This is a genomic window from Marinigracilibium pacificum, from assembly GCF_012926615.1.
In the GTDB taxonomy this organism is placed as follows: domain Bacteria; phylum Bacteroidota; class Bacteroidia; order Cytophagales; family Cyclobacteriaceae; genus Mangrovivirga; species Mangrovivirga pacifica.
This window is the reverse complement of the sequence record NZ_JABBNU010000012.1, coordinates 115,344-173,014: the sequence shown is the minus strand read 5'-3', so window position 1 is coordinate 173,014 and position 57,671 is coordinate 115,344. Positions and strand designations below refer to the sequence as shown.

Genomic DNA, 57,671 nt, shown 5'->3' with positions numbered 1-57,671 from the left:
CAGGTTATACCATAAATATTTTTCGAATTGATAACAGGAATGAACAAAACTAAAAAGATTTTTATCAGGACTTCAGGCATTTGCCTTGTAGTCCTGATTTTTCTTATAATTGTTATTCCATTACCCAAACCTCTGTTTCAATCACCACATTCTACAACACTTTATTCAAAAAACGGAAAGCTTCTCAATGTCAGCATTGCTGATGATGAACAATGGAGATTCCCTGAATCAGATTCAATTCCGGAGAAATACAAAAAGTCATTAATGCTTTTTGAAGATGAATACTTTTATAACCATCCCGGAGTAAATCCAGTATCGATATTTCGGGCTATTCGACAAAATATTACTGCGGGAAGAACTGTTTCCGGAGGAAGTACCATTTCCATGCAAGTAGTCAGAATGGCTTATGGAAACCAGAGCAGAACGAAATTTCAAAAATTAAAAGAAATATTAGCTGCATTCAAACTGGAGTTGTTCTATTCAAAAGAGGAAATTTTAAAATCCTATGCAGATAATGCTCCTTTTGGAGGGAATATAGTAGGAATATCAGCTGCTTCATACAAATATTTTGGAAGACCTCCTCACCAACTTAGTTGGGCAGAGGCTGCTACTTTGGCTATTCTTCCTAATGACCCTTCTTCAATATTTCCAGGAAAAAACCAACCCTTACTTTTAAAAAAAAGAAATACACTTCTGGAAAAACTTGCTGAGCGGAAGTTGATTTCTGAAGAAGAGCTTTATTTTGCAAAGGAAGAATCTCTACCTTCAGGAACAGTAACATTACCTAACCATGCCAGTCACCTATTAACCAGATCTAAGAAGGAAGGTAATAATGGCACAAAAGTAAATACCACATTAGATGAACGAATTCAGATTAAGTCTGAAGAGATTTTAAATGAGTACAGTAATAGGCTAAGTCAAAACCAGATACATAATGCTGCTGCCATCATCATTAATATTGAGGACGGAAGTACTATTGCATATATCGGAAACTCAAATAAAAAAGGTGATCATGGTCAGCATGTTGATATTGTGACATCCAAAAGAAGCCCGGGAAGTTTGCTCAAACCATTTTTGTATGCACTTTCAGTTGATAAATCATTGATTAGTCCCTATCAGTTATTACCAGACATTCCAGTATTCTATAATGGATTTGCTCCAAAGAACTTTGATAAAAAATATAGAGGCGCAGTTTATGCAAATGATGCACTGGCTAGCAGCTTGAATGTTCCTTTCGTGCACCTTTTACAAGATTACGGATATGAACAATTTCATATTGACCTAAAAAAAATAGGATTCAAATCATTTAACAAACCGGCAGATCATTACGGTCTTTCAATTATACTTGGAGGAGCTGAAACAACATTATGGGAATTATCTGCAGCCTATGCCGGTATGAAACGAGCTATGGATAATTATTTAGATAGACCGCTAAACAAAGGTTATTCTGCAGCTGATTACCATCCGAATTTCTATTTACAAAAAAGCTCTAAAGAGTCAGAGCCAGAACTTGATAACAGAGGGATATTAAACCCCTCATCAGTTTGGTTTACCCTTGACGCCATGCAAATGTTAAATCGACCAGATTCTGAGTCAGGCTGGGAAAGATTTGCTTCTTCACAGAAAATTGCCTGGAAAACCGGGACTAGCTATGGATTCAAAGATGCCTGGGCAATTGGTCTCACTGACAATCATCTTGTAGGTGTCTGGATAGGAAACGCTGATGGTGAAGGTCGCCCGGGACTGACAGGTGTATCTGCTGCCGCTCCTTTAATGTTTAAATTATTTGATGTTATTGGAGGTCAATTAAATTTAATAGATCCATTTGGACAAGAAAAGATCATTTGCGTAGAAAGCGGAATGCCTGCCTCAAAGATTTGCACAAATACAACAACTATTGCGCTACCCGGATCGATCAAAGAAACTGCCCAGTGTACATATCACAAGCTTGTGCATTTAGATAAAGTAAAAGAAAGAAGAGTAAACAGCAGTTGTTATTCAGTTTCTGAAATTCAAAATGTACCCTTCTTTATACTTCCACCTGTACAGGCCTATTATTTTAAACAGTTCAATCCTGGTTATCGCTCCCTCCCTTCTTTTAGTGAAGACTGTGAGCAAAATCAGCAAAAGACATTTTTTGATTTGATCTATCCTAATAATTATGTGAAGGTGCATATTCCAAAAGAGCAGGCAGGAAACAAAGGTCAAACAATATTTGAGGCAGCACATGAAAACAGCAATACCAAAATATACTGGCATATCGACTCAGAATACCTTGGCTACACAATAAGAGACCATAAAATGGGAATTTCAGCAACTCCGGGAAAGCATCTGCTTACAGTAATCGATGAGAACGGAAATCAAATAAAACAACTTTTCGAGGTGATTGAATAAGTCAATTGACTAACTACTGGTGATTTATTATTATATTAATGTAAATCAATCAGTTAACCATGAAACCACTTTTCACTATCTTATTATTCATTTTCTGTATTTCAATTATCCACTCACAAGATTGGGCAATTAAACAACTAGAAACTTCTCCCCGCCATCAGGAAAACATTACTATTAGCTATGGTGAGGAATCATTTTCTTGTTTTATGGTATATCCTGAGGTATCAGAGAAAGTTCCTGTTATCATTCTCATTCATGAAAACAGAGGTCTAAACGACTGGGCAAGAAGCATGGCCGACCAGATGGCAGGCATGGGTTATATCGTTATTGCGCCGGACTTTTTATCTGGTAAGGCTCCAAACGGAGGTAATACGCCAGATTTTGATGACAGCGACGCTGCAAGAACAGCAATTTATGAATTAAGTCCGTCGATGATAACAAATCACTTAAAAGCAACAGAAGCTTATGCAAAACAAATACCATCAGCTAATGGAGAAGTTGCAGTAATGGGTTTTTGCTGGGGAGGGTCACAAACATTCAGGCATGCTACAAATTCAGATGTGCCAAAAGCCTATTTTGTATTTTATGGTTCAGGCCCACAAGATCCTGCTGATTATCAAAATATATCTGCACCAGTTTATGGTTTTTATGGAGGTGATGACAATAGAGTGAATGCTACCATCGATATGTCAAAAGAAGTAATGCACGAATACGACAAAACATACAAACCAGAGATTTACCCGGGAGCGGGACATGGCTTCATGCGTTCAGGACAGGCTCCGGATGCATCTGATGATAACAAAAAAGCAAGAGAACAAGCTCTATCAAGACTAAAGAAATTGCTATCCCAACTTTAAGATTAATTCATTAACTTAATGAACAAAAACACACGACATCTTCCAATGAGAACAGTTTTCTTTATTGTATTCATAGCTTCATGTTATTTATTTTCAGCATGTTCTAATCAGACAACTGAAGATAAAACTACCACACTTCAAAGCTCAACAAGTGAATATACTCCTGCACCTGTTCCTACCCCTGAGGGGATGGTTTGGATACCGGCAAAAAAATTCACTCAAGGCGCATTACCAAATGATGAATTTGCTTTAGAGCATGAGAAGCCTGCTCACGAAGTTTATACTGATGGATTTTTCATTGATATTCATGAAGTAACAAATAAAGAATTCAAAAAATTTGTAGAAGAAACAGGGTATGTTACTGTGGCAGAAAGACCTATTGACTGGGAAGAAATGAGAAAAAGCCTTCCTCCAGACACTCCAAAACCACCAGATTCGATGTTAGCTCCTGGTTCCTTGACATTCAACCGAAGTTTGGAGCAGGTTACTGACCTTAATAATTACTATCAATGGTGGAGTTGGGTAAAAGGAGCGAACTGGCGCCAGCCATATGGCCAGGGAACCACAATTGAAGGAAAAGACAACTTTCCTGTTGTGCATATTGCTTTTGAAGATGCATTGGCGTATTGCAAATGGGCAAATAGAAGACTCCCAACTGAAGCTGAATGGGAAGCTGCAGCGAGAGGCACATTTGCCATGTGCACTTATACGTGGGGTGATGATGATTCAAAAATCAATGAAATGGCAAATACCTGGCAGGGTATATTTCCTACAAAAAATGAATCCAAAGATGGGTTTGAATATATCTCTCCTGTAAAATCATACCCTCCAAACTCAGCCGGTATTTATGACATGGCAGGTAATGTCTGGGAATGGACTCAAGATTGGTATCATGCTAATTATTACAAATCACTAAATCCTGCGAAGACAATTTCTAACCCGACAGGATCATCTGAATACTTTGATCCTCAACGGCCTTATGAACCTGTAAAAGTTATTAAAGGAGGATCATTTTTATGTCATTCATCATATTGTGCCAGCTACCGAGTGTCTGCAAGAATGGCATCTAGTATGGATACCGGTTCAGACCATCTGGGATTCAGAACTGTCGCAGATCCTGATATGTTAAAATAATTTTTATTCCTTAGACTTTTTGGGTGATTTAGGCTTTTCATCTGAATCATCACCTGGTTTAGTTCCAGAATTATTTTTTCCATTGTCTGGAACAGATTGCTGTGGGTAAAAGTGAACATCTCTCTGAGGGAACGGAATTGTAATGCCTGCTTGTTTAAGTCCTTTAAAAATTGCGAACCTGAGATCTGTCTTCACTGTAATTACTTCATCATAATTTCTAATAAATGCTCTTACCTCAAAATTAAGAGAGCTATCTGCAAAATCACTCCAGTAAATTGATACAGGAGGTAGTTTCATAATTGAAGGGTGGCTTGAAACAGCCTCTTTTAGTACCTCCCTAACTTTTTCAGGATCAGAATCATAAGATACACCTACGGGAATTACAATTCTTCCCCTTCTGTTAGTATGAAACCAGTTTGTTAATGAGCTTGACACCAGCTCGGAATTCGGGATAATTATCGTTGACTGATCAAACGTCTGAATTTGAGTTGCACGTGCACCAATATGTTTTACATGCCCTTCTCCTGAATTAACAATAATCCAGTCACCAATCTTAATTGGCCTTTCGAAAAGAAGGATTAATCCTGAAACAAAATTGCTTACAATACTTTGCAGTCCAAAACCTATACCAACTGATAAAGCTCCTGCAATAAGTGCAATCTTGGAAAAATCAATTCCAACTGTGGCCATTGCAAGAAGAATAGCTATTAGCATTCCAAAGTAACTTGTAAGCGTCTTCATCGAGTTTCTAAGTCCCGGATCAAAGTGTGATTGATTAAGAACCTTCTTCTCAAACATTCCGGAAACCCACTTAGTAATTGCTATTACGGCAATAAAAACCAAAAACCCGTATAAAAGATTTGTAATTGAAAATGAAACAGCCCCTATCTCAATATCAGACTCAAAAAAGGAGTATACTCGTTGGATATTTAACTTATCTAGCCCGAGGGTAACAAGAAATAATGGAAAAAGAAGAAATGGCAAGGCTATATCTACAATTACCCGTGTCCAGAAATTTATGGTAGATTCTTCCTCCTCTTCTGCATCTGCATCTGCTAGTTCTTTAGAGCCATCGGTAAAATTCTGAATACTTGTAATACCCCAAACGAGTAGGTCTCTTACTGCAATAGCAAAAGCAATAAAAAATGAGATAAGAACAAATCGATAAACGATAAATGAACTAAGTTTAATGAATCCCACTATTAAAAGCAGTAGTAATAAAATTGCTGCGAGTCTGACTCCTCTTCTTAAAAACTCAAACCTTAACTTAGGTTTTTGAACTCCATCACCTTCTAGATTGAATTCAGGTATCCATAATTTCTTTCTAGTTAGTAAAATGATACAAAACAATTTCAATATCACAGCAATACCAGAAATAGCTAATACCAGACTTTTACCAGGCTCATATATTAATAATATACCGGCAGTAGTCACCCTGTCAATAATAAAAAGTATAAAAATGGAGGTTATTAGAAACACAATTTGCCAGGCCAACTTACCATTACAATTAATCAGCCTCCATTTACCTGATTTTGGAGAGATGGCACTCCTCATATATTTAACAAAGAAAACTGTCAGAATAATGCCAAAAAATACTCGCTTATAAAACTCCTTATTATAATCAGTAACTATATCAAAACTTTTAAAAACCCAGTAGACTATTAGAAAAGCTAAAAAGAGCAATAGCACATCAGAAAAACTTTTCGTTGCTGCTCTCCTTCTTTTATCAATATAATTTAGCTCCCCATCCTTATAAAAATATTCATCAATATGTTTCCAAAAACTATTTTTTGAGATCAAATAAAATATAACAAGAAGAGCAATGAAGACAACCCATACTATCAGCATAGTAAATCGGTATGTACCCTTAGACTCCTGATTTTTTTGCCAATTATCAAAGAAAGATTTTATTTCATCATAGGCAAGTGGGGCTTCCTGTTTAGCCGCTTCCCATAGTGTTGGAGAAAGTATTGAAAATTGCCTGTTTCCTAAGCCTTCAAAAAACAAATCCCTTTTCAACTTTGTGATATCAGTAAGCAATTCATTACTTCTAATATCAATTAAGTTTGCTGACTGACGTAATTCTTCAATCGTTGCTAACTCAGTATTAAGTTGTTTTCTAAGGCCGCTAACAAGCTCGGTCTCTGGTGGGTCGTTTTCTTTTGGCTCCGGACCAAGTTCTTCTAGTCTGGCGGCAGGTTCCGTTTCAAGGTCTTTAATAAAGTCAAGCTTTTCGTTTATGGCGTTTTCTAGTTGAAGCAGCCTTTCTGAATAGATATCCAGACTATCCTTGCTATCAGAATATTTTTCTATTGACTGTTCTATTGATTTTAACTCTAATGAGAAGTCATTAAGTTCTGATTTTAACTTTTCAACTTCCGGGTTTTGACCTGGTAAAGAAACACTAATAAAAAAGGCAAAAACACTTAATAGAAAACTATTTTTCATCTTGGGTATTATTAAAAAATACTGGCTTTAGACATTTATAGCATAGTTAATATAAAAATATATTTTGATGCTACCGAATTTTTAATTGAGTTATACTATCACCAGGTCCACCATTCGGCTCTTATTCCAAAATAATGCCCCCATTCTTTTGGACCGGTAAGCTGTAAATATGGTGAGAACTGATCGTTTTGGGCAGCATCATTAAAACGGGCAATTGAATAAACAAACCGGATATGTGGCCTTGACCAAACCGACCGTTCTCCTCTTAAAGCAAGTGTTGGAACGAAACTTAATTTAAAAACACGATACCAAGGGTCTAACCCTTGCCTACGCTGGCTATAATGTAATTCTGTTCTCCAATGAAATACATCAGTTATATAATTCAACCCCTGTAGCCCAAAGGTAAAATCCTTCTTTTGATTATAAACAGTTCTGCCCAGGTAGGTAGTAGCTTCTCCTGAAGATTCTGCAGCCCCACGACTATAATTATAAACAACATAGCCGTTGAGGCTAAATTTTGTTGAAAAGTTGAGTAAAAAATGGTTTACAATATGCCAAGAATATGCATCCCTGAATTTAAAATCAACTGTATCAACAGCACCAAATGTTTCCCAGGTTCTTGACGATCCTCCGTCACCACCGTTTGCAATTCCGCTTCCATATCGAACGGCTAACTGATTAAAAGACCCTGGTTTTAATATTCCATAAGTTAAGTTCTCATGTTGATACTTAGCTCCAACAACCCAACCATAATCACCTGGAAATGAAAACAAATCATTAGCTGTTCCAGGATTATCAGAAGGGTCACCTATCCGGTGGAACTCCCCTAAAAATGTAACTAAAGAGTACTTACCAAAATGAAGGTCATGTTCATATGAATAAACAATCCTGTTCCGGATTTCAAGACTTGGTGTACCAGATAAATAGTTAAGGTAAAAATATGGCGGTACTGTGGCTGTAGTATCAGTTGAGGATACAAAATTGACACTCGCCCGATTGTTTTTATATTCAATTCCGAATCCTTGTCCGGAATGATCATTAAAATAGAAATAGTCTGCTATATGCACATCATTGCCTCTGTATAAGCGATTCCCTACCCATATGTTTAACCCTTTGGTAAGTACATTTTTACCTTCAACATATAATTCTGGTAACACGAAGGTTAATCCATCGACACTTGATGTACTACTATTTCCGAAATAAGCCGCTCCACGGGTATAAACGGCTGCTCTAAACTGAATATTAATTTCTGTAGAATCACGTGTTAGTTTAGCAGGCCGGACTTTAAAAGCCAATCCAATTTCAAGGTAATCCTGTTCCTCCATCCTGCCACCGATACTTCCCATCCGGTTCAGATTAAGTCTTCGTCCGCTTACAGATGAAATGCTGGGTGTCCATCCAACTCCTATTCGGCCATAAGACCCGCCGGCAATAGTAAACCAGTCAGCCTTTTTTATCTCTTGATACATAATTGAGCTTTGAGCCGAAATAGTAACTTCAGTCAGAGCAAAAATCAAACAGGATATAAGTATAAAATGCTTCAAAACAGTAAATAAGTAGCCTTTATTAAATATAAGCCAATTAGCACATACCTTAAACCGTTAATAAGCAATAAATAAGTAAAAACAATAAATCTCTACTTGCAGTTTTGTTATTATGATCATGACAAGACTAATTATCGATACAGGGTTAGTAATATTAATATGGATGACTCAACTAATAGTTTACCCATCTTTTGCATATATAGACAACAGCAAGATTATCAGCTGGCATAAAATATATGTTAAAAGAATTTCATTACTAGTTATTCCATAAATGCTATCTCAATTGGTAGTTATTACCTGTTTAGCATTTAACAATACCAGTATTTATAATCTCATAAGCCTGTTTTTGGTTATTATTATCTGGTTAAATACTTTTTTAGCTGCTGTTCCTATACACAATCTCTTTCAGCATTCAACAGACCACAAGAATTTAAGTCTAAGGCTCATAAAAGTTAATAAGTGGCGAACAATTTTATGGACGATGGTTCTGATTTTCGGACTTGTAGAATATTTTATTTAAATATGAACCTAAGCTCTTTTTTTAAATTAGAATACCATGAAATTGTGAAATCCATATTATATTAAAGAAACAAATCAGGTAATATCATATGTCAGTTTTCAAAAAGACAACAAAAAAAATTCTCATCGGAGGAGTACTTTTCCTAATCCCCGTGACAATCATGTTTTTTATTGTCACGAAAATTGTCGGCATGATATTACCCTTAGCTAACAAAGTAGTTAAATCAACAGGAATCGATTCGCTTCTGGGAGCATCTTTAGCTATTGCAATAGCTGTTACAATTATTATTCTTCTTATATGTTACCTCGCTGGTTATCTAATAAAAAAGGGGTTAATTAAAGGCTGGGGAACGGAAGTAGAAGAAATCCTATTCAGATCATTCCCCTTTTTACAGGTTCTTAAATTCAGATTTATTTCCGAAAGCGAAGGCCTTAAATCTCCATGGAAACCTATTTTGTTACCTGAAGACAATTTTTTAAGAATTGCATTTATCACTGATGATACTGATGAAGAGTATTATTCTGTTTTTATCCCTGATGCTCCAAAAATGGATGCAGGTGAACTAAGGATCATTCTTAAAAAGAACCTTGACCCTCAATTTATCTCAATGAAAAATGCGTTGGATGGCTTAAGTACCTTCGGTAAAAAAATGCCTAATTTAAAAACTATGATGCGTCAGTAAATAATATTGATTTAAATTCAGCACTACCCTTTTCAACTAATATTTTAATTGTATTGTGGCCTTTTTTTAGCTGCACACGACCTATTGTTAATTCATCAAACTTTTGTTTTGGTGATATTGTAAGCCTGTCTATCAGATTTTCATTTAAAAATACAGAAATCTTAGCCTCATTATTTTTAGCGTTAATTATTAATGATAATTCAGGCTTTATTTCTGCATCAATATCAAATGTATAATGAAGCCATTCACCTTCAGTAAAATCACTGATATAGTATTCTCCAATTTCATCTACATAAATATCAACCCCGTCATTTCTATAAGTTCCACCTGAATTCCATTTTTGACGGTCTCCCCCAGTTGAGATATAATAATTAGCATGATTGTGATCGTAATATGCCTTTTCAATAATTCCAAGATCATAATCTACTGCCAGAATAACATTACCATTCTTCATGTGATCTTTAAAAGGTAACACTTCATTTGACCTAACCTGCCTGAACATTGCATCGATTACATCATAGTTAATAATATTGTTTTCCATTTTAAGGTCTTCAGCCAACTGCATGAATGCTTCAGCTGCTTTTTCTCTAGATGGTTTATTTTTTTCGCCTCGCCAATATGATAGAATGTCATGATACCCTTCATTAATTTTGACCTGAAGAGGGTTATTATACCCAAGTTTTTTTAGAGGCCACCAACACCAGCCAATGCCATTTTCTTCCATTAATTTAATAGCATCTCTAAACCACACATTCGAATTTTCACCTGATTCCCCCAGCCATATTGGAATATCATATTTATCACGAATATCCAAAGCCCACTGAATATCTTCCTTTCGGTTGTAATTCCAATATTTATGAAAACTCACCACCATATTTTCATCCCAAGGTGGGAAAATCCCATTGTAGTTATTACCCCAACCGTTACCTTCTATAATAATTATATGGTTTGAATCTATTGATCTTATTAATTGAGTTAATTCAACCATTAGTTCTTTTAATGGAATATTTTTGGTTTCCTCTAAGCCATTTTTGTTTTTACCTTCCTCAAATGCCCAATTGGGTTCATTTATCAGGTCATATCCACCAATCCATTCTTCATCTTTGTATCTGGAAGCGAGTTTTTTCCATAATTCAATTAGCTTTTGCTTGTTTTCTTCACTTTCCCAAAGTGACGGTTTTGACGGATCACGATCAGAAATATTAAGATCGTGACCTTGCCCACCCGGAGCTGCATGCATATCTAAAATCAAATACATCTCATTTGACTCACACCAACGAAGTAAAGAATCAGTCATCATAAAGCCCTTGTCAAGCCAGGTATTTTCACCCTTAACAGGCTCTTGATCAACAGGAAGCGTAAATAAATTGAAATGCATGGGTAATCTTATTGAATTAAACCCCCATTTTTTGAGCGAATCTATATCTGTCTTTTGAGTATGATTTTTAAGCCATGTACTATAAAACTCTTCTGTGGCCACATCTCCTATAAGACTTTTCACTGAATCTCGAAAAACATATTGTTGACCTGAAAAAGGAGCCTTTAACATATACCCCTCTTGCAACATATGCCCTCCAAGTCCGATACCGCGAAGGATTACCTCATCTCCATTTTTATCAATAATTTGTTTACCATCAACATGAAGGAAGTTTTGAGCATTTAGATATGAAATTGAAATACATAAAAGAAATAAAATGAGTCTCATGAATTTATTGGGTAGTTTCTAGACCAAATATAGGTGGAAATGAAAATTACCGGGGTAGGTATTTATTACAAAAGAGGGGTGTGAATTAACCAAAAAAAAATTCAACTAACAGTGACTAACCACATAATGGTATGAAATCTCCTACTTTAGTTACATGAGAAATATTTATTCATAATTATCAAGTATCAAGATTATTGACAGTTTATTATCATTTAAAAGCTATTAAACTTAATTCATTCCTAAGAAGTCATAATTCAATTCAACTTAAAATAGTATAAATACCTTTTTCTTCAGCAACTCTATGATTTCACATGCTAGATATTACATACCCAAAAATCAGCTTTAAAACCTTTAAACAATCGTTAGGTTATATTCGCATCCTTAAAGCTATGAAGAAAATATTTTTTGGTATTTGGGTGTTGGTTATCCTTTCTTCAATTGGATACATTTTTTACGAGCAAGAATATCGGTTCTTACTTCCTACGCCTGTGCCTGAAGATTTAGTACAAGTAGAACGTGGCGATTCTGTAAACATTTCGTCTATAGATTTATCAGGAAAGACATTCATCCATTTTTACAATAGAGAGTGTCCTTGTTCCAGATTTAATATTGATGAATTCAAAAAAATGGTTACAGATTATGGCGACTCCGTAAATTTTATTGCCGTAATCGAAGCTACAGATAAAAAAGAACTTTCTGAATTCATATCTAAGTATGATTTGGGAATAAAAACTGTCATTGATAATGATGGGAATATAGCCAAAGCACTGGGTGTGTATAGTACTCCTCAGGCAGTTATCGTTGAAGACCATCATATTTTTTATAAAGGTAATTACAATAAAGCAAGGTTTTGTACCTCAAAAAATACTCGATTTGCCGAGTTAGCTCTAAAAGCACTTGCTGCTGGTACATCTCCACCAAACTTTCCGGAACTAGCATATATATCGTATGGGTGTGAATTACCGGCAAATAAATAAAGATTTTGATTAATTGTTAAGTTATGGATAATAAATACAAACCATTTTTTGATCAGATTTATAACAAATCAAACCGGGTACTCGAAACATTATTAATTGGGTACTTCATTTTTGGAATAGGAATAGCCTTTATCTATGACACTTTCCTGGTAGGGGTTTTAGTTGGATCACTGAACCTGGCACTATATTTTTCTGCCAAATTTTTATTCAAGGAAACCAGATTAAACCAGTATATAGGTAGCCTTGTTGCCGGAATCTTCATGGCTCAATTCATCTACCAGATGCATGGCTTATTTGAAATGCACTTTACAGCGTTTATAGCAATTATAGCTCTGATTGCCTATCAAAACAAATATGCATTTATTCCTCAATTTCTACTGGTAGTTATTCACCATTCAATTTTTGCATATATTCAATATTTAGGAAGTACTGAAGGGATTGAATCGTATCAACAGATATATTTCACACAGCTTGACTACATGGATTTCTCTACCTTTCTATTTCATGCTGGACTATATTCTGTTGGAATAGCAATAGCAGTAGCCTATACCTATCAGCTTGAGCAGTCAACAAAAGCAAGTGCTGAAAATATCATTAGCTTAAAAAACAATGAAATGAATATTCAATCTAATATTGACTTTGCTAATGAAATAGCAAAGGGAAATTTAGATCTTGAATTCACAGCAAATGAAAATGACAAGCTTGCAATAGCCTTGTTGAACATGCGCGAAAATATCAGGGAAAGTGCCCTGAGAGAAAAACAGGAGAAGTTTATTACTGAAGGTATTGCTGAGGTAAGTGATATTGTACGTTCTAAAGTTAATGACCTTGAGTCATTGTCAGATTCGATTGTTTCTTATTTAGTGAATTACCTTGATGCTAACCAGGCAGGGCTTTTCATTAGAAAAGATGACAATTCTGATGAGCTGGAGCTTAAAGCATGTTATGCATACCAAAGAAAGAAATTCATCAATAAATCTATTATGATAGGTGAAGGACTAGTAGGTCAATGCTACCTGGAGCGTGAGAGAATATATCTAAAAGATGTCCCTTCAAATTATATGCAAATCACATCAGGATTGGGAGAGTCATCTCCAAGGGAAATACTTATCCTTCCTGTTAAAACTGATAAAGAAATAATTGGTATCCTCGAAATAGCAACTCTTAAAAAATTTGAAGATAAGCATCATAAATTCCTTAACAGGGTTAGCGAAACTATTGCTGCTACAATATCATCTTCAAAATTAACTCAGAAAACACAGATCTTACTTGAGCAATCGCAACAACAAACTGAAGAAATGAGGGCTCAGGAAGAAGAAATGAGACAAAACATGGAAGAGTTGAGTGCAACTCAGGAAGAAATGCGAAGAAACTCTTCAATTGCCGAAAACCAGTTAAAAGCTATTTCAAATAGTAATATCGGCATGATTGAATTTGATACATCAGGAAATGTTTTAGATGCCAATCAAAACTTCTGTGATGCAATGAAATATAGCAAAGAGCAGATCGTTGGAAGACATCACCGAATGTTCGTTTCTGATGAATATTCTCAGAGTGAAGAGTATAGTCACTTTTGGGATGACCTTCGAAATGGTTTAATAAAAAGTGGAGAGTTTGTCAGGTACAAATCCGATGGTGAAAAAGTTATTCTTTATGGAGCCTATTCAGTTATTAGAAATGATTATGGCAACATCGAGAAAATAATTAAACTAGCTTTCGACATCACTGAATATACAACTAATTCAAAAGCTGTCCAGCAAAGCTAACACATGATATAAATCATATCTCTCAAAGGGATTAGATAGTAAGGGGTAAAATAAACAGGGTTAATTTGGTTAAAATCAAATTAACCCTGTTATGTTATCTGATATCCAAATCGCACAAAACTGCCAATTAGAACATATTGATAATATCGCCTTAAAACTAGGTCTTGATAGAGATGACCTTGAACATTATGGTAAATACAAAGCTAAACTACCTCTTAGTTTAGTTGATAATAATAAATTAAAAGATAGCAATCTCATCCTTGTAACTGCTATTACTCCGACTCCTGCAGGCGAAGGAAAAACAACTACTTCGATAGGTCTTGCAGATGGCCTTTCCAAATTAAACAAGAAAACAACAGTCGTATTAAGGGAGCCATCACTAGGACCGGTATTTGGAATTAAGGGTGGTGCAGCCGGTGGTGGATATGCTCAGGTGGTACCGATGGAAGATATCAACTTGCATTTCACCGGTGACTTTTCTGCAATTGAAAAGGCAAATAACCTTTTAGCAGCATTAATTGACAATAACATTCAAAGCAAAACCCGTAGCCTTGGGATTGATCCTCGAACTGTTTTATGGAAGCGATGCATGGACATGAATGACAGGGCACTTCGTAAAATAGTTACTGCTTTGGGAGGAAAATCCGGTGGTATACCAATGGAAACAGGGTTTAATATCACTGCTGCATCAGAAATTATGGCAATATTATGTATTAGCAAGGATATCGAAGACCTTAAAGAGAAGTTAGGTAATATTTACATTGGAGACACCTTTGATAACACACCTGTTTTCGCCAGAGACCTGAATGCAGAGGGAGCAATGGCTGCTCTTTTGAAAGATGCAATCAAGCCAAACCTGGTACAGACTCTTGAAGGAACTCCTGCTATTATTCATGGCGGCCCATTTGCCAATATTGCTCAAGGCACAAACAGTATTATTGCAACAAAAATGGCAATGTCCCTATCTGATTATGTTGTTACAGAAGCTGGATTTGGAGCTGATCTGGGTGCAGAAAAATTCTTTAACATTAAATGTAGATATGCAGGTATTTCTCCCAAAGCAGTGGTAATTGTAGCAACAATAAGAGCATTAAAATACCATGGCGGAAAACCATTAAAAGACCTTAAAGAGGAAGATCTGGAAGCGGTAGTTAAAGGCAAAGAAAACTTGAGAAAGCATGTTGAAACAATAGCTAGCTTTGGAATTCCTTCTGTTGTATGCATTAACAGATTTGATTCTGACACAGATGCAGAGATCTCCATTCTGAAAAAAGCATGTGCAGACTGTAATGTTCCTTTTGTAGTTAGCGCAGGATTTGCAGATGGAAGCAAAGGAACAACTGATCTTGCTGAAGAAGTTATTAAAGCAACCGGATTATGCAAATCAGATTTTATTCCTACTTACAATCTGGAGGATTCACCAAAAGAAAAAATTGAAAAAGTGTGTAAAACAGTTTACGGAGCACAGTATGTGATTCTTTCAAATAAAGCTCACAGGCAATTACACCGATTTGAAGAATTAGGATTTGGGAGGCTTCCGATATGTATTGCTAAAACTCAAAAATCTCTTTCTGATGATGAAGAACTATTGGGCAGGCCAAAGAATTTTGATATTAATATAAGAGAATTTGAGATTGCTGCCGGTGCAGGTTTTCTAGTACCAATTGCCGGAAACATTCTAAGGATGCCTGGTCTCCCTGCAACGCCATCAGCAGAGAATATAGACATTAATGAGGACAGTATAATTTCCGGATTATCATAAAAAAAGGCCCAAAAGGGCCTTTTCTTTATTTATTTGATACCAGTTTCTGATTAGTCACAAGATATTTTTGAATTGTCTGTCTGATTAGAGTTCTGGCCTCTTCACTATCATAATTATCTCCTACAAGTTCATCTTGAAGACTAAATAATCTGCTAAACAAGAGCTGATCATCCACCTTTTTATTCAATTTGATAGATTGGTTAAAACCAAATAATTCGTCCCAGACTGTTCTTACATCCGCCCAAAAAAACTGGTTCTTTTCCCACCACGTTTTTGCCACATTACATCGGTTATCTTCAGTTCGATTATAGGTGTTCCAGCCTTTTTCACCTGCTAATAATTTATCTCCGGCATCATCTCTTATCACTTTTTGATTGTCCTGTTCATGAATCCATCCTTCATTTGTAATTTCCTGACGGTTTCTTCTAATCATGACATTATAATCTTTTCTCTTGGAAAACTCTCGTCTTGGTAATGGAGCACTGGTAGTGTTTTCCCAATAATGCTTGCCATCAACATGCACCCATGAAGCAGTTCCTTCATATCTTGGGCTGTCATCTACCTGAAAAACCTTTTGAGTCCACTGTCCTTTTACATTTGAACTTTTTAGTTTTTCAAATTGCCACAGATTGTCGTAATCATAGGTATAAAGGTTTACATTTTCATAGATCCAATCCTGACGCCAGTGTTTGATAATCATTGTATCACCTACAATTAGCAAATGCTGAAGAACAATTTTACTGTCTTCGGAAAGTACAGGAAAAACATATTCAAGAGCTTTTGCCCGGTAGTTATCATGAAATTCATAATTTTCATCTTCTGCAAAAGTCTCTGCAAAATTAAATGTCACATCATAGCAACCGCACATACTCAAAATTGCTTCACGATCTTGCTTGATATTATTCTGTGCCTGACTTTGAAGCACTGGAAGAATAAATAATATTGAGTAAAATAGATTTTTCATATTTTGGATAATTTACCAGGTAAAAACGCTGTTTTAAGTTTAGGATAATCGTAAAATATTAATAGAAAATTCAGAATCAGATATAAGGATGTCATTAACAACTCTCCCTTATCGTGGGGTTCCAGAAACAAGTGAAACAAAAAAACATTGAGAGTTATTGGAACTAACATAACAGCTCCAAGCAGCCCAAATACCTGTGAAACTAACAAGATGCCACAAGCAATTTCTGCTACTCCGACCATTTCCCAGAAATATCCTGTTTGTTTCATTCCACCGATTAATGAGCGAATCTTGATAACATGCTCAGGCACTTCAGCAGTTGGATCTACAGGTGGTCTTTCTTTAGAAATAAACTTCTGGATACCTGCATAAATAAATAATACACCTAAACCAACTCTTAATGAGACTACTACCCATTTTGTTAATTTCTCCATGATTGTTTATTCTGATATTAATTGAAATTTGAAATCAACATAACCTCTTTCGCCTGTTGTGGAAGTCATGTTTAAAAACTGAAGTTTATAGTAATTCCCCTGTGAATCATGAATAACAAAATATCTGTCTTCATAAACGGCTGGTGATGAAGTAGGCCCTCCAGAACTTCTCCAGTCGGAACCCAATGCGTCAATTTCTGCATTGAATTGAAGGTTTTCGATATCGTCAAGTGTAATTTCTTCATATGCTATATCTTCAACCAACACTTTTGCTACAGTTGTATTCTTTCTATTCATCACAATAAAATCCTTATAACCATATGGGATATATGCATCTGGCCCCATTGAAATAACTTTTGTATAAGTTCCATACATTAAATCCCATGAATCAGACTTGGGAGCAACAGGCTGAACACCGTTTTCTAATTCCAGGTAAGTGAAATTATAATCGGGGACTTTTTGAATTGTATAGTCTTTTATATTTGAGCCATCAATATTTGAGGTTGTTACCTTATAGGTCCCATTTTCAGCAGTTATTTTAACTAGTTTCCAGTCTTTACCTGGCCTTTTTATCACGTAAACAGGATTTTCAGTAGCTAAAGTTGAAATTTCACCAATAACTCCGGCAGTCAAATCACCATTTGAAGAGTCTACCCAGTTGTGTGCACCAATAGAGGGATCATAGTTAGGCGGAGGGATATTCATTTCATATCCAAAGTCAAGAGTATCTTCAGGTACAACTTCAGAAATATCGGATTTTGACAAAGGCCGGGCCATGACAAAAGCAGAACTATTAAGAGATACATAAAAAGCACCCTGGAGATTATAAAAAGACAGATCCCATGTAAATTTATCAACACTTGTTTCAGTCAGTTTACTCAAATCAACAAATGAAACTTTGGTAAAGCTTTCTCCTCCTGCATCAAAAGACAAACTCCCGGATTCAGAAATGAAATTCTCTGAAAATAAAACTGTAGCTTCATCCTGAATACCTGGTATGGTAATAGCTTCTGATGGCTCAACTTGAAATACAACCTCTTCATCAGCCTGAATATTCAATCCACTGCCTGTAAATACTTTAATTATTGCCGACTCATCACCTTTGACATAGGATACTGTGACTAAATCAGAATTTGCTGCTGGTTGTGTATAAAAATCTGCCTCAGGACCGTATATCAGATCAGAGCCGAATTTAACTTTTATTTCTCCAGATTCTGGTGCCGGTCTTGAAAAGACTAATTTTAATTCAACCTCTGATTCATTCGGGCTAACCCCGATATTAGTGTTATTAAAATTTACTAACACAGACTGTGGTTCATCTTCATCGCCACATGCTGTATTGATTACGACCAAAATAAAGGCCAGAAAAAGTAATTTGATTTTGTTCATTTTAAGTGATTAGTTATTTAGACCATTGATAAATGAAATTGATATAAAAAGACCGCCCATAAGAAATAGGTGAAGAAGATCCTCCTCCATGAACTCCCTGACTTGATGTATTCTGAAGTGCTGTGATGTTCAAGGCATTTCTTACACCAAGACTCAGACGGACATTTTCTTTGATATTGGTTGTGGAAGAAAGGTCTAGCATTTGATAGCCAGCTACCCCCCCTTTACGAACTTCAGGATCGTATGAATCTTGCGGATAGTATAATTGATATCTTTCTTGTGCTCCGCTAAACTTCCAGTTAGCAGTAAAATAAGTTCGAGCTTTTTTCCAGTTGTATTTAATATTGACAGTTACTTCTGGGGAATAAACAAACTGAGGCACTTCATAATCAGATTCAAAAAGACTTTGGTATAATCCTGTATAGCCAATTCCAATTTCAGTTGTTAATTCTTTGAACTCCCAATTTGAATATAGGGCTGAACCAAGTGTTTTATATCGTTCAAGATTAACATAGGTTGTTGACTGGTTATTTGCTGTAGTCCCCAGTAAACTTATCCTGTCTTGAATATCATTATAGAATAACTTGAAGTTGAGGTTTAATGATTTTTTTGGGTGGAAGCCAAGGACCGTATTAAATGAATTTGAATACTCTGGCTTCAATTGATCATTACCAATAATATTATGGTTTGAATCAATAAACTCATGATATAACTCCCGGATGGAAGGCACTCTGAAACCTCTTCCATAAGCAAACCGGATATCTACCTTATCGTTTAAGGTATATTTTAAGTTTAGTGACGGTACAGGCCGGGTGTCAAATACATTATTTTTTGAAAACCGCAAACCCGGCCTGACCATCAACTTATCACCGACCTTAATGTCCCCAAGTAAAAACAGTGCATAGTTGTTGATACGCTTAGCTCCAGTAGAAAGCGTTGTTCCTTCTGCTTTTTCCAGATTTATCTCAGTTCCGATCTGAAGATCAAATGATGAGCTCCCCAATATATCCATAGTGACATTTCTTAAGAAAAACACGTCGTAACTGGTTGTGTCCTGTTCAGAATCTACAGTTGTTCGCTCATCACCGGTATTCAAGTTGGTAACATATTGATGAGAGACTCGATCATAGTCTGTGTATGATGCTGATGTAAAATTTTTCAGATTAAAGAGTTTCCAGCTTAAGCTAAACTGATGAAAAAAACGAATAGCTATATACTTCTCATCAATGGCTGTTGGGTCTTTTAAGGGATCATTATCATTAATTGATCCCAGGTTGGTGATTTTCTCATCTAGATAATCCAGTTTATAATTAAATGACAGATTATTTCTGGTAAATTCTGCAGATCCGGATAAAAAAAGCTGATCTTTTGGATGCCATTCTTTTTCTCTTCCAGTTGCATTTCCTGTCCATCCACCAAACTTGTTTAGACGAATAGAAGAACCTATAGTGATAAAATCACCAGGCTTATACCCTACTCTGATTGACGGAGCATGAATTCCTTCACTATAAAATGAATATTCATTACCAACCGATTCTTCCTGCAAGGTGGCTTCAAGAAAAATCTTTTCTTCAAAAGTCCGGGTAATGATATTAACAACACCTGCCAACGCATCCGAACCATAAACTGCAGACATTGGTCCTTCAACAATCTCAACTCGCTCTACTGATGAAATATCTATTTGTCCAAGGTCTATTTCATTGTTAACTCCCTGTCTACCTGAAACGGGTATACCGTTAATAAGAACCTTTACATTTTGACCTGAAATCCCTTGAATAGATACTCCCGATGAACCTGTTGCATTATCTCTGTTAAACCTGAAATTTAATTGTCGGGATAGAACATCCGAGATATTTGTAGCTCCAAATTGAAGAACTTGATCCCTGGAGAGTGTTCTGACATTATAAACAGATTTTTTAGCAGAAATTGGTTCAAACTCCCCAGTTACAACAATATCATTTAACTGGATATTGCTTCTTTCAAGTCGTATTTCAAGGTCTTTTTCGGACTGTATAGTATCAGCAAAAGGAACAAAGGAGAGATGACTAATATAAATAGAATATGGCAGGGAATATTGAGCGATCACCTCTCCATTTGTACCCGAAATATAAGTAGCAGTTTCACCGTCCGGAATAGAGGTAATACTAACGTATGCCCCTTCTACCGGAGATTGTCCATCTGAAAGAGTTAAAATATGCTGAGCATTCAAGTTTAGGGCAGCTACCAGCAGAAAAATTATACTTACGATTTCCTTTTGCATTTCTTATTTAGATTCATTCTAAACAATGCAAATGTATTTCCGGTAGTCAGTCTCTCAAAGGAACATTCAGGGTAATTTATAAAAATACCTTGATCGCATTAGATACACTACCCTGCTTTGGCTATTCGAATACACCAAAGGGGGTATAAATTGATTTAAAAAAGCATGTAAATAAAAAAGGAGGCAATTTCTTGCCTCCCCGCTAAACAAATAGCGATGTCTATATTATTCAAGACTATTAATCCAATCTCTTATTAGAGCTACACCTTCCTCATCAATAATTGTCCTGCCTAATTCAGGCATCATAACCTCAGTTTCGGTAGAGTTCATTCGGTAGTATAATATCGATGATTCTGCATCACCTTTAACAATATCAAAATCTAGTCCACCAGAACCAGCTCCTGCCGCAACAGGGTTCTTGTTAAACCCGAGGCTTAAAGAGTCTGTATTGTAATAATTCAGGAACAATCCGGAATTGTAAGCCGAACCATTCTTTTGATGGCAATGACCACAATTAACTTCAAGATAAACACGAGCCCTCTCAGTCAATGAACGAGACTCATCTCTAAAGTCTACCCATTGAGGGATCTCATTATGCTCCGGTGCTTCTAACAAACCATTTTCAATCCATTTTGAAATTTGATTAGCAGCCCCATCATGATATTGATAAGTTTTATTAAGGTTTTGAACTTTTGGCCCGATCGGTTTTTTCGTATTTGATCTTGCATGACAGTTCTTACACTGATTCTTATTAGGGATTATATAATCAACCGAATATGTTTGGCCGTTAGCAACAAAAGTCATTGGTTTAGTATTACCAACAATATTCCTGTAAGCTTCAGTTTGTTCGTCATTCCACTCATATACCTCAAGATTCCACCCGTCATTCTGATGAAGAAGCAATCTGGTTTCTATAATAAAATCTTCGCCTGATTCTAAGGTATAATAAAAGTTTTTTACAAGAATAGTACCTTTTGGAAATGACAACACATCAGTAGTATCAAATGTTGCAGAGCTTCCTTCAGGCACATATACGAAACGTTTTTTAGAAGCATAATCAGTAAACAATGGTGTGTTTAAATCATAAGGCAATACACCTTCAACCGGATTCAGATCCGAAATGTCACCATCAAATAATTGATAATCACTTAATTTCTCATACACTTGCGATTCAGGAAACCTCACTCCTTCCGGAGAAACAGATTCGGAATCACTACAACCTACCACAGCCAGACCAGCTACAAGTAATATCAAAAAATGTTTTACTCTCATGCCTCAATAATTATAAACTTGTACCGTAAGGATTAAAAGAAACAGCAGGCAATTCAGTTCCTGTACAATCATGTGCAGTGATATCAGTTTTCACATTACCTGTACAAGTTTCAGTATTCAAGTTTCCAGCATCAATATTAATAAACGATGTTCCCGCAGCTTCTTGAGCACAAAATCTTAATCCCAAACCATCTATTAATAAATCTGGTTGAGAAAGTTCATTTGTTCTAATCACATTACTGATACATAAAGCTGTTCCAGATTGATTCTGGTTATATTGTCCATCCCTTGTATAAGTGTTATCATGAACATAAATTTCATCCCACATCTGAATATAATTTGGATCTCCCGGGTCATTTCCAGTAATCATATAACTGGCTGTAATAACATTGCCATACATATTATCGGTAATGTCGTTATCAAAGATTTCAACTTTTCTTGTACTTAAAAGCATCACTCCCGTACCTGCAGGAACAATTCCAACAATATTTCCAGCCGGAGCAAAGTTAGTCCTGTTATTATTGTCAACTGTATTGTTATAAATTCGGCAAGTATTTCCATATTGAGTTAATCCTGGTAAATCAAACACAAGGATACCACCTGTATTATCAGTAGCTGTATTTCCATAAACATCAGCATTGATAGTATTTTCAATCTCGATACCTGCTACATTTCCTTCAGCTGTAGAATTTCTAACAATTACATTCGTAGTTTGTCCTACATAGATACCCGCATCAGAAGCTCCGTAGGCATAACAACCATCGATCATTACATTAGTACACAGTACTGGATACAGCCCGTAAGCACCATTCCCTTCATCAGGAGTACCAGACCAAACAGTTCCGACGTTTAAAAATGTCACAAAATCACAGTCACGGGTTTTCAGTGCATCCCCATCTGTATCTTCAATAGTAAAATCCTGAAACAAGATATTTTCGCAGTTTGTAGCTAACAGACCTTCACCACCGCCTGCTTGTTGAGCAAAATTCAGGGTAGTAGAAGTTCTTCCTGCTCCAATAATTCTAATGTCCTTCTTATCATCAATTGATAGCTGACTCGTAAAGTTATAAGTACCTGCTTCAAATACAATATCAGTACCTGGCGTAGCTTCAATCATAGCAGCTTGAACTTCCGATTGAGCATCGGGTCCCGGGCTAATTACAATACGAGTTCTAGATTCTTCATCATCACTACATGCTCCTAATACCAATAGGAAAAAAGCAAGCAATGCAAGGTTCAATTTTTTCATGGCTTTCTTGGGGTTAAATTAATTTTCAATTAAATGTAAAAAATTGGCTCGGTTGGAAATCAAATATAGTCTGAGGGGATGTTATGGCCAATAATTGTGATTAAGTCCGGACTTTTTTCCAAAGTCTGGACTAAGGTTTTAGGATTTTAATTAGAAGAATTAAGATTTTAACACCAGACGAGTTTTGAGGGAAAATTAACTACCATACTTTGTTTATACTATATCCTCCAAACAAAAAACACTCATTGTCTCTATAGAGGATAGAAAAAGTCAGTTATCAGATATCAATACCTAAATAAATAAAACTAACAGGACAACTACGATCCAAAAAAGATATACATAATCTGACATACAACAAGTTATAAGCTATTAATATTATTATCTTCGTGAAGATTTATATTATAGATTTTTTCAATTTTCAACCAGCTAAAGAAAGTTCAACCAAAAGATTACTTAACATGAATTTTAAATCAATAGTACCTATTATGGTGCTAATTCTTAATGTGATTGCTGTTTTTGGAAACAGTAATATCAATTCTATTATCAATTCAGAAAACAGAATTCTAGACGAAAAAACAACTATTACAAAATCCAAATCAGCATTTAATGCTTCATTATCAGCAAGAGCAGGAAATGGATTTGTTGATTTATCATGGAGCGTGCAAAATATGCAGGTTTATGCATTAGAAGTTTACAGAGATACAGATGCTGATCCTAAAGGCAGAACACGGATTGCCATTGTCCCTTCAGACGAAAGAAATTTTTCTGATAGAAATGTGACAAATGGTCAAACCTATTATTACTGGATAAAGGTTAATGGCTCAGTTAATTCGAATGTAGCACAAGCCAGACCACAGGATGACCCCAAAGTAAATTTAAATGCAACAGGGGATGATGGCTTTGTGGACTTGTCCTGGAATATAGAAAACCCTCCAGTCACCACCCTTGAAGTATACCGCGACACAGACCCCGACCCAAAGGGAAGAACAAGAATTGCTTTTGTACAGCCAAATGACAGAAGTTTTACAGATAGAAACGTAAATAATGGAACGACTTACTATTACTGGATAAAAGCAAATGGTTCGATAAACTCTAATATCTCATCTGCTACTCCTAAAGCCCGACCAATAATCAATTTGCGGTCTAATGCAGGAAGTGGCCTAGTGGATTTATCTTGGAGTATAGAAAATTTAACCATATCAACTCTAGAAGTTTACCGCGATACGGACCCTGATCCGAAAGGCAGAACCAGAATTGCGGTTGTTCCGGCAAGTACTAGGAATTACACCGATAATAATGTCAACAATGGAACAGAATATTTTTACTGGATTAAAGTAAATGGTTCTATTAATTCCAATTTAACTTCAGCAATTCCATATATAGGAACCAATGAATTAATAGGGTATGCGTCATTGAACGGAGGTACTTCAGGAGGTCAAGGCGGAACAAGCGTTACATGTGGTACAGGAGATTGTATTATTGAAGCTATCAATAACAAGAAATATGGTTCAATTTCTCAACCTTTAACTATTTATATTAATGGAAGGATATCACCATCGAACACTTCAGCATCGAAAATAGAAATAAAAGATGTTAGAGACATTTCTATCATAGGGATTGGAACAAATGGTTTATTTGATGGTATTGGAATAAAAATATACAAAGCAGGCAATATTATCATTCAAAATGTAACCATCAGAAAAGTTGATACCGGAGATAAAGATGCAATCAGTATCGAAGGACCTGCTGATCATATATGGGTTGATCATTGTGAGCTGTATGCTGAGTATCAAGGTGTCGATAAAGATTACTACGATGGCTTACTTGACGCTAAAAGAGATGCTGAATACATTACCTATTCCTACAACTATTTTCATGATAGCTGGAAGACAATGCTGGTGGGGAGCTCAAGTAGTGATCTGCACGATAGAAAGATTACTATTCACCATAATTATTTTGATAATGTAAGCTCTAGAACTCCCCTATACCGTGGTGGACAAGGGCATATTTTCAATAATTTTTATAGTGGAATTAACTCTACCGGAATCAACACTCGTGCAGGCGCCTGCCTAAAGGTAGAGAACAATTATTTTAAGGATTCTCATAATCCAATAGTTTGGGCGTATGAAAATGTAAAAGGAAATGTAGACCAAAGTGGCAACAAATTTGACAATGTTACCTGGGGATATAGCGACAATGTAAATAAACCTGGTTCTTGCCAGTTAAATATTCCGTACCAATATGGTAATTATCTCAACGATACTGATGATGTACCATCTATTGTAATTGAAAACACAGGGGTTGGCAAAATTGGCATTAATAGAGATTCTAATACCAGAGTTATGGAAAATGCAACCATTCAAGACATATCAGTATACCCTAATCCTGTAGGAAATAACAATTATATCAATTTAAAAATTCCTGATTTTAAGGGTAACGAACAAATAAGAATAGTTAACTTCTCTGGTATTGAAGTGATAAACAGACCTGCGAAAAATGAAGTAGAAATAATTGACGTTTCCCACTTACCTCAAGGTCAATATGTTATTCAATTGAAAACAAATACATCTACGAAGCTTAAGCTATTTATTAAATAATTGCTATGATTTTAAAAAAATCATAGTTAGAAAATTGAAAAAATCTATAATTAAAGTTCACCAGCAATGGTGATCATAGTTTTAACATAAATAAGGTAAAAGAGGCTGAATTGTAGATCAGCCTCTTTTCATTTTGTGCTTGTTTAAAAATTAATTCTTAATAAAGTTGAGTTGAATCACTTCATCTTTTATTGTATAGACTTTTATGAAATAAGTTCCCTCAGGAAGTACTGATACATCTATTGTCGATGATGTCTGGTTTTGCTCTGATTCAAGATACAATACCTCTACACCCTGGTAATCATAAATTTTTATAAAGTTGAAATCAGGCAAGTTATCAATATTGATAATTCCACTTGTGGGGTTAGGATAAACTTTAGGTTCATTTATTGTTATTTGTGTAGTTCGTAAATTACTACCTCCACAATCAGGACTTAAAGATGAATTACTAAAGTATAGTGTAAAATCTCTCCCTTTAGATACCATAACAAAATTATCTCCATCCATTATTACCCAATACGATCCATCTAAACCTGCTATACCGGTATTTTTAAGCGTTACTTCAGGATTTGATCCTTTCAACTGATAACTCATCGTTTCACTAAAATTGATATACCAACCAGGAACGCCATTGTCAGTATTTATCGCAAACTGATAAAGACCATTATATGTAGGATCCCAGTTAATAGAAAACTCCCTGAAATTATCCATTGAAGGACCACCCTGTCCTAGTTTATGAAGGTAAGAGAAAGAAACATTGTTTAATGCAGGAATGCCTGAAGCTGATGGAGTTCCAAATTTACATAAATTACTTCCATCATCACTTTTAGCGAGAACAGTCAGGGTAAATGTATCCTGAGATTTGTTTCCATCATTATCTGTTGCTACAACTTTGATAGTATGAGAACCTCCAGTCAAACCATTTAGTTCCTGTGGATTTGGTGATCCCTCATGCCCCCATTCATAAGGAGCAATATTCTCCTGTCTTACAAAGGTATTATCAATATATAGATTTAATTGATTGATTGATCCATCCGAATCTGTAGCTTCAGCAGTTATCATTAAATTATAACCTTCGTAAACTGTTAAATCAGACATCGGATTTACAAATGATACAACCGGTGACTGTTGCTTACTCTGAACATTGAATTTTAAATATTTAATTGAGACAGCACCATCATCGTCAGTAGCCTCTGCCTTTAATACATGTTCTCCAACACTCAATCCTAAAAGTTCACTTTCATTATTACCAATCCCCCATGTGAATGGTGCAACACTTTCTTGGCGAATAAATTCACCATCAACATATAGTTTTACATTTGACACTGAACCATCTGCATCAATAGCTTCAACTTCCACATCAAAGGCAGTATAGCCTTCTGACAAAACAGTATTTAATGACGGGGTTACAAAAGACAATGTTGGAGGGTTGTTAGCCGGTTCCGGAACTTTAACGGTAAAACTTTTCTGCGCCTCGCCTTTTGCTCCTTCATTATCAGTTACCACAACCTTGATTGTATAGCTCCCTTCTTTTATATTTTCCATTAAATGAGGAGTATAATTAGCTCCGTCAGTATCAACAAGGTTTCCATTAACAAAGACTTCAAGTTTTGTAATGCTTCCATCCTGATCATTCGCTTTTAACTCGACAGATAAATTACTTCCCTCCGTATAGCTACTTTCACTTGGGTTTGTAAGCACAACTGTAGGAGCAATATTTGTTTTTTCATCAGTAAGACCCAGGTCTATTACCTGAAGAAACAGTGGTCTTTTATCTCCGGAACTGTTTTCCATAAGGTAATAGTAAAGCTTACCATCAGTAATATATGGCACACCATGACTGAAGCTTCTTCCGCTTGTCTGAGTATATATTCTCTTGAAGTTATTTTTACCACCTTCTGACTTTTCTATAAAAATTCGATTTCTATTCAATCCAATTAAATAAATATCATTTCCGTAGGTGTATATTTCCTCACCACCCATAAAATCTGTTGAAGTGATAAATTTTGATGAACCAGCCGGTTTATAGGTATGTACATTCCTGGTTATATTATTCTTTCTATCTTTTACCTTACCAATAAAATGTACATCACCCCTATCGGTGACAGTCCAGTCAAAACCTCCAACAATATAAACTTCATTTTTCCCTGTAGCGGAAACCAGATTTCCCGGCTCAGAAATTTTTAAAAGCTCAGCATTTGAAAACGGGATATTGATTGCCTTACCTGTGTGATCTTTCCATTGGCTTCTACCACTTTGATCATCAGAGTATCCATAATAAAAGCCGTTTTGATATTCGTATTTATCATTATTATTGGCACTCCTTTTCTGGAACCCTACCCTTAATTTTCCATTTACATATTTCATGCTACCATAAAGACCCCAGTTATAATCTTCCCCGCTGCTTTTGGAATTCAGCTTATTAAATTGAGTAAGTTTGTCCCATTTTGAAGTGCTCGCATTATATTTAGAAAAAACGTATGCCCCGTTATTATTACCCCCTACTCGCATGTGCATTAAAAGATCACCTCCATCATTGAGAAAAAATCGAGGGTAAGTCAGGTCTTGAAATTGAGCCGGATCAGCAGTTCCGTTTAGACTAACATGAGTATAGTCACCTTGATTATCCTTTATAAACAATCCCAGATTAAACTCGGAATCAGGAACGGTAGCTGCATTTTTTTTTGAGTGTGCATATCTAAAATAATCATCTTTAAACATGCCAGAATTGGCATAGGAATGCATATCATAAAGCATGTGGATTGTACCATCTTTCGGGCTAATTCCAACAGCTATTGTATTATGTGATTCGCCAATCCACCAAGACCCATTCAAACCTGTATGGGTGTGTGGAAACTCTATTGTTTTAATAACTCCAGTTTTGGTATTCAATCTGGAAAGCATCACATGACGATTATACTTTCCTCCTTTATACCAGGTCATAAAAATGAATTCCTTGTGTTTCTTGATACAGTCGCCATGAGCAGAAATCCTGGGACCGAAAAAATAATCGTAGCCAGAACTGCTATTCGAGGCGTTTCTACCAACCTTATTGCCATCGAAATGTAGTCCCAGGTCTGTAATCCTGGTTTCAGACTCAAATCTGACTTGCCCATTTAATGACAGAGGCAAAAACGAAGTTAGAAAAATGAGAAAAAGCATGGTGACTAATCCTCTCTTAATAGTTTGAGTGTTCATCATAAATTAGTGTTTGATTATAGTTTAGGTTTATTCTTTTATAAATCTCATTTCTTGAGTTTGATTTGCTGTGGTAAGGTTTTTAATGTTGAATATTTAGTTGCTATTCCACAGTTAAAAGGCAATAGAGTGACAGCAGAAGAAAAATCATCTTCTTTATTATTTTACATTCCATAGATTGAGTATTTAAAAATAACCGGGTAATCAATACCCGGTTATTGAATATGAAGTAAGACCTTTAGTCTTTATAAAAAAGTTGAGACTCCTTGTGGTCAGGTCCTTTAATAAAAATTATGTACATACCAGTAGGTAAAGACGCAACATTAACTTTATGAGTTTTTCCATTTACTTTTTGACTATAAACTCTTTGCCCTTCCATGCTAGAAATTTCAATTTCAGTTACCTTTCCTGTTAAATTAGATAAAGTAATCTCACTTGTTGAACTCGATGCCGGGTTTGGATAAACTCTGATATTTCCGGAATTCTGCATTGTCAGAGCTGTTGTTTGATCACTACATGCAGGCGGCAGTGAAGAATTACTAAAATACAAGGTAAACCCTTTGTCCTTCTCCACCATCACGAAGTTATTTCCATCTTTGGCCACCCAGTATGAGCCATCAAGCCACCCCAATCCTGAACCAGTAATTGTTAAGTCAGGTTTTACATTACTAAAGCTATATTGCATTGATGATCTGACATCCACATACCATCCCGGAACTCCATTGTTAGTATTGAATGCAAATTGATATAAACCATTGTTTGCAGGATCCCAATTAATGGTAAACTCTCTGAAGTTATCTACATTAGGAGCATTACTACCCAAAACGTGAATATTTGAATAAGAAGTCTGTGCAAAAGCAGGCAATGAAGTTGACATCGGAGCTCCAAAAGTACAACTTGTATCTTCGCTTTCGTCATCGTCATCATCATCATTTCCATTGTCATTATTATCACAATCTGGTTTAGTTGAACTATTGCTAAAGTAAATTGTATAACCTTTGGTCTTTTCTACCATCACAAAGTTATCACCATCCTTAGCTACCCAGTAAGATCCATCCAGACCGTTAAAACCTGAACCAGAAATCGTCACTTCCGGATTAGCACTATTAAAATCATATTGTATCGATGATCTTAAATCAACATACCAGTCTGGAGAACCATTATTAGTATTAAATGAAAACTGGTAAAGTCCGTTATTCGCCAGATCCCAGTTAATTGTAAAGTCCCTGAAATTATTTAGGTCTGGTCCGCCTGCTCCTAAAACATATACATGAGAATATGATTTGTGAATTGTTGGAAGTGCAAAAGCTAGTGGAGTACCAAAAGTACAGCTTCCTCCACCATCACCTTTCGAAGTTACAGTTAAAATAAAAGTATCTTCAGCAGTTTCGCCATCCTCATTTGTAGCTACAACCTTAAATATGTGCATTCCTACCGCCAAACCATTTACTTCCTCAGGATCAGGCGATCCATTATGCCCCCATGTATATGGAGCCACATTTTCTTCCCTTACAAACTGACCATCAATAAACAACTCCATTTTTATCACTGCCGAGCCTGAGCTTTTCACAGCAGCTTCAACCATATAATCATATCCTTCTTCAAGGCTTATATCTGACCCCGGGTATATAAATGCAATACTAAAATCCGGGTCTGCTTCAGTAACAGTTAAAATAAATACATCTTCTGCCATTGCACCATCATTATCTGTAGCTACAACTTTAAATGTATACAGTCCTTTAGAGAGAGAAAGTAATTCATCGTTATCCCAGGTATAAGGAGCAGAAGATTTTTGGCTAACCAGATTATCATTTATGAATAGTTTAACATTATCTATAGCCCCGTCACTGTCAGAAGCAAATACTGCAACCACAAAAGAATCATATCCTTCTACCAGAGTAATGCTTGTATCAGATGGAGAAGTGAAATTCACCAATGGAGGGTTATTTTCATCAATAATCGGTGTTACCTCAATAGTTTTAGTTGCTGCAGAGGATACATTAGTACCATCACTAACAACCAAAGAAACCACATATTGACCCGGCTCAGTAAACGTAATTGCTGGCTTTACTTCAGAAGAAGTTTCACCATTACCAAAATCCCAGGAATAAGTCAATACATCTCCATTAGGATCAGTAGAAGAAGAACCATCAAAGGATACTTCAAGAGGTGCTACTCCTGAAAGTTTCGATGCTGTAAACTGGGCAACAGGCGTATTACCGGCATCAGGAGTTTTTCCAAACACTAACACATTATCATCATAAACAGGTATGTTTGGACTTACAACATGCGAATTTCCATTTGCTAACCCAACGGCTGACCAGTCATTTGAATTATCATAAGGAACACCATTATTAACCCGGATATTTATTTGTACTTCTCTTCTAAATTGAGGATCTCCTTGTGGAGCTATTTTGTCTCCTTCCAGGGAAATGTCGGCATAATAAATATTCTGATCAATATCCCATACTTTAATGTCTAAAGTGGCAGGTCCTTGAGAGTGACCAAGTTTGATATCATAATCATCGATTGAGTACCCTTGAGCTACAGCCTCTGAAATATTGAAAAAATATCTTAAGGAAATTTTATCAGTAACCCGGGAAGGCCATGCAGTTCTGTTTTGAAATCTTATACTTACAGTACTTCCAGAATTATTATCACTATTAAACTTTGAAGTAGTCCTTAATTCATCTCGTGTAGGTTCTTCATTTACAACAAATCCAGGTATCGGTTGACCTCCAAATTCATCATATAATCTTGCTAATGCACCTGTGAAGGCAGCGTTATAATCACAAGCAACTTCATTTGCTCTAAAATCACCTCTATCATCTACAAATTGGTCATTTGGTTGTCCCGGACCTCCAACTAGTGCACCATACAAAACGTGACTTGGCTCTAATGGATCATCTCTGAGACTATTTGCCCAGGCACCATGGGCAGTTCTATGATGGGGATTATAGGCTGGATTGTTACCAAATCCAACCATAAAACTTCTATTAATAGGGTTATCACCCAAAGCATAATTTATTTGACTTACTGCAAAATCATGATACTTATTTTTATTAGTTGAAGAGGTGGAAACTTTATCACTATATACCAAAGCTAAAAATGCCGTATTGCTTGAGTGTCTTAATGACCCCCATTCGGTAAGGTGTGCCTGACCTCCTGGACTGTAGGTTACTCTATCACCATTAAAGCCTGAAGTCCAAAAATCCAGATGTCTTTCGGCATCAGCCTTATACTTTTCGTTACCCGTTAGTTGAGCTAAAAGCACATAACATCCATAAGATTTATCATCCCAGGCCAATCCCCATTTATAAGCTTTAAATTCAGTCTGGCCTTCATTACCAATATTTTCATAGTAAGATTCCGCTTTCACCAAATAATCGGCATTATTTGTAGCTCTGTAAAGCCAGGCTGCTCCCCATACCAATTCATCATTATATCCACTCCAGGAATTATAAAAGCCTGCAGCATTGGTGATCACATCAGAGTATTTTCCTCTATAAGTATCAGCGAAATTATATAATTGTTCGGCATGCGATAATAACTTACTGCTGTAAGCCGGATCACTATCTTGAAATAAAATACTCGCAGCTGCAAGTGCTGCAGCTGTTTCTCCTGCTAAATCAGAACCTGGATTATTAGCATCAATTTTAAAAGATGGTCTTGCCATAGGCATAACCTCCGCAGATCCCCACCATGCATGGTCTGCATTACCATCTCCAACTTGTCCATATAACTCATTGGGTGCAGTATGACATTTCATCAGATAATCACAGGCAAACCTGAGGTTGTTTTTTAAGTGAATCATTTGACCACTTTTTTCATAGGCATCTTTAAATTCAATCCCCCCCCAGGAAAGAACAGTAACTGAATATGCCATAGGAAAATTAAATTTCACATGATCACCAGCGTCATACCACCCCCCTGTCAGGTCAACGCCAAAATCAGCACCATCTTCCAAAGCTGAATCATCTCTCCAGTTAATGCGATTCCAGTCAGGTAGTTCTCCCGATTGCTGAGCTTCATAAAATAAAATTGACTTTTGAAGCGCTTCACCATAATTATATTGCTGTCCGAATATTTTTGGAACACATACTGCCACTAATAGTAGTGTTGCCAAAAGGTTTAAAAACTTCATTTTTTATTATGTTTATATGTTTTGGATTGTTGAAAGCATATTTTAAACATGATCTTAATATCTGTTTTTTTGGGATTTTTACTTAGCGGATTGATGGTAACTCTACACTATTACTATTCAACCCGTACCCAGATTATTTAGCTATCATCATCATTTTTCTTTGCTAAACAGGTAATCAATACAGCTTTAGCATCTCCATTACCTTCAAAGCTTATCCGGTCAAAAGACATTAGTTTTCCCTTAAGAAAAGTTATTTTCTCTTGTCAGTTTAAAATAACCGGTTAATGAATATGAAGTGGGATTCTTAGTTTTTATAAAAAAGCTGAGACTCCTTATAATCAGGTCCTTTAATAAAAATCACATACATACCTGTAGGTAAGGAAGCTACGTTTACTTTATGGGTTTTACCATTAACTTTCTGACTATAAACTCTTTGCCCTTCCATGCTGGAGATTTCAATTTCAGTAACCTTTTCAGGTAAATCTTCCAGAGTGATCTCTGTAGTCGAACTCGATGCCGGATTAGGGTAAACCCTTGCTTTACCTGTATTTTGGATTGATATTGCAGTCTTTTGATTACTACATGCCGGTGCTAAAGAAGAATTACTAAAGTATAGTGTAAATCCTTTCGTTTTCTCCACCATCACGAAGTTATTTCCATCTTTGGCAACCCAGTACGATCCGTCAAGACCTGTAAATCCGGAACCGGATATAGTTAAATCAGGATTAGCCCTGTTAAAATTATATTGCATGAATGATCGGATATCTACATACCATCCCGGAACACCATTTTCAGTATTAAAAGCAAATTGATATAAACCATTGTTTGCAGGGTCCCAGTTTATAGTAAACTCTCTGAAGTTACTTACATCTGGTCCGCCACTACCTAGAACATGAACATGTGAATATGAAGTCTGAGCAAATGCAGGCAATGAAGTTGACAAGGGTGCGCCAAAAGTACAACTAGAATCCTCATTACCATTTCCGTCGTCACCACCATCTCCATTATCACTATTATCGCAAGAAGGTTTTGTAGAACTATTGCTAAAGTAAATTGTAAATCCTTTACTTTTCTCCACCATCACAAAGTTATCACCATCCTTAGCTACCCAGTAAGAACCATCTAATCCGTTAAACCCTGAACCTGAAATAGTAACTTCTGGTTTTGGACTATTAAAACTGTATTGCATTGATGACCTCAGGTCAACATACCAGTTTGGAGACCCATTATTCGTATTGAAAGCAAATTGATAGAGTCCGTTATTTGCAGGATCCCAGTTAATAGTAAATTCTCTAAAATTTGATAGCGAAGGCCCACCATTTCCAATAACATGGACATAAGTATATGTTGATTGAGGAAAAGCAGGCAAAGCTGATGCTAGCGGAGTTCCAAAAGAACAGTTTGCTCCATTACCATCATCCTTTGAAGTTACCGTTAAGACGAAAGTATCTTCAGCAGTCTCTCCATCAAGATTGGTCGCTATCACTTTAAAAATGTGCGTACCAACAGATAGACCATTAACTTCATCAGGATTTGGGGAACCAGCATGTCCCCAGGTAAATGGAGCAACTGTTTCAGCTCTTATAAATTGATTATTAATAAATAACTCCATCTTGCTAATTGCCGATCCGGAGGATTTGACAGCTGCTTCAACCATATAATTATAACCCTCTTCCAAAGTGATGTCATCGCTTGGATAGATAAAGGCAACACTAAAGTCTGTTGTAGATTCAGATACATTCAAGGTAAAAATATCCTCTGCTGTTGCGCCGTCGTCATCAGTAGCAACAACTTTAAAAGTATAAGCCCCGGGCTGTAAACCATTTAATTCATCAGAAGTTGGGGTGCCATCCTGCCCCCAGTCATAAGGAGCAGTATTTTCTTGCCTTACTAACTGATTATTAATGTATAACTTAACATTTACAATGGAACCATCCGGATCTGAAGCATTTGCCGACACTGACAGATCATATCCTTTTTCCACATTCAATTGATTTGAAGAAGGAGAGGTAAATGATACTACAGGTTTTTGATTAGGATTATTATCTCCCGAACAAGGCAGAATATTCCATTCAGGACAAGATTTGGTAACATAATTTTCCGTTCCATCACTTAGAGGAAAATCAGGTGAATCAGGAACTCTATTATTGTTCCATAAATGAATCTCTTTTGGATCACCCTGCTTTTTACGAACAGTAGGAATTTGATTTGCCCTTGAACCCAGATTGAACGTATTATCAAAAATCGCCAACCTATAACCGGTATTGTAATTTGTACCCCTATCCAGAAAGTCAATTCCTGCAGCAATTACTGTTGACCCCTCAAGATTAAACGTATTGTTATAAATAAATGCATAAGCACCTTTGATATCAATAAAAGCATCGGCACTATTCTCGCCGGTAATTCCCTTTCCACTAAATGTACAATTCTTTACAATAGTATTTTTGGTACCTTCTTTTATATCAATACCTTCAGCTGCGACATTTGGTCCGACAATACATCCATCGATGGTATTGTTGTTACAGTCCCGGTTATATTTATCGTGTTGCCCTTTATCAGAACCGACATATAGACCCTCTCCGAACCCTGGTTTTACCAAACCGGTAGAATATACTTTACAGTTCTTTACCAGATTATTACTTGAACCATCCCTTAAATGTATGCCTTCTTCCCCAACCTTCCGGACAGTCACATTTTCAATGACCGAATAATTTGAATTATCGAGAACTATACCTTTCGAACCTTCTTCAAAGATGATGTTTTGAACTTTCCAGAAGTCTCCGGTGAGGTACAATAAATAACCATCATATTTTCCAGTAACTCCTTTAAGAACAGGAGGATTCGCAGGGTCTTTTGCCCTTACAATTATTGGTTTTTCTACCGTACCATTTTTATCTGATCCAAACCTTGTTGCCCTGCCATTTATAGAAATCTTATCGTTTGCTGTATAGGATCCCGGAGCAATGATTATTTCATCTCCTGCCTTTGCATTACGAATTGATTCAATTATACATTCAACAGTATTACATTCTTTTGGTCCTTCAACAGGAGGAGTTCCAGTATCATCCGACCAATTTTTAATAATTTCCTTTATAAAAGATCCTGTTTGCGTTAACCGGTTATTAGTCAAACCAGAAATTCCCGCCCCAGGCTGAACTATTGAAGCACCTTCATTTTTATCAGAAACAGCCCAATTGACATGACTAATTCCATGTTCTTTAAAAAATTCCATCCATTTGTTAGTCTCAGCAACATTTGATGCACCATCACCATTAGCATTAACCGATCCCCATTCGGTAGCAAAAATAGCAACGCCATTATTCAAAGCAGTCATAGCCTTATCCCTCAAACCTTGTCCATGAGTACCAGCATAAAAATGTAGAGTATAAGCAGTATTATTATCATTTACCGGATTTCTTGATGCAACGTCAACATCCTGAGACCATGTTGAAGAACCAACAATAATCAGATTATCAGGATCAGCAGATCTGATACCAGCAATAACTGCATTAGCGTAAGACCTGATCTGTGACCATGACTGATGAATCGGTTCATTATATATTTCATAAAGTACATTGTCATAAGAACCATATTCTTTGGCCATATCGGTAAAGAACTTAACCGCTTCATTCTGGTATTTTTCTGCTTCATGAGAATGCCAGTCAATAATGACATAAATTCCATTAGCAATTGCAGCGTCAATAACCTTTCTGATTTTAGCTTTTTGAGCTTCAGGATTATCAACATATCCATTGCCTCCATCCCATGGTTCTTTAACACCCATGGCAACTCTAATTATTGAACTGTTCCAGTTTGTAGACAGATGATTTACAGTTTGTGCATTGTAAAAATCTGATAAATCTCCGGCAGTACTCCAAAATAAACTATTGCCGGCAAGGCTGGTAACCTGTCCATTTTTATCAACTATTTTGTTTCCCTGTACCTGAAGTCGGCCATGCTTTTCCACGGGCGACTGAGCATATACCCCGAAGTGTATAATAAATAAGATAATCAATGAAAGAAAACATCGCTTCCTTCTGAATTTAAGTAATAAATTCTTGCTTTCCATTAGCTAATTGTTTTGGTTAAAAAGAAAAATTTGCTGGTTATGCTATTACAAGTATTGTTTGATATTTTCATATTCTAACATCAAACTATCTGGTTGAAAAATTAACATCGCAATCTTAGTAAACAGGATAATACTAAAAATACATTTTAGGGGGTAAAAAAATACAAAACACTCACTAACAAAGCCTTACAAAAACAAATAAAATATCTTCAAGAGTAATATTTGTTATTCATGCAGAATAAAAATATTTTAGTAGTACCATTTTTTCTTTCAACCAACCAATACCAGCGTATGAAATTTTTTTATTGTATTCTCATGCTGCTACCCATTTGGGTTAGCGGGCAGATTAATAGTGAGTACAACAATTTTCTTCACCTTTCAGTCAAAGACGGTTTATCTGAAAGTTCTGTCATTGCCATAGAAGAAGACAAACTTGGCAGAATGTGGATAGGCACACGTAATGGGTTAAATGTATATGATGGAGAGGAGATGAAAATTTACAGGGCAGATCCATCTAAAAAAAACTGGTTAATAAACAGTGATATAATTTCTCTTGAGGAAGACAACAATGGATTTATCTGGATTGGAACCTATAATGGTTTTTGCAGATTTGATCCGAAAACCGAAAAATTCAAAAATTTTTTCACTACTTCTGCAGAAGAAGAACATGCTCATCGAAGTGTAAGAGTGATAAAACAACTAAAAACCGGAGAAATATGGTTAGGTACTTCAAAGGGCATAATCGTTTTTGATTCCGATGATAACTTCACAATATACAAAAACCTGGATGGATTAACCGACATCACAGTATCCGACATATTAGAAGACTCAAAACAGAATATCTGGTTAGGTACAACCAAAGGTTTAATTCAGGCTATAAGAACCAGTAATAATGACATTCAGTTTAAAAGGCATCTAACAACCAGATATACTATTAATACATTAAACCAGCTTGACAGTAATACGCTATTAATCGCTACAAATGATGTCGGGCTTTATTCTTATAATTATAAGGAGCATAATTTTCACCCATACAAACCTCGTGAGATTCCATCAAGAGACATCCGAAAACTAGTTTTTGATAAAGATGGAAATCTTTGGGTAGGCAGTTTCGAAGGAGCTTACATTGTAAACCATTCAAATCAAGATGTTATAAACATTGTAAGTCAAAAAGGAAACCCAAACAGTTTAACTAGAAACAGTATTAAAGAAATATTTGTTGATAGTAATGGCAGTGTCTGGCTTGGGACCTATTACGGAGGAGCTAATATCTGGAATAAAAATAATTTCAATTTTAACACGGTATATAAATCTGTAGGTAATAATGTAGAGTCTTTGGGTGTAGTCAGTTCTATAGTGGAAGATGACAATCAAAACATTTACTATGGAACCGAAGGAAACGGCATTAGTGTTTTTGATAAAAATGGAAAATTTCTGGAAGAGCTTTCAAGCATACTCAGTAATAAAGTCAATAATGATAATATCAAAGCACTATTTGTTGATGACCATCTACTTTGGATAGGTACTTTAAAAAGTGGGAGCTTTTGTTTTAACTTAAAAACAGAAAAGTTTATCCTCAAAGATATTTCAGAAGAATTATGGGTGGCTCTCCTTAATAAAGCTGTTTATGATATAAAAAAGACAGATGAATTTATTCATTTTGCAACTTTTGGCGATGGTCTTATTTCGTTCAACAGTGAAACCGGAAATATTAAAGAGATACAATCAACAAGTCAAACTGATTTGACAAATAGCAGGATTAGATGTTTAATGTCAGACAATGAAAACAATCTTTGGATAGGAACTGACAAAGGACTAAACAAGCTGCCTTATTCGGAAATGAAGAATAAAACACCCCGGTTAAATCAGTATCTTTTTAATTCTGAAACCGAATATGGTGCTAATATCAACTGCCTTTATCAAAGTAGAGATAAAACAATTTATGCGGGAACCAAGGAACTTGGAGTCCTTAAATTTGATGGCGAGACATTCAATAGGTATGATTTAAATATTGATCAGGCAAATTTCGTGACTGCATTTAGCATTATAGAAGATGCAAAAAACAATTTATGGATAGCCGCCAATATTGGTCTGTTAAATTATAATTCTAAAAGAAAGACTTCAACTATCTACAATTTCGGTGAAGGATTTCTTAATAATGAATTTATCAACAACTCGATTATAAGAAGAAATAACGGTAAAATAATTATTGGAGGTGTTGAAGGAGCAACACTTTTTAATCCGGATTTTCTAATAAAAGCCCAACACAACAAAAAAATTATTCTAAACCAATTTATAATTAATGGTAAGGATACTGCTGTCAATATTGCCTACACAAAATATGTAAGTTTAAATTATGACAACACATCATTTATCATTCGTTTCTCGTCACCTGATTATACAAGTTTATCAACTAACATATACAAATACAGATTAAAAGGCTTGAATGACGAATGGCGCACAACAGATAATAACGAGGTTGCCTATACCCTGCAAAAACCGGGAACATATACTTTTGAAGTAAAAAATGCCAAATCAAATTTCAATTCTGACCCTGAAACTCTGACCATAAAAGTTAATCCTGCTCCATGGCAAACATGGTGGGCATATATATCATATTTAATGATATTGATTTTTTCCCTATTTCAGTTATACAGGTTTTTACAATCAAAATGGATTCTGAAGCATCAACTTAGAATGGAAAGAATTGATAAGGAAAAACAGAAAGAATTAAACCGATCAAAACTTGAATTTTTCACTAACATCAGTCACGATTTCAGAACCCCGCTAACTTTGATTTTAGCTCCAACAGAACAACTTATCAGCGACTTTAATGGGAGCAAATCAACTTTTGACAAGCTAAAAGTAATTGAGAGAAATGCTAACCAGCTATTAAACCTTGTCAATCAAATAATGGATTTCAGAAAATTTGAAGAAGGAAAGATTGACATCAAGGTATCTGAAGGAAACATTGTAAATCTGTTACAGGATGTCTATTCATCTTTTGATGATTATGCAAAAATGAAAGGTTTTAAGTTTAGCCTCATTGCATCAAAAGATTCAATTTCAATTTATTATGACCCTTTCCAATTAGAAAAAGTTTTTTATAACCTGATATCAAATGCATTTAAATTTACCGAATCAGGCGGGAAAATCGAGATTGAGGTATCTGAAACAGACGATCAAGTTAATATATCAATCAGGGATAATGGAAAGGGAATAGACCCTGAATTTATTTCAAAAATATTTGATAGATACTATGAAGTAGCTAGTAACAGAAAATATCAAAAGCATTTTAATCAGGGAAGTGGTATAGGTCTTCATATTGCTCAAAGAATTGTGCAAGGCCACGGAGGCAAAATAATGGTCAAAAGTGGTGAAAACCAGGGAAGCGATTTCATTGTAAGTCTAAAAAAAGGAAAATCACATTTCAACCTTAACCAGATTAACACAGAAATTAAATGTCTCAAAGAAACCGGAGATAAAAATAAAAAGCCAAAAGAAATTCCAATAAAAACAGATTCGCCATTACTGTCAAAGCTTGATAAATTAACGAATGCAAAATCATCAAAAATACTAATTGTTGAAGACAATGATGATTTCAGGAACTATGTTAATGAAATATTGTCTGAACATTTCGAAGTTGACACAGCCATACACGGACAGCAAGGTCTGGAGAAGGCAATTACAGTAAAACCTGACATTATCCTTACTGATGTAATTATGCCGGTTATGGAAGGAACTTCACTTTGCCAAAAGCTAAAAGAAGATTCCCGAACGAACCACATCCCAGTTATTATGCTTACTTCAGCATCATCCTCAGTACAAAAAATTGAAGGGTTACAATCAGGTGCAGATGCATATATTACCAAGCCATTTGTTCCTTCTGAGCTGGTTTTAAGCATTAATAACCTGATTAATTCAGCAGCTAAAATCAGGGTTAAATCCTCTGGTGAGTTTTCTGAACTTGAAATCAATACCCAGGATGCTGAAGAGAGGAAACTGTTTAAAAGAGCATTAGAGATAATATATTCAAACATTGATGAACCGGCATTTGACATTCCTCAGTTTAGTCAACAGCTTGGGATGAGCCGAACAGCTTTATTTAACAAGGTAAAGGCCTGGACAAACCAGACTCCGAAAGAATTTATAACATCGGTCCGGATGAAAAGAGCTTGTAATCTATTGGAAGGAGGAGAAATAAGCGTTTCTAATGTTTGCTATAAGGTAGGATTTAAGGATCCAAAATACTTTTCAAAATGTTTCCGCAAGTACTATAACATCACCCCTTCTGCTTATGCTGAGAAGTTTGGTAATTTTTGATTCATATAATTCTTGATTGAATATTAATAATTGATACAATAATCAACCAATTTAACCCCATCACCACATCAACTTGATAAAATAGTATCAGGTTTGGATTAAATAGTAAATACTTTGCCTTTCTTCATCTTCTAGTTTTGTAATCATAAAAGAAATTAGAAGTTACTATGAAAATCAATTGGAACGGGGTCTTCCCAGCAGTCACAACAAAATTCACACCTGACAACAAACTGGATTTGGTGTGGTTTGAGAAAAATCTTGAAGCACAACTTGAAGCTGGTGTGGATGGTATTATTTTAGGCGGCACTCTTGGAGAGGCTAGTTCGCTTACAAATGCTGAAAAATTTGGTTTAGTAAAACATACAGTATCGTTAGTAGATGGTAAAGTACCTGTGATACTTAACATTGCCGAACAAAGTACCGAAGCCGCTATTGATACTGCTCAAAAAGCAAAGGAAGCAGGAGCTAGTGGTCTGATGGTTCTCCCTCCAATGCGTTACAAAGCAACTGATCTAGAAACTGTAGAATATTTTAAAGCGATTGCCAGATCTACGGACTTGCCGATAATGATTTACAACAACCCGGTCGACTATAAAATTGAGGTTACTCTTGATATGTTTGAGGCTTTATCTGAGGAAAGCAACATCCAGGCGGTAAAAGAATCTACAAGGGACGTAAGCAATGTCACCAGAATGATCAACCGTTTTGGCGATCGCTTTAAAATATTGTGTGGTGTAGATACTTTGGCTCTGGAGAGTTTATTTATGGGAGCAAATGGCTGGGTTGCCGGACTTGTATGTGCTTTCCCTAAAGAAACAGTAGCCATTTATCAACTTCAAAAAGCTGGAAGACATCAGGAAGCACTTGATATCTACAGATGGTTCCTTCCTCTTCTTGAACTTGATATCAACCCTCAGCTTGTACAAAACATAAAACTTGCCGAAGCAAAAGTTAATCTGGGCACAGAGCACGTAAGACTACCAAGAATGCCTCTATCAGGTCAGGAAAGAGAGCGAGTTCTGGCAATTATTGATGAGTCATTAAGTGTAAGACCTCAACTGCCTGAATATTTAAGTTTGAAAGAAAAGCAGCCCATTCTCAATTAATCATTAACAAAGCAACATTATGCCCATACATGGTAAAAATATAATTGGTTTTTCTCAAACTGCCCAGGATTCCTGTGTAATGGAATCTATTGATCCCAGCAATTCCACCCCCTTGAATAAGTTTCATATTGCTTCGGATTCTGAAATAAATATGGCTGTATCTAAAGCCTCTGAAGCATTTGAAACATATAGGTATTACTCAGGAGAGAAAAAAGCTTCCTTCCTGGAAGCTATTGCAGAAGAAATTCTGGCTCTTGGTGATGAACTCATAGATACTGCAGTTAAAGAAAGTGGACTCCCCGCAGCTCGAATTACCGGCGAACGCGGACGGACAATCAACCAGCTAAAATTATTTGCTGAATTATTAAGGGAAGGCTCATGGGTTGAAGCAATAATAGATACTACTCAACCTGATAGAGAGCCACTGCCAAAACCCGATATCCGTAAAATGTCCGTCCCGATAGGTCCTGTTGTAGTTTTCACTGCTAGTAACTTTCCTTTGGCTTTTTCTACAGCCGGTGGAGACACAGCTTCGGCACTTGCCGCCGGGAACCCGGTAATAGTAAAAGCTCATGGCTCTCATCTCGGAACAAACGAGCTTGTAGCAGGAGCAATTTCCAAAGCCGCTAAAAAAACAATGATGCCTGATGGTATTTTCTCAAGTCTTAATGGCAGTGGAAATAAACTCGGTCAGCAACTTGTCAAACATCCGGAAGTAAAAGCTGTAGGCTTTACAGGCTCTTATAATGGCGGGATGGCTATCTTCAAGGCGGCTTCAGAAAGAGAAGAACCAATTCCTGTTTTTGCTGAAATGGGAAGCATTAACCCTGTAATTCTTTTACCCGGAAAGCTTAAAGAAGCAGATGACTTAGCAAAGCAATATGCTGCTTCCATAACCCTTGGTGTTGGTCAGTTTTGTACCAATCCAGGGTTAATCCTGGGGATCGAAAGCCCGTTATTAGATTCATTTATGTTTGCTCTGGCTAAAGAAATTGAAAAGGCTGTTCCTGCACCTATGCTCAATGAAGGAATTCACAGCAGTTTCATAAAATCAAGAGAAATATTATTAAACCAAAACGGCGTTCAGCTTCTTGGAGCTGCAAAACAAACTGATGGTGTTAATCTCGGAAATGCAACTGTAGCCTCTGTCAGCGGCGAAGAATTCTTATCAAATCCGCATTTGACTGAGGAAGTTTTCGGTCCTTTTTCCCTGGTGGTTACTTGTAAAGATCAGGATGAGCTTAAAAAGGTTATTTTAAGCACTAAAGGGCAATTAACATCAACTATCATGGCAGAATCTGAGGAGTTATCTCAGTACAAGGAAATTGTAAATGCCGCTCAACATGTTGCAGGAAGAGTCATATTTAATGGCGTACCAACTGGCGTTGAAGTTTGTCATGCCATGCATCATGGTGGCCCTTTCCCATCATCTTCAAATAGCAAATATACTTCCGTAGGTACAGATGCAATCAAGAGATTTGTGAGACCTCTGTCTTTCCAGTCTTTTCCTGACAATGCTTTACCAGATGAATTAAAAAACAATAATCCTCTTGGAATATGGAGAAAGGTAAATGGTAATCTGACTCAAAATAGTATCTAAAACATCAACCCCAATGAACAAAAAAACCTTTTTCTGTATAGATGCACATACTTGCGGTAATCCGGTAAGACTGGTTGCTGGTGGTGGACCAACTCTGGAAGGAAATAACATCAGTGAGAAAAGACAACACTTCCTGAAAGAACATGACTGGGTAAGAAAGAGTCTTATGTTTGAACCAAGAGGTCATGATATGATGTCAGGAAGTATTTTATATCCTCCAAGTGATCCTAAAAATGATGTGGCTGTGCTCTTTATTGAAACTTCCGGATGCCTGCCTATGTGCGGACATGGCACAATCGGTACAGTAACCATTGCCATTGAGGAAGGACTTATTACTCCTAAAAAACCAGGACATCTGAGACTGGAAACTCCTGCAGGAATCGTTCAGATTGATTATAAACAAACTGACGGCAAAGTAACTGCCGTTAAATTAACAAACATTGCCTCCTATTTAGCTGCTGAAAATTTGGATACGTTTTGCTCTGGGTTAGGTGATCTCAAGGTAGATGTAGCTTATGGAGGCAATTTTTACGCTATTGTAGATCCTCAACAAAACTTTGAAGGTGTACAGGCTTATACAGCAGACCAATTGATTAGCTGGAGCCGGATTTTACGTGAAAACATCAATAAAGTATATGACTTTGTTCATCCTGAGGACAGCTCAATACGGGGATTGAGTCATATATTATGGACTGGTGATACTTTGAATAATGATTCCACCGCAAGAAATGCAGTTTTCTATGGAGATAAGGCAATTGACAGGTCTCCATGCGGAACCGGTACTTCCGCAAGAATGGCCCAATGGTATGCTAAAGGAAAACTAAAAAAGGGAGACAGCTTTGTCCATGAAAGCTTTATTGGCTCTCAGTTTAAAGGAATTATCGAAGATGAAACAACTGTTGGCGACTTTAAAGCAATAATTCCAAGCATAGAAGGCTGGGCAATGATTACCGGATACAATACCATAATTGTTGACGAACGCGACCCCTATGCAAATGGATTTCAAGTGATATAACTATGAAAAAAGTAGCTATAGTTGGTGGTGGAGTTGTAGGTTTATGTTCCGCCTATTATTTGAATGCACTGGGTTATGAAGTATCGGTTATCAGTGATGATTTAGAAAAAAAAGGTTGTTCTTATGGCAATGCGGGAATGATTGTGCCAAGTCACTTTATTCCCCTTGCTGCTCCCGGTGTTATTCTCATGGGGCTTAAATGGATGTTAAGACCTGATAGTCCTTTCCATATTCATCCCAGGCTTAACAGTGATCTCATTTCATGGGGATTAAAATTCTATAAAGCCTCCACAGCAAAGCATGTAGAAAATTCTAAATCTGTTCTTAGTAACTTAAACCTATCCAGTCGAGAACTTTATCTGGACATTCAAGAAAAAGAGAATATTGACTTCTCGCTCAAAACGAAGGGTCTGTTTATGCTCTGCAAAACAAAAAAGGGACTTGAAGAAGAAACACATGTAGCCAGATTATCAAACAAACTGGGGATTCCGGCAGAAGTACTATCTCCCCGTGAATTAATGGAGATTGACAAAAATGTCGAACTTGATGTCGAAGGAGGAGTATACTTCCCGTTAGATGCTTGCTTTAACCCAACTCTGTTTATGAATCAGATGCACCTGGTCCTTCAGCAAAAAGGAGTGAAATTTATTTCTGATAAAGTGGAGTCTATCAATATAAATGGAAATAAAGTTACCAGTCTTGAAACAACACATCAGGAGATTATTGCCGATGAGTTTATTATAGCTGCCGGTATCTGGTCAACAAATTTACTTCAATCATTAGAGGTTAATATTCCTATGCAAGGGGGAAAAGGCTATAGTGTTATGGTTGAGAACCCTGCTACTAAGCCTGAAATATGTTCACTACTTTGCGAAGCACGTGTTTCGGTTACTCCCATGGGTGATTCAATCAGGTTTGGGGGTACAATGGAACTCAACGGCACTGATATGAGCATCAGCCATCAACGTCTAGCCGGAATATTTAAATCAATCCCGCAATATTATCCCCAATTTAAAGAAAAAGACTTTCTCTCTGCTCCAACCTGGGTAGGATTAAGACCCTGCTCTCCGGATGGACTTCCATACATTGGCAGATTCAAAAACTACACTAACCTTACTGCAGCTACCGGGCATGCAATGATGGGCATGAGCTTAGGACCTATCACCGGTAAGCTAATAAGTCAAATAATCGCAGGTCACAAGACGAACATTGACATTTCACAATTAAACCCTAACAGATATAATTAAAATAAAATTCTGATCTAAATTTAAATCTCAATTAAACAAACCAACGTTAACCACATGTTTCAACCAGATACCTATACCACCAGAAGAAAAGAACTTAGACAAAAAGTAAGTGATGGAATCATTCTACTTATCGGAAATGAAGATAGTAGCATGAATTATAAAGACAACCATTATCACTTCAGACAAGACAGCTCATTTTTATATTTCTTCGGACTTGATCTGCAAAATCTTGTGGCAGTAATTGATGAAAATGGTCAGGCGATTTTATTTGGTGATGACTTTACTATTGATCAGATTATCTGGACTGGAAAGCAGCCATCTATGCATGAATGTGGTTCCAAAGTTGGTGTTCAAAACACAAAACCATTAAGAGAACTTACCCATTATCTTTCCTCTAAAAAGAAAGTTCATTTTCTACCTCCATACAGACCAGAACAAGCTATAAAACTCGCAGAATGGTTATCAATTCCTTTAAATAAAGTCTCTGAACATAAATCAGTAGAACTGATCAGGGCTATTGTGAGTCTCCGTGAAATAAAGACCGATGAGGAAATAATCGAAATTGAAAAAGCGGTAAACACAACGGTAAAAATGCATACGGCTGCAATAAAGTATGGTAAGCCTGGCATAAAGGAATCTGAAGTGGTGGCCAAGGTACATGCTGAAGCTATTGCAGATGGTGGAAATTTATCATTCCCGATTATCGGAACAATAAATGGTAACACATTGCATACCTATTACCATGGCAATACAATTCAAGATGGCGACTTGTTTCTTTGTGATAGTGGGGCTGAAACTTCCATGCGTTATGCAGGAGATATGACCAGAACCTTTCCCGTAGGCCCTAAATATACTTCAAGGCAAAAAGAAATTTATGATATAGTGTTAAATGCCCATTTGACAGCTATCGAGGCATTAAAGCCGGGAGTTTTATTCAAAGACATTCACCTTTTAGCCTGTAAAACTCTTGTTGACGGACTAAAGCAAATCAACCTGATGCAGGGTGATACCGAAGAAGCTGTTGCGAATGGAGCCCACACTATGTTTTTCCAATGTGGCTTAGGGCATATGATGGGACTTGACGTCCATGATATGGAAAATCTGGGTGAACAATATGTCGGGTATACCAATGATTTAACAAAAAGCACCGAATTTGGTCTTAAGTCACTGAGGTTAGGCAAGGCACTTAAAAAAGGTTTTGTCCTGACAGTAGAACCTGGCATTTACATCATACCCGATCTTATTGATCTTTGGTCAAAAACTAAGAAGAACGAAGAGTTCATAAATTATGGAAATCTTCAAAAATACCGTGATTTTGGAGGTATTCGCATAGAAGATGATTTCCTCATTACTGAAAAAGGTTATAAGTTATTAGGTAAGCCACTTGCCAGGACAACAGAAGAAATAGAGGATTTGAAACGATCATAATCGAACTTAAGCAAGCTGCTTCAAAACTTAGTTTAAATGCTACAATTGCTAGTAATGTTATGATATTAACCAAAACTAATACTATTTTACCCTATTTTGATGGTTGATTTGCTTTAACAATGATTAAATAATATTATTACTTTAGGTAAAGGCAAAAGTAAATCAGGCATGAAAGTACTTCCTTTTAAAGTTCCCAAAGCAGTTAACTCATCCTTTCTAATTCAGGTTGATGACGAACTTCATTTCTATGATATTCTTCACAAACATCCTGAATTTCAACTAACTGTAATTATAGAAAGTGACGGCACTGCACTTATAGGAGACTATGTTGGTAACTTTAAGCCTGGGGATGTGTTTTTAATTGCCAGTAATGTTCCTCATGTATTCAAAAATGACAATAGATTTTATGAGGAAGAAAATGAAAATCGTGCATATAGTGTTACTATATTTTTTAATGACAACCTCTTTGGAGATAAGTTTTTTAGTCTTCCAGAAACTCATTTTATTGGTGAATTCATAAAAAAACACCAGTCATTAAAAATTGATCCACAAACAGCAAAGTTACTACGCCCAAGGATTGAGGGTATAAAAGAAATGGATAATCTTAACAAAGTAATTGAGCTTCTCTCAATCCTGCAAATTCTTGCCAGCTCATCAGAACACCAGATTCTGACTTCTGAATTAAGAAATAATTATACAGAATCACAGGCAAAACGAATAAACGACATCTATCAGTTTACCTTAAACGAATTTCAACGTGATATTACACTTGAAGAAGTAGCTGAAATATCAAATATGACAGTACAGTCTTTTTGTAGATACTTTAAAAAACGCACGCGCAAAACTTACATACAGTTTCTTACCGAAATGAGAATTAGCTACGCTTGCAAAAAACTACAAGAAGAGGACCTATCAATAACCGGAATTTGCCTTCTATCTGGTTTTAATAATCTATCCAATTTTAACAGGAAGTTTAAAGAAGTAACTGGACTGACTCCTTCAGATTACCGAAAAATCAATCATAATTTATAATACTAAATTCTTCTTGGCAAGTCGGTTTTTAGTAACCTAAATAGCAATAAGATTATCATATCAGCTTATCTTGGCAACTCGTCAATTGTTGCTGTAGCAGATTTAAAAGCTTGTTATTTCTATTAGCATAAATATAATAAAGGCCATCTCAAAAAATGAATTTTCAAGACAGCCTTATCTTCAACCAAACTATTTACTTAACAAGTATTTTTCTAACAGAGGATTTACTTCCATTTGTTAATCTGATAAAGCAGATTCCATTAACAAAGGTGTTTAACTTATTTGCCCAGTCTCGGAATATCGTTATCGATTAATGCGGCTTCTTAAATTCCTCTTCCCAGCGTCCTGAAATTTTTAATATCATAAATCTTAAAAAAAATGGAGACCGAAAAATTTCTGGCCTCCGTGATTATTTCTATTTAACTATTAGTCGTTTTGTAGCACTCTCACCATCTCCCCTTAGCCGTAATAAATATATCCCGCTAGTTAAATGCTGAGTTGAATAGTGAAATTGGTTACTCACCTCATCTACCATTTTGCCTGTTGAATTATATACTTCTACAGTGAAATCACCTCTATCCTTAGGTATATAAAACTGGATTTGTCCATCTGAAGGGTTTGGATAGAAATTAAAAGAAGATGTCATTGGCCCTGCGACGGGTAGATTCACAGTAAATTCATTACTCCATTCACTTACACCCTCGCTATTTCTCGCTCGAACTCTAAAAGTATATGAAGTAATATTACCTTGCTTGGGTATCCAAAAATAATACGTTGTTGAGGTCCCTTCATTTTCCCATGTCCCATTAAATAACTGAACTTCATAACTAGTTGCTCCATCAACCAAATCCCAGCCGGCATAAAAACCAGAGGAATAAGTCCCTGCTGACCTGACATTTGCCGGAGCTGGAAGTACTGTTGGATCAGGATTTCCTGAGCCCGAAAAATCCACCGTATAATCTTCTGCTTCACCATCACCAATCTCGCCACATGCCGAAGAAGGTGTACTATTATACTTCATCACAATCCTCATTCTGGCAGTACCGCTTGCATTGCTATCAACAGTGAAACTTCCATTCACATCACCTGTTCCAGACAGACCAGAAACTACACGTTCAGAACTTTCAAAAGTATTGTTATTATTATAATCTATCCAAATTGACCAGTATTCAGTATAAGATCTTCCTGCAAAACCAGGTGATAAACTTACCGATGTATTTGCCCCAGGCGAAAGTGTTATTACCTTCGCAGTATTATCTTCATACCCTGATGAACTTGCCGATGACGAATATGAGAAACTACCAATACTTACATTTTTTATAAATTCATATTTTGTATTACCTGAAATATCACAATAAGTATTTGAGTCTTCAAGAGTTGTTGCCGAAGCTACATTAGAATAAGAAGAGTTTGTACTTCCAGCGTAGGCTCTTACCCGGTAACTGTATTGGGTAAATGCAGCTAGATTAGTATTAGAATAATTAGTAGTATTTGCGCCAACTGTCGCTATCTGACTATAACTACCTCCGTTTACAGATTGCTCTATGGAAAAGCCCTCTTCATTATTAGAATTATCATTCCATGTCAAATCAATTTTTGATGAAGAGACAGCAGATGCCACCAGACTGGAGGGAGCTTCAACAGTAATAGATCCAACATCAGATGTCCCGGTTGCTATCAGGTTTGATTCTTGCCACAACGGTTTTCTTGCCGGATGCTCCAAAGCCGCAAGCATACGGTTAACTTGTCCTTGAGTAAACATTTTATAACAACCATCAGCACCATTATACCCCATATAATTCTCATGATTGATATAATTTCCTTCACAATTAGTAGCAGGATTACAATTATCTGAAATACTTGAGTTTTCCGGAGGTGTATCAGTCACCTGATCATTTGGATATGAACAACCTCCTTCAAAAGTGTGGATTAGGTTTAACCAATGCCCAAACTCATGAGTTAAAACCGAAGCAAATTCAGGATCAGTATTTCCATATAAATATCTGCCATTATATACTACCCGGGCAGTATTCTTATTAGACATTTGAGTATTAGGATACCACGCCACTCCCGAGTTAGTTGTACCTCCATCATTATAAAGATCTGACTGAATGTATACATTCATATATTTATAGTTATCCCACGCATATTGGCGAATCTTTGCATCATACCCACTACCGTTACCAAATCCATTTTGAACTCCATAAAACATTACTCCGGAAGTTGAGTTCCCATCAGGATCAATTTGAGCAAGTCGAAATTCAATATTCATAAACTGCTTTACTCCGTCAAACCTTGCATCAACAGAATTAAAATCATCATTTAATCCTTGAAATTCTTCATTCAACACACTTAAGGCCTGTTCAATTTTTGACTGGGTTACTGTTTGGCCTGAAAAGGAAGTTCCAAATACGTGAAATACCACAGGAATGATATATGCACTAGCTTGAGATGTACTATTATTCCTTAGTTTTTTTAAGTTTTCAACAAAATCACTTGTGAATTTCTCATGCATCAGGTACTCGGCCTGTGCTTCACTGGATTGTTGCAATATAATTTTGTTTTGTTCAGAACTCCTGCAATTCAAATCAGTGTTCTGGGAATAAATATTATTTAACCCCGAAATCATGCACAAAAACATGACCGGAACCAGACGGTATATATTCATCATAATTTTAAGATTAACAAATAATTAACCCTAAGTTCTCAAAAATCAGAAGGCACATTTAATACCTTATTAACAACTAGTGATATTATATTATCACTTATGCAATTCCAGACAATATACACTAGAACAAAATAACCTTTTAATAATATTATTTTACCATAAAAACAAATTTCACAAATATCAATATGAACAAAATATTAAACTAAAAATCACCATTTTCAAACTATATAATTAACTGAAACATTTAAACTAACTAACAAACGTTAAATAACAGATAATTTAATTTTCGATAAAATCTCACCAAAACAGGTTAATTAAGTATCAAATAGGCTTTACTCTAAGCTGTACATTGCCAATCAAAATATTAATCAATTAATCATGGCAATTAACAAGTACATAATACTAAATCCACCATAACATTATTACTTAATTAACAAAAAAACCCAATTAAAATAATAACACAATTAAACATCAAAAAACCATGAGGAATAAATTCCTGCTGACTATCATATTAACATTAACCAGTTACATGATACAAGCACAAGTAAAAGGCACAATCAAAGATGAAAGCGGAGAGGCCATACCTGGTGTTTCCGTATTCATAAAAGGCACAACAAAAGGAGCCGTATCAAACGCGGCTGGTGAGTATAGTGTTGATGCCACAGAAGGAGAAATATTGATTTTTTCGTTTATAGGATATCAAACCATTGAACTTACAGTATCAGATAACAATCAAATTGATGTTGTAATGCATGAAGCTCAAACTGAGTTATCTGAATTTGTTGTTACCGCTCTCGGGGTCGAGCGTAAAAAAGCCTCGTTATCCTATGCAGTGCAAGAGGTTGACGGTGGAAAGTTAACACAGACAGGTGAGCAAAACTATCTTGGAGCCCTTTCTGGTAAAGTAGCGGGAGTACAAATTACAAACCCGTCGTCTGCAAGTATCGGTGGAACAGTAAACATTAGAATCAGAGGTGCTAATAGTATTTCGGGGAACGCTCAGCCTCTTTTCGTTGTTGACGGTATTCCTATTTCAAACGACAATTTCTCTAATACTTATAACGGCAGAGACTATGGCAACCTGGCACAAGATATAAACTCAAACGATATTGAATCAATTTCAGTATTAAAAGGACCAGCAGCTTCAGCACTATACGGAATTAGAGGTAAGAATGGAGTTATCCTGATTACCACTAAAAAAGGAACAAAAAAGAAAGGAATTGGCATTGAATATAATGGTCAATTATCAATTGATAAAGTTGCTATTTTGCCTGAATATCAAAATCAATATGCAGGTGGTTATTCACAGGAACTTAACCAATTAGATGGTGAATATATCCTGGATTATCACGCAGATGAAAGTTGGGGGCCGGAAATGGATGGTCGTCAGGTTAGACATTGGGATAGCTGGTATCCGGGCACTTCAGAATATGGAAAAACAAGAGCTCTTGTAGCAAATCCGGATAATGTAAAAAACTTCTATGAAACAGGTATCACTCAAACTCACAATATTGCAATCAGTGGCGGAAGTGAAAATACCAGTTACAGACTTTCATACGGATATACTGAAATTGATGGCGCAATTCCATTCAGTGGTGGTAAAAAGAATAATGCCTCATTAAATATCAATTCCAATATCACCGATAAACTTAGAGTAAACGCTTCTGTAAAATATGCACATAACGAGTTTGAAGGTAGACCGGGCTTTGGTTACACCGGTAGTTTTGATAGCTGGTCACTAATCAACGTAGGTCCAAACCTGAATATGTGGACTCAAAGACAACTTGACTATAACAGGCTGAAAGACTACAGAGGTCCTAACGGAGAAATAAAAACCTGGAATATCATTAGTCCTACTAATACATCTCCAAACTTCTGGGACAACATCTATTTCATGCTTGAAAATGCAAAACCGTTTGACGAACGTGACAGATTTATAGGCGGTACTTCCCTGACTTATGACATTAGTGAAGTATTCTCAGTTACAGGAAGTGCCAAGATTGACTTCTACGACCAAAAGATCAACAACCGAATTCCGGAAGAAGCACAGGCACAGGCATTTTTCAAACAAACAAATCGTACTGGTAAAGAAACTAACTACGAGCTATTATTAAACTTCGATAAAACCATAAATAAGCTTTCATTAAATGGTTTTGTCGGTGGTAATATTCTGAAGCAGAAATATATTGGCCTGACTGGATCTACAAGTGGCGGACTCACTGCTACGAACTGGTTTAACCTTGAAGCATCCGTTGACAGACCTTTCGTTGACAACTGGGAGACCAACAAGGAAATCAAAAGTATCTATGGTACAGCAAGTATTGGTTACAACAATTTCCTTTATCTGGACCTTACCGCACGTAATGACTGGTCTTCAGCCCTTCCGGCAAACAACAACTCATACTTCTACCCTTCTGCAGGTCTGAGTATGGTATTTTCAGAGCTAATTTCTTCTAAAATCCTATCTCATGGAAAAATCAGAGCTAGTTATGCTCAGGTAGGAAATGATATAGACCCATATCTAATCCTGAATACTTACCCTCCAGGTGGTGTATACAATGGAACGCCTTCTTTTGGAGTTAGAGACAGAATTGTTGATCCGAATATTAAAGCTTCATTAGCCGAAGCTATTGAAGTTGGTGCCGAACTAAATTTCTTTAATAACAGACTTGGTCTTGATGTAAACTACTATCGACAGATCAACGAAGATGATATTATCGAAATAAATATCTCCGGAGTAACCGGATATAACCGATTCCTGACTAATGGCGGAAAGATAATCAGTGAAGGTCTTGAACTAGCCTTTTTTGCAACTCCAATTGAAACAAAAAATTTCTCATGGGATTTAAATTTCAATCTTGCAAAAAACAAATCAACAGTTGAGCACATTTACGAAGACATTACAGCATATCCGATCTTAAGTAGAAGAGGTGTAGACCTTGTACTGGAAGAAGGATCAGAGTGGGGCGTGCTAAGAGGGCGTGACTTCAAAACGATAGACGGCCAACCAGTAGTTAGAAAATCAGGTAGCTGGTACCATGCCAATGATGAAGATAACCTCGAATACCTTACTGAAGACAACCAGGTCATCGGTCATGTATTGCCTGATTTCACTGGTGGTTTGGTAAACACATTATCATACAAAGGGATTAATCTGTCATTGAATTTCGACTTCCAGAAAGGAGGAAATTTCCATTCCGTGACTAAGATGTATGGATTTGGAGCAGGTCAGCTAGCCGAAACTGTAGGTTTGAATGACAACGGACAATCAGTTAGAGACAGAATTGATAATGGTGGAGGCTTTCCTGTCGAAGGGGTTTATGCTGATGGCTCACCCGCTAGTGGTTATGCCTCGGGAAGACAACACGCATGGAACCTTGTTGGAGTTACAGGAAACTGGATTTACGATGCAAGCTACATTAAACTAAGAGAGGTGAGACTTGGCTATCAATTACCTACCAAAACTCTTGAAAACACACCATTTACAAATATTTCATTTGCAGTGAGTGTACGAAACGCATGGCTAATTCATTCTAATGTTAAAGGAATTGACCCTTCAGAGATCACACCGGATGCTTCGGGTGTAGCTTTCCATGAAGGTGGAGGAATGGCAGGATTTCGTTCGTATGGATTTAACTTAAAATTAGGATTATAATAACCGATATCATGAAGAAATATATAATTCCCTTACTACTTATATTACTTGGATGTGATGATTTTGGAGATATCAACACAGACCCAAACAACCCAACCCAAGTACCAGTATCAGGATTTCTTGCTAATGCGATCCACTCCCTTCCAGGTTATGAAAATGGATTAACAGGATTGTATTATTCTCAATATTGGGCCGCTACCCAATACACAGAAAATTCACGATACGACGTGTCACAGTTTGATTTCACTGGAATTTACAGCGGTCCTTTAAATGCCCTGGAAACAGTAATTGACTATAACAGCAATCCGGAGACAATGGCATTTGCTGCAGAAAGTGGTTCAAATGCAAATCAGATCGCTGTTGCAAAAATTTTACAGTCACACTTTTTTATTCATGCCACAGACCGCTGGGGAGATCTGCCATATAGTGAGGCGTTGAAAGGAAGTGAAAATCTGGCACCTGCATACGACACACAGGAGGATATATACAATGCCATTTTTGATGACCTTGATGAAGCAATAAATCAATTTGATAACGGGGCAGCCCCATCAGGCGATATTTTATACAACGGAGATATCGAAAAATGGAAAAAATTCGCCAACTCGTTAAAGCTAAAAATGGCTATCAGAATTTCAAATATTGCTCCGGAAAAAGCCAGACAAGAATTTGAAGAAGCAGTCTCCGATGGTGTATTTACATCAAATGCTGATGGAGCGTTCTATCAGTATCTTGGCGATGGTGTATTTGATAACCCTAGATATGACGACTTCCTTACAAGAATAGACAATGCAGTGAGTAAAGAGCTAACTGATGTCTTGAACAATTTGAATGACCCACGTTTGAAAGCCTATGCAGACCCGATTAATCCTAATGAGCCTGACACCTATGAAGGCATTCCTTTTGGATTAGACAATAGCGCTGCATCTGATTATGCTTATGATGAGGTATCGTTACCTAATTCTTCTCTTGTGATTTCAAAAGCAGCTGAAATCCCTATTCTAACTTATTCGCAAGTATTGTTTTTCCTTGCTGAAGGAGCTGAGAAAGGCTGGAACGCAAATGGCTCAGCCAGCGAGCACTATAATGAGGCAATTAAAGCCAGCATGGAACAATGGGGAGTATTTGATCAATCAATTTATGATGATTACATCAATCATGCAGACGTTAAGTATGAATCAGAAAATGCTATGAAATTAATTGGAACCCAAAAATGGATTGCTACCTATCTTCAGGGCTATGAGGCCTGGGCTGAATGGAGAAGATTGGGTTATCCTGAGTTATTACCTGCACCGGCAGCGTTAAATAATTCAGGAGAGATACCTAGAAGACAAGGTTATCCCTCTTCAGAATCACAAAACAATGCTGCAAACTATGAAGCGGCTGTTTCAAGACAGGGTCCGGATGATTTAGACACAAGTGTGTGGTGGGATACTGAATAACTATTGCCCAATAGTTAATTTTCCTCAGAGGAGGCTCGAAAGAGCCTCTTTTTTTATATGAATCTTGTAAAGATTATTAAATCTATTTATTCTTTGGTTTTGCAATCCCTTCAATTTTGTCGTCATTCTGAACGTCTTGTGCTGATTGCGGCCAGGCAAATCAGTAAGTGAAGAATCTGTCTGATATTAGTAGGATGAATTGGATTTATGTTATGCTGAATTTCAACAAATCATTATTAATAATCTTCTGTGTTTGTGATGACAATAACATCGCCTAAAAATGTTACAGATCTTTCACTAGCTAGTTCAAGATGATGATTTCTATGAGGCGCCTTCGCTCTTTGGGATTTGCAATCCAATAGCCTTATCATAGTATTTTAAATCCGACTATACTACTTAAGCTTATCAAGCTTTTCTTTAAAACTATCCACCCAGTCCTTTTGCAGAGCCGGAGCTTCAATAGCCTTTTTCAATAATTGCTTATTGGATTTATCGGTAGATTGAAGTTTTACCAGTTCTTTAATTGTAAGTCCATAATCATCCTTTTTCAACAAAACGATTTCATCACCAGCTTCAATAACACCTTCCTCAACCACTTTCAAATAAAAACCACTTCGCATTGCAGCCATGAAATCTTTTATAATTCCCGGATCATTCATTTTAATACCCAATTTAAAACAGGGTAATCTGGGAGTAGTTACTGCAAAGGTAGCGGTACCAATTTTGTAAACATCACCGACATTGACTTCATCCTCAAACAAACCCGATACAGAGAGGTTTTCACCAAAAACAC

The 57,671-nt window shown here is 36.4% G+C and carries 33 protein-coding genes (2 of these 33 cut by a window edge); 18 read left to right on the top strand and 15 right to left on the bottom strand.

Translation table 11 applies throughout. The features are described 5' to 3' along the window. The 4 genes in view from HH304_RS18475 to HH304_RS18460 are tightly spaced (at most 59 nt apart) and all read left to right on the top strand, a layout consistent with a single transcriptional unit that may run on beyond the window. Positions 1-15 carry the final stretch of an alpha-2-macroglobulin family protein gene (locus HH304_RS18475; RefSeq protein ID WP_169684765.1) on the top strand. The gene continues 5,505 nt to the left of window position 1, outside the view, so 15 of the gene's 5,520 nt are visible here — the last part of the coding sequence; its start codon lies beyond the left edge, outside the window; it ends in the stop codon at positions 13-15. 24 nt (positions 16-39) lie between these two features. Beyond that, complete coding sequence (gene pbpC / locus HH304_RS18470; protein ID WP_169684764.1) at positions 40-2,394, top strand: penicillin-binding protein 1C; 2,355 nt, start codon at positions 40-42, stop codon at positions 2,392-2,394. Positions 2,395-2,453: 59 nt separating this feature from the next. Further along, positions 2,454-3,251: a dienelactone hydrolase family protein gene (locus HH304_RS18465; RefSeq protein WP_169684763.1), complete on the top strand. Its 798-nt coding sequence runs from the start codon at positions 2,454-2,456 to the stop codon at positions 3,249-3,251. Positions 3,252-3,269: 18 nt separating this feature from the next. Further along, positions 3,270-4,385: a formylglycine-generating enzyme family protein gene (locus HH304_RS18460; RefSeq protein ID WP_169684762.1), complete on the top strand. Its 1,116-nt coding sequence runs from the start codon at positions 3,270-3,272 to the stop codon at positions 4,383-4,385. 3 nt (positions 4,386-4,388) lie between these two features. On the opposite strand, the gene HH304_RS18455 is transcribed toward HH304_RS18460, so the two are convergent. Together HH304_RS18455 and HH304_RS18450 are read right to left on the bottom strand one after the other, a co-directional pair. Then, complete coding sequence (locus HH304_RS18455) at positions 4,389-6,833, bottom strand: DUF3772 domain-containing protein (RefSeq protein ID WP_169684761.1); 2,445 nt, start codon at positions 6,831-6,833, stop codon at positions 4,389-4,391. 98 nt (positions 6,834-6,931) lie between these two features. Beyond that, positions 6,932-8,302 carry a carbohydrate porin gene (locus HH304_RS18450; RefSeq protein WP_169684760.1) on the bottom strand — a complete coding sequence of 457 codons (1,371 nt, stop codon included), beginning with the start codon at positions 8,300-8,302 and terminating at the stop codon, positions 6,932-6,934. 785 nt (positions 8,303-9,087) lie between these two features. On the opposite strand from HH304_RS18450, the gene HH304_RS18445 reads away from it, so the two are divergent. After that, entirely contained in the window at positions 9,088-9,579 is a 492-nt protein-coding gene (locus HH304_RS18445) for a DUF502 domain-containing protein (RefSeq protein ID WP_169684759.1), read from the top strand. On the opposite strand, the gene HH304_RS18440 is transcribed toward HH304_RS18445, so the two are convergent. Beyond that, positions 9,563-11,284: a cellulase family glycosylhydrolase gene (locus tag HH304_RS18440; RefSeq protein ID WP_169684758.1), complete on the bottom strand. Its 1,722-nt coding sequence runs from the start codon at positions 11,282-11,284 to the stop codon at positions 9,563-9,565. The genes HH304_RS18445 and HH304_RS18440 overlap by 17 nt on opposite strands. A gap of 389 nt (positions 11,285-11,673) precedes the next feature. Between HH304_RS18440 and HH304_RS18435 the strand changes: the two genes are divergently transcribed. From HH304_RS18435 to HH304_RS18425, 3 genes are all read left to right on the top strand, one after another. Beyond that, positions 11,674-12,261 carry a TlpA family protein disulfide reductase gene (locus HH304_RS18435; protein ID WP_169684757.1) on the top strand — a complete coding sequence of 196 codons (588 nt, stop codon included), beginning with the start codon at positions 11,674-11,676 and terminating at the stop codon, positions 12,259-12,261. Between the two features lie 23 nt (positions 12,262-12,284). Next, positions 12,285-14,027 carry a GAF domain-containing protein gene (locus HH304_RS18430; RefSeq protein WP_169684756.1) on the top strand — a complete coding sequence of 581 codons (1,743 nt, stop codon included), beginning with the start codon at positions 12,285-12,287 and terminating at the stop codon, positions 14,025-14,027. A 91-nt stretch (positions 14,028-14,118) separates the two neighbouring features. Then, positions 14,119-15,789, top strand: a complete 1,671-nt coding sequence (locus HH304_RS18425; protein WP_169684755.1) for a formate--tetrahydrofolate ligase — start codon at positions 14,119-14,121, stop codon at positions 15,787-15,789. A 25-nt stretch (positions 15,790-15,814) separates the two neighbouring features. Here the strand turns inward: HH304_RS18425 and HH304_RS18420 are convergent, their stop codons facing one another. The 6 genes from HH304_RS18420 to HH304_RS18395 all read right to left on the bottom strand — a co-directional run bounded on the left by HH304_RS18420 (position 15,815) and on the right by HH304_RS18395 (position 23,357). Continuing rightward, positions 15,815-16,753 (bottom strand): DUF6607 family protein, encoded by a 939-nt coding sequence (locus HH304_RS18420; protein WP_169684754.1) that lies wholly within the window; start codon positions 16,751-16,753, stop codon positions 15,815-15,817. Next, entirely contained in the window at positions 16,750-17,187 is a 438-nt protein-coding gene (locus tag HH304_RS18415) for a DoxX family protein (RefSeq protein WP_169684753.1), read from the bottom strand. The genes HH304_RS18420 and HH304_RS18415 overlap by 4 nt, the downstream gene beginning before the upstream one ends. A gap of 6 nt (positions 17,188-17,193) precedes the next feature. Continuing rightward, positions 17,194-18,576, bottom strand: a complete 1,383-nt coding sequence (locus HH304_RS18410) for an HmuY family protein (protein ID WP_169684752.1) — start codon at positions 18,574-18,576, stop codon at positions 17,194-17,196. Positions 18,577-18,589: 13 nt separating this feature from the next. Then, positions 18,590-20,836, bottom strand: a complete 2,247-nt coding sequence (locus HH304_RS18405; protein ID WP_169684751.1) for a TonB-dependent receptor plug domain-containing protein — start codon at positions 20,834-20,836, stop codon at positions 18,590-18,592. Between the two features lie 225 nt (positions 20,837-21,061). Next, positions 21,062-22,108: an SO2930 family diheme c-type cytochrome gene (locus HH304_RS18400; RefSeq protein ID WP_169684750.1), complete on the bottom strand. Its 1,047-nt coding sequence runs from the start codon at positions 22,106-22,108 to the stop codon at positions 21,062-21,064. 10 nt (positions 22,109-22,118) lie between these two features. Beyond that, a complete protein-coding gene (locus HH304_RS18395) occupies positions 22,119-23,357 on the bottom strand; it encodes a parallel beta-helix domain-containing protein (RefSeq protein WP_169684749.1) in 1,239 nt (412 codons plus the stop codon). A 485-nt stretch (positions 23,358-23,842) separates the two neighbouring features. Between HH304_RS18395 and HH304_RS18390 the strand changes: the two genes are divergently transcribed. Continuing rightward, positions 23,843-25,954: a pectate lyase family protein gene (locus tag HH304_RS18390; RefSeq protein WP_271711691.1), complete on the top strand. Its 2,112-nt coding sequence runs from the start codon at positions 23,843-23,845 to the stop codon at positions 25,952-25,954. Positions 25,955-26,104: 150 nt separating this feature from the next. On the opposite strand, the gene HH304_RS18385 is transcribed toward HH304_RS18390, so the two are convergent. The 3 genes from HH304_RS18385 to HH304_RS18375 form a co-directional block, all read right to left on the bottom strand. Next, on the bottom strand, positions 26,105-29,155 hold the full coding sequence (locus HH304_RS18385) for a T9SS type A sorting domain-containing protein (protein WP_169684747.1): 3,051 nt from the start codon (positions 29,153-29,155) through the stop codon (positions 26,105-26,107). 235 nt (positions 29,156-29,390) lie between these two features. Next, positions 29,391-33,296 (bottom strand): glycoside hydrolase family 9 protein, encoded by a 3,906-nt coding sequence (locus tag HH304_RS18380; RefSeq protein ID WP_169684746.1) that lies wholly within the window; start codon positions 33,294-33,296, stop codon positions 29,391-29,393. A 304-nt stretch (positions 33,297-33,600) separates the two neighbouring features. Further along, entirely contained in the window at positions 33,601-37,365 is a 3,765-nt protein-coding gene (locus HH304_RS18375) for a cellulase family glycosylhydrolase (protein ID WP_169684745.1), read from the bottom strand. 291 nt (positions 37,366-37,656) lie between these two features. Here HH304_RS18375 and HH304_RS18370 point away from each other — a divergent pair, with 291 nt between their 5' ends. From HH304_RS18370 to HH304_RS18340, 7 genes are all read left to right on the top strand, one after another. Next, complete coding sequence (locus HH304_RS18370; RefSeq protein ID WP_271711690.1) at positions 37,657-41,688, top strand: hybrid sensor histidine kinase/response regulator transcription factor; 4,032 nt, start codon at positions 37,657-37,659, stop codon at positions 41,686-41,688. A gap of 167 nt (positions 41,689-41,855) precedes the next feature. Next, on the top strand, positions 41,856-42,794 hold the full coding sequence (locus HH304_RS18365) for a dihydrodipicolinate synthase family protein (RefSeq protein ID WP_169684743.1): 939 nt from the start codon (positions 41,856-41,858) through the stop codon (positions 42,792-42,794). Between the two features lie 19 nt (positions 42,795-42,813). Beyond that, positions 42,814-44,394, top strand: a complete 1,581-nt coding sequence (locus HH304_RS18360) for an aldehyde dehydrogenase (NADP(+)) (protein ID WP_169684742.1) — start codon at positions 42,814-42,816, stop codon at positions 44,392-44,394. Positions 44,395-44,407: 13 nt separating this feature from the next. Then, entirely contained in the window at positions 44,408-45,409 is a 1,002-nt protein-coding gene (locus HH304_RS18355) for a 4-hydroxyproline epimerase (protein WP_169684741.1), read from the top strand. Positions 45,410-45,411: 2 nt separating this feature from the next. Beyond that, positions 45,412-46,656, top strand: a complete 1,245-nt coding sequence (locus HH304_RS18350; protein ID WP_169684740.1) for an NAD(P)/FAD-dependent oxidoreductase — start codon at positions 45,412-45,414, stop codon at positions 46,654-46,656. A 54-nt stretch (positions 46,657-46,710) separates the two neighbouring features. Continuing rightward, on the top strand, positions 46,711-48,084 hold the full coding sequence (locus HH304_RS18345; RefSeq protein ID WP_169684739.1) for an aminopeptidase P family protein: 1,374 nt from the start codon (positions 46,711-46,713) through the stop codon (positions 48,082-48,084). 168 nt (positions 48,085-48,252) lie between these two features. Next, on the top strand, positions 48,253-49,116 hold the full coding sequence (locus HH304_RS18340; protein WP_169684738.1) for an AraC family transcriptional regulator: 864 nt from the start codon (positions 48,253-48,255) through the stop codon (positions 49,114-49,116). Between the two features lie 415 nt (positions 49,117-49,531). On the opposite strand, the gene HH304_RS18335 is transcribed toward HH304_RS18340, so the two are convergent. Further along, entirely contained in the window at positions 49,532-51,787 is a 2,256-nt protein-coding gene (locus tag HH304_RS18335; RefSeq protein ID WP_169684737.1) for a M43 family zinc metalloprotease, read from the bottom strand. Positions 51,788-52,265: 478 nt separating this feature from the next. Here HH304_RS18335 and HH304_RS18330 point away from each other — a divergent pair, with 478 nt between their 5' ends. Together HH304_RS18330 and HH304_RS18325 are read left to right on the top strand one after the other, a co-directional pair. Continuing rightward, complete coding sequence (locus HH304_RS18330; RefSeq protein WP_169684736.1) at positions 52,266-55,439, top strand: SusC/RagA family TonB-linked outer membrane protein; 3,174 nt, start codon at positions 52,266-52,268, stop codon at positions 55,437-55,439. Between the two features lie 11 nt (positions 55,440-55,450). Continuing rightward, positions 55,451-56,878, top strand: coding sequence for a SusD/RagB family nutrient-binding outer membrane lipoprotein (locus HH304_RS18325; RefSeq protein WP_169684735.1), 1,428 nt, complete (start codon positions 55,451-55,453; stop codon positions 56,876-56,878). Between the two features lie 236 nt (positions 56,879-57,114). Here HH304_RS18325 and HH304_RS21305 read toward each other — a convergent pair whose 3' ends face one another. Together HH304_RS21305 and HH304_RS18320 are read right to left on the bottom strand one after the other, a co-directional pair. Further along, a complete protein-coding gene (locus HH304_RS21305; RefSeq protein WP_271711689.1) occupies positions 57,115-57,249 on the bottom strand; it encodes a hypothetical protein in 135 nt (44 codons plus the stop codon). A gap of 21 nt (positions 57,250-57,270) precedes the next feature. Then, a protein-coding gene (locus HH304_RS18320) for an MOSC domain-containing protein (protein ID WP_169684734.1) crosses the window boundary here: on the bottom strand, positions 57,271-57,671 show its 3' portion. The gene runs 244 nt beyond the window's last position; only the last 401 of its 645 coding nucleotides appear in the window; its start codon lies off the right edge, out of view; the stop codon is at positions 57,271-57,273.

Coding starts and splice junctions, on each gene's coding strand:
- HH304_RS18335 (WP_169684737.1), bottom strand. CDS start 51,787: ATGATGAATATATACCGTCTGGTTCCGGTCATGTTTTTGTGCATGATT.
- HH304_RS18410 (WP_169684752.1), bottom strand. CDS start 18,576: ATGAACAAAATCAAATTACTTTTTCTGGCCTTTATTTTGGTCGTAATC.
- HH304_RS18420 (WP_169684754.1), bottom strand. CDS start 16,753: ATGAAAAATCTATTTTACTCAATATTATTTATTCTTCCAGTGCTTCAA.
- HH304_RS18445 (WP_169684759.1), top strand. CDS start 9,088: ATGATATTACCCTTAGCTAACAAAGTAGTTAAATCAACAGGAATCGAT.
- HH304_RS21305 (WP_271711689.1), bottom strand. CDS start 57,249: ATGATAAGGCTATTGGATTGCAAATCCCAAAGAGCGAAGGCGCCTCAT.
- HH304_RS18380 (WP_169684746.1), bottom strand. CDS start 33,296: ATGAAGTTTTTAAACCTTTTGGCAACACTACTATTAGTGGCAGTATGT.
- HH304_RS18375 (WP_169684745.1), bottom strand. CDS start 37,365: ATGGAAAGCAAGAATTTATTACTTAAATTCAGAAGGAAGCGATGTTTT.
- HH304_RS18350 (WP_169684740.1), top strand. CDS start 45,412: ATGAAAAAAGTAGCTATAGTTGGTGGTGGAGTTGTAGGTTTATGTTCC.
- HH304_RS18360 (WP_169684742.1), top strand. CDS start 42,814: ATGCCCATACATGGTAAAAATATAATTGGTTTTTCTCAAACTGCCCAG.
- HH304_RS18345 (WP_169684739.1), top strand. CDS start 46,711: ATGTTTCAACCAGATACCTATACCACCAGAAGAAAAGAACTTAGACAA.
- HH304_RS18450 (WP_169684760.1), bottom strand. CDS start 8,302: ATGTATCAAGAGATAAAAAAGGCTGACTGGTTTACTATTGCCGGCGGG.
- HH304_RS18455 (WP_169684761.1), bottom strand. CDS start 6,833: ATGAAAAATAGTTTTCTATTAAGTGTTTTTGCCTTTTTTATTAGTGTT.
- HH304_RS18460 (WP_169684762.1), top strand. CDS start 3,270: ATGAACAAAAACACACGACATCTTCCAATGAGAACAGTTTTCTTTATT.
- HH304_RS18415 (WP_169684753.1), bottom strand. CDS start 17,187: ATGGAGAAATTAACAAAATGGGTAGTAGTCTCATTAAGAGTTGGTTTA.
- pbpC (WP_169684764.1), top strand. CDS start 40: ATGAACAAAACTAAAAAGATTTTTATCAGGACTTCAGGCATTTGCCTT.
- HH304_RS18400 (WP_169684750.1), bottom strand. CDS start 22,108: ATGAGAGTAAAACATTTTTTGATATTACTTGTAGCTGGTCTGGCTGTG.
- HH304_RS18355 (WP_169684741.1), top strand. CDS start 44,408: ATGAACAAAAAAACCTTTTTCTGTATAGATGCACATACTTGCGGTAAT.
- HH304_RS18430 (WP_169684756.1), top strand. CDS start 12,285: ATGGATAATAAATACAAACCATTTTTTGATCAGATTTATAACAAATCA.
- HH304_RS18390 (WP_271711691.1), top strand. CDS start 23,843: ATGGTGCTAATTCTTAATGTGATTGCTGTTTTTGGAAACAGTAATATC.
- HH304_RS18385 (WP_169684747.1), bottom strand. CDS start 29,155: ATGATGAACACTCAAACTATTAAGAGAGGATTAGTCACCATGCTTTTT.
- HH304_RS18425 (WP_169684755.1), top strand. CDS start 14,119: ATGTTATCTGATATCCAAATCGCACAAAACTGCCAATTAGAACATATT.
- HH304_RS18365 (WP_169684743.1), top strand. CDS start 41,856: ATGAAAATCAATTGGAACGGGGTCTTCCCAGCAGTCACAACAAAATTC.
- HH304_RS18465 (WP_169684763.1), top strand. CDS start 2,454: ATGAAACCACTTTTCACTATCTTATTATTCATTTTCTGTATTTCAATT.
- HH304_RS18340 (WP_169684738.1), top strand. CDS start 48,253: ATGAAAGTACTTCCTTTTAAAGTTCCCAAAGCAGTTAACTCATCCTTT.
- HH304_RS18325 (WP_169684735.1), top strand. CDS start 55,451: ATGAAGAAATATATAATTCCCTTACTACTTATATTACTTGGATGTGAT.
- HH304_RS18370 (WP_271711690.1), top strand. CDS start 37,657: ATGAAATTTTTTTATTGTATTCTCATGCTGCTACCCATTTGGGTTAGC.
- HH304_RS18440 (WP_169684758.1), bottom strand. CDS start 11,284: ATGAGACTCATTTTATTTCTTTTATGTATTTCAATTTCATATCTAAAT.
- HH304_RS18435 (WP_169684757.1), top strand. CDS start 11,674: ATGAAGAAAATATTTTTTGGTATTTGGGTGTTGGTTATCCTTTCTTCA.
- HH304_RS18330 (WP_169684736.1), top strand. CDS start 52,266: ATGAGGAATAAATTCCTGCTGACTATCATATTAACATTAACCAGTTAC.
- HH304_RS18405 (WP_169684751.1), bottom strand. CDS start 20,836: ATGCAAAAGGAAATCGTAAGTATAATTTTTCTGCTGGTAGCTGCCCTA.
- HH304_RS18395 (WP_169684749.1), bottom strand. CDS start 23,357: ATGAAAAAATTGAACCTTGCATTGCTTGCTTTTTTCCTATTGGTATTA.